This window comes from Methylobacterium oryzisoli (assembly GCF_046557895.1).
GTDB lineage: Bacteria > Pseudomonadota > Alphaproteobacteria > Rhizobiales > Beijerinckiaceae > Methylobacterium > Methylobacterium oryzisoli.
This window is the reverse complement of sequence record NZ_JBKIBX010000019.1, coordinates 1-55430: the sequence shown is the minus strand read 5'-3', so window position 1 is coordinate 55430 and position 55430 is coordinate 1. Positions and strand designations below refer to the sequence as shown.

Here is a 55430-nt window from a genome sequence, read left to right as displayed (position 1 = left end):
CGAGCACGTGGTGATCACCGACATCACCGGCCGCGACTACGCGCCCGAGCAGTTCGACAGCCTGTTCGTGAACCCCGGCACCTGAGCCGGCGGGCCGCACCGGCGCGGGACCGCGCCGCGCCCCGGTCAGCCGGTGAACAGGATGTCGGAGGCCGTGATCAGGGCCGGATCGGTGAGGGTCTGCAGCGTCACGTCGCCCCGGCCGGTGACGCCGCTGCCGGTCGAGGGGCTCCAGGCCACGTTCACCCGGCCGCCCTGCACGCTGACCACGAGGTCGGAGAACGAATCCACGCCGGTCGCCTGGCGATCGAAGATCAGCTTGTCGACGGTGTCGGTGAAATCCTGCACCACGTCCCGGCCGCTGTCGGCTTCGAGGAACGCGATCCGGTCGACGCCCGTCCCGGTGATCAGGGTATCGTTGCCGGCGCCCCCCACGAGCGTGTCGTCCTGGGCGCCGCCATCGAGCAGATCGTCGCCGAGGCCGCCGCTGAGCCGGTCGAAGCCGTTTCCGCCGGCGAGACGGTTCGCCCGTCCGTCGCCCGTCAGCAGGTCGTTGAAGGCGGAGCCGGTCAGGTCGGTGACGGCCGCGTCGATCCCGGTCGTCGCGGGCGGCGTCGGGGGTGTCGCGAGCACCGCGGAGGACCAGTTCGCGGCGATCCGCTGGTAGGCCGCCTCGGTCGGATGGATGCCGTCGAAGAGATCGTCCGTCGTGAAGCCGGCCATCTCGACCAGGGAGACGTTCTGCCCGCTGAGGATGGCGTTGGCGACCTCGGCCCGGATCACGGTGTTGACGGCGTCCACCTCGCCGTTCTCGTCGGACGAGAGCGGCAGGATGGTGGCGACGTAGACGTGCGTGGCCGGGTTGAAGGCCGTCACTTGGTCGAGCATCGTCGCCAGGGCGGTCCGCACCGTGTTCTGCGGGGTGGTCTCCTGCAGCACGTTGTTGGTGCCCGCCATCAGCAGGATGGTCTCGGGGCGGTAGGTCGTCAGCAGGTTCGGCAGCTGCTCCGCGAGGTCGTCCGCCCAGGCGCCCGGGAAGCCGGCATTGTTGGGATCCGGCACGGCGCCGTTGCTGTTCGGACCCACCATGTCGAACAGCCGGCCGGCCGCCGCCATGCTGGTCCAGAAGTGGCCGCGGTAGCCGTGCTCGTCCATGCCGGGAGGGGCGTCGCCGTAGGTGATCGAGTCGCCGAGCGGCATGAGGGTCTGCGCCGAGGACCACGCGCCGGCGCCGAGACTGGCCGAGACGCCCCGGGTCGCGGAGGCGAAGCTCAGGCTCGTGCCGGGCTGCGGCGGCGTGACGGACAGCAGGAAGCTGCGCGCCGCCGGCACCGATCCGTCCTCGTTGCCGTCCTCGACGCTGACCGAGAAGGATGCGGCGGTGCCCTGCGCGCCGCTGTGCCGGAAGGCGACCTGACCGGCGGCGAGTTGCTGCCCGGTGAAGGCCGCCGCGGTGGCGCCGTTGACCAGGATGCTGCCGTTGACCGGGCTGCTCGTGGTGAAGGTCACGCCGGAGGCCGTGTCGTCCGGGTCGGTGTAATAGAGGTCCGCGGTGGTGAGCGTGTAGGTCGCGCCCGTGGTGATCACGGCCTGGAGGTCGCCGGTCAGGACCGGCGCGACGTTGGGCGCGGCACCGAAGGTGATCGACGCGGCGGCCGTCCCGACCGGCTGCCCGCCATTGGCGGTGCCGTCGCCGTCGTTCAGCGTCACGGCGAGCTGCCGCGTCAGCCGCGACGACGCGGTGGTCGAGTAGCCGATCTGGCGCAGCAGCGTCTGCGCCCGCGCCAGGGTGGCGTTGGTGCTGGTGAAGGAGACGACGAGGTCCGCGCCGTTGGCGCCGCCCGTGACGCTGCCGATCGCGACGCCGTTGACGCTGACCGTGCTGCCCGAGAGGGTGACGCCGTTCCCGGCCACGAGGCGCAGCTGGTCGCCCGCGGCGGTATTTGCCGTGAAGGCCACGCGCAGGGACCCGCCGCTCAGGTTCGGCGAATCGCCGTCCGCGATCGTTCCGCCCGCAGCGATCAGGGACAGCGTGCCGGCGGCGCCGTACGGGAGGGTAGTGCCGGTCCCGGCGGCCGCGCCGTTGAGGTCGATCACCGGCGCGTCGTTGACGGGCGTCACCGTGACCGTCGCGTCGCGCGCGACGCTCGCCGCGGTGCCGTCGCTGGCGACGAAGCGGACGGTTCTGGCCGTGGCGGTCGGCTGGTTGCTGGCGTTGGTGTAGGTGATCCCCCGCACCAGATCCTGGTAGACGGCCGTGCTGGCCCGGCCGGTGATGGTCAGCGCGCCGCTCGCCGCGTCGTAGGCAACCGCGAGACCGGCCGCGCTCGCCGCCGCCGCCGCGCCGGCACTCAAGGAGAGCGACTCGGTGGCGTTGCCGTCCGGCCGGGACAGGAGCGTGGCGGTGACCGAGGTCAGCTGCGCCGAATCGGCATCCGTCAGGGTCGCAGCCGGGGCGATGGCCCGCGGCGTCTGCTCGACGGCGCTCGCCGTCACCCCGGTGCCGCTGGCGCTGCCGTTGAGATCGAGGCTCGGCGCGGCATTCGGGGCCGAAGTCGTCATGGCCGCACTGCGCGCGACGCCCGCGAGGCTGAGCGAGAGGTTTTGCGTCGCCACCGGAGCGGCGCCCTCGTTCCAGTCGTAGGTGAGGTTCCGCAGCAGCGTCTGCACGCGCGCAGCCGTGGCGTTGCTGGTGAAGGAGAAGACGAGCGGCGTCCCGTTGCTGCCGCCCGACCACGTGGCGATGACGAGGCCGTCCACGCTGACCCGGTCGGCGGTATCGACGACGCCGCCGGCGAAGCCGATCTGGACCTCGGGCCGGAAGCCGGACACGGTCAGGGTCTGTCCGTCGAAGGTGCCCGAGGCCGTCAGGGCGGCGTTCGGGATCAGCAGGACTTCCCCGAAACTCGCCTGGTAGGCGCGCGTGGAGTCGAGACCCGCGGCCGTGCCGTCGAGATCGAACTGCGTGACTGTCGCCATTCAGTATTCCTCCCGTTTCGGCCCGCGGAGCCGAGTTCAGGGAGCGGCTTATCACTGAAGTCAAGTCGACAGAAGCTATCCTTGGAGGTAGGTCCGCGTCGTCAGCATTGAAGTGTAACTAGGAAAACAGTACGGCATCGTACAATCAACCGTGTATTTCCGGGCGTGCTCCGACGACGGAAGGCGTTCCTGCCTCGGAGGATTCTCCCCCGACCGGAGCGGCGCGCGAGCCTGGGCACGGCCGCGTGACGTCGCGATCGAGGCAGATCGTGAGGTGACTCACGGCGAGACAATCGGGCAGAATGAAACCACGCGTGGCAATGCCACGCCAACCAGGACTTGCGGTTGCCAGGGAGACGGAGCGTGAGTGTCGAGATCGCATCCGAGCGGCGCCTGTTGTCGGAGGACGAACTCCGTCAGGTCACGCTGAGCCATTATCCGGCCCTGCACGACCTCGATGCCGAGGGCACGCTCGCCCTGGCCCGATGGCTGCGGGCGCAGCGGGACCGGATCCGCGACATCGTGGCGGCCCGCCGGCGGGCGCGCCGGGGCAAGGCGACGACGCGCGGGGTCGAGGCGGCCCAGTCGAGCGAGCGCGGCCTGGCGGCCAAGAAGCAGGTCTTCGCCCGCGCGCTCAAGCGCGTGAATGCGCGGCTCGACCGGTTCCGGATCGCGAGACGGCGCGAGGCGGTGCGTGCCAACCTCCACGGCGCGCTGGAGCGCACGAGCAGGGCCCGCCGCCATCATCCCGCCTCGGGGCGGACCGCCCGGCACGGCATGCAGCCGGCCGACAGCGAGCGCCGCAGCACCGTGCTCGAACCGAGCGAGATCGGCCGCGTGTCGCAGGCGGTGAAGACCGCTCAGGCCAGACGGGATGCCTGAGCGGTCCGCCCTGTGTCAGTGAAGAGAGCGGATCGGCGTCGGAATCGGCGCGCGAGCCGGGCCGTCAGCTCGTGGGCACGTGGACGCGCGCGGCCGGCGTCTCCTTGCGCATGGCCATGAGATCCATCGCCGCCACGGCGATCCACGGGCAAACGAAGACGAGAAAGAACACCAAGCTCATCGCCAGTCTCCTGTGCGGTGGAAGTCGAGCGGCGGCGCGCTCGTCGTGAACGACTCACGCACCATAATCGAGCCCGCCCGCCCGGGCTAGCTTGGGAAGCATTTCCAAGTCCTGGTCGCCGGAGCTGGCCGCGAAGCTTGGCCGTGAGCGACGGCGAGGATTGCGGGGCGAGGGCGATCCCGGCCGGCGGTCAGTACGGATAACCGTAGTACGGGCGGGGCAGCGGGCGGTAGCGCTCGCCGACCGGCCGGCCGTAGCGGGGATAGGCCTGGACGTAGGGATCGAGGCGCGGGTTGCGGTAATTGCCGTTGTTGACACCGGCCGAGCGGTCGTTGCCGCTGAGCGCCGCGTAGGGCGACAGGCCGCTGCCGGCATCGCCGCCGCCCCCGCCGCGCTGGGCGAGCGCGGGGCCGGCGAGGGTGAGGACGAGGGCGCCCGCGAGGGCGGCGCGGCGGACGAGGGCGGTCATGTGAGCCTCCCGGAGCGGTTCGAGCGGGTTGATGGACCGAACCGCCCACCGCGCGCCGGAGTTCCGGCGCGGCGCGGGTCTCACTCCGCCGTCGCGGTCACGTTCAGGCGATCGAACACCTTGCCGGGGCTGCCCACCGTGCTGGCTTCGAGGAAGCCGAGACCCGCCGGGTCCTTGGCGGCGGCCGTGATGGTGAGGCGGCCGGGCTTGGTCACGAACCGGGCCACCGCCGCTCCGAGCGCCTTGGCGCTCGGCGAGTTGCCGAGCACCGCCGGGATGCCGAGGGTCGCGGCCGTACTGTACTCGCGCTGCAGTTCCGCGGCCTTGAGGCTCGCGGCCTTGGCCTGCTCGCCGAGGAAGCGCTCGAACAGGCCGTTGTTCTCGATCGTCAGCGCCAGCGCCTTGGCGCTCGCGCCGAGCAGCGCCAGCGACGAGACCGCCACGTCCGGGTTGAACACCTCGCGGCCGATGCCCCCGAGGGTCGCGGTGAGCCGGGCGCTGCCCATCTCCTTGCCGGTGACCGAGAACTCGCGCACCGAGACCTCGCGCGACTCCTCGTTCCAGCTCGAATCGAGCACGCCCGAGAGGTCGACGGCGCGGTAGCCGAGGGAGGCGAGGTTCGCCAGGGCCGCGTTGCCGGGCGCGGGCGGCACCGCGAAGGTCAGCCCGTCGAGGGCGAGCCGCGTGGCCGTGGGTATGCCGTCGCGCAGCGCGCTGAGATCCAGGGCCGCGCCCCGCAGGCCGACATGCAGCGGCGGCGCGGCGGCGGCCGGGTCGCGGCCGGGACCCGCCGGGATGTCGAGGTCGAGGTCCTGGACGGTCGCGCGGCCGACGAGCGGCACGTAGCGGCGCATCTCGGCCGGGTCGAGGCTCCCGGCGGCGTGGCGGCGCAGCCCTTCGAGGGCGGGCGTCAGCGAGAGGCCCGACAGCGTCAGGCCCTTGAGGCCGAAACGCCCGGCGGGCCCGTCGAGGGTCATCGCCTCGGAGCGCAGCGTCCCGGTGCCGCCCTCGCTCGCGTAGGCCGCGCGCGCCAGCCCGAACCGGGTCGGCGTGCCGTCGCCCGGATCGGTCACGGTGATGTCGCGCAGTTCGATCGCGCCGACCGCCACCGCGTCGAGGAGGTCGGCCGCGAGCCCGGCGTTGCGCGCCCGCTCGGGCGGCGGCGCCGTCTCGGGATCGCCCTTCGTGAGGAGGCCGAGCGCCTCGGCCCAGGGCGTCGCGGTCGGGCGTCCGCCGAAGTCGCGCCCCTCGATGCGGCCGATGCGCATCGTCGCGCCCTTCGGCCCGGTGAGGGCGACGTCCGCCACCGCGACGGAGCCGTAGACCCGGATCGTCGGCGCCTCCGGCCCGCCGCGCTCGGTGAGGAGCCGCGCGAGGCCCGTGAGGTCGAGGTCGGCGACCGCGATCCGGCCGTAGGCCCCCGAGCCCAGCCCCGCCTCGGGCTTGGCGCCCTCGACGGTGAGCACGGCGCCCGCCGCCTCGAGGCTGCGCGCACGGCCGGCCACGAGGTCGCGGACGAGGACGTCGCGGTAGACCGTGACCTGGACCTGATCGCCCACCGCCTGCTCGACGCGCAGGAGCGGCGCCGCGAGCGTCTCGGCCGACAGGCGCGCGAGGCGGGCCGCCCAGGGCTCGCTCCCGCCCGTGTCGAGCAGCGCCTGCAGGTCGGCGCGCGACAGCCGCGTGCCGCTCACCTCGATCCGCGGCGCCTTGACCAGGGTGTTGCCGAACTTGAGCGAGACGTCGTCGAGGACGACCGTGCCGTCCTGCGCCAGGGCCGCGCCGACGAGGCTCCAGGGGCCGCCGGCCGCACCGATCCGGCCGATCTCGAGCCGCCCGCCGCCCGGCAGGGCCAGCGAGACGGCCGCGCCCAGGGTGTCTCCGCCCACCAGCGCCGCGCAGGCGGCGGCACCGAACAAGGCCCGGGCCATGCCCGTTCGTTTCCAGCGGGTCATGGTCGGAGTCCTAAGGTCGGGATCCCTGGGTCGGGCTTCCGCGAAGGGGGACGGGCGGTCGGAGCGTGAAGGCAGTCAGAGCGAGAAGGACGTGCCGCAGCCGCAGGACGCGGTCGCCTGCGGATTCTCGATCTTGAAGGACTGGCCGATCAGGTCGTTGACGAAGTCGATCGTCGACCCGCGCATGTACTCGAACGACATCGGGTCCACCAGCACGGTGGCGCCGTCGCGCTCCACCGTCATGTCGTCGCCCGCGCGGTCCTGCGCGATGTCGAAGGCGTACTGGAAGCCGGAGCAGCCGCCTCCGTTCACGCTGATGCGCAGCATGGACCCGGGGGGCTCGCCGCCCATGATCTCGTTGATGCGGCGGGCGGCACGCGGCGTGAGGGTGATCTCGGTCATCGGCGGATGGGGCTGTTTCGACCGTCTGGCTGGGGTGCAAGATAGGAACGGACGGGCGCGACCGCAACAGGATCGGGGGCCACGGCCGGGACCGGCGGCGGCGGCCCTGCGCCGGGTGCGGCACACAGCGCCGGGGACGCGTTCGCGGTGGACCGGGCGCCCCCGGCGCTGGGAGGGAGCCCGATTTTCTGCCACGAACGGTGTCCGGCCTCGGAGGATGCGGGGGGAGGGACGCGAGCGTGCGCGGCAGGAACGGTGAGCGGTGGCGGGCGCCCTATGCCTGCGATCCCGCGGCGTCGCGCGGGCGCCTGATCGGCGAGCCCGCCTCGCCGACCCGTTCGGATTTCCAGCGCGACCGCGACCGGGTGGTGCATTCGGCGGCCTTCCGGCGCCTCAAGCACAAGACGCAGGTCTTCGTGCATCACGAGGGCGACCATTACCGCACCCGGCTCACACACACCCTGGAGGTGAGCCAGATCGCCCGCGCGCTCGCCCGCGCGCTCGGCCTCGACGAGGATCTGGCCGAGGCGCTGGCGCTGGCGCACGATCTCGGCCACACGCCCTTCGGGCATACCGGCGAGGACGCGCTGCATGCCTGCATGGCCGGGCAGGGCGGCTTCGACCACAACGCGCAGGCCCTGCGCCTCGTCACGCGGCTGGAGCGGCGCTACGCCGCCTTCGACGGGCTGAACCTCACCTGGGAGACGCTGGAAGGCCTCGTCAAGCACAACGGCCCGCTGCTCACGCCGGCGGGCGCGCCGATGCCGCGCTACGCACGGACCGGCATCCCGGCGGCGATCACCGAGTACAGCGCCGTGCAGGACCTCGCGCTCGCCACCCATCCGGGCGCGGAAGCGCAGGTGGCGGCGCTCGCCGACGACATCGCGTACGACGCCCACGACCTCGACGACGGCCTGCGCGCCGACCTGTTCGGCCTGGACGACCTGCGCGAGGTGCCGTTCCTCGCCGGCCTGCTGGCCGAGATCGCGGCGCTCCATCCCGGCCTCGACCGCTCGCGGGTGGTGCACGAACTGACCCGCCGGGTGATCACGCGCTTCGTGGAGGACGTGATCGCCGAGACCGAACGCCGCCTCGCCCGCCTCGCCCCCGCCGATGCGGACGCGATCCGGTGCGCCGGCGCGCCCGTGGCGGCTTTTTCGGACCCGGTCGCGGCGGCCGACCGGGACATCAAGACCTTCCTGTTCGCCCGCATGTACCGGCATCCGGGCGTGATGGCCGTGCGCGCCCGCGCGGCCGGGATCGTCCAGGACCTGTTCGGCGCCTTCACGGGCGATCCCGGGCGGATGCCCGAGGAGTGGCGGGCGGGCCTGTCGGGCCCCGCCGACCCCCGCACGCCCCGGCGCGTCGCCGACTACATCGCCGGCATGACCGACAATTACGCGGTGAGCCAGCACCGGCGGCTGTTCGCGACGACGCCGGACCTGCACTGGGTGACGTGGCCGGGCGGGCGGGACTGAGGGGCGGGGCGGATCGGGAGCCCGGCCTCACGCCAGGTTGCGTGCCGCCACCGCGACCTTGCGCACCGAGGCGTCCACCTCCTGGGTGGCCTGCGTGATGGTCTCCATGGTCTGGCGCACGGTCGCGACGCTGTCGGCGGCGTTCTGCATGTTCAGCGACATCTCCCGCGTCACCGCCGCCTGCTCGGTCACCGCGGAGGACACGCTGAGCGAGATCTCGCTCAGGTCGGAGATGCTCCGGGAGATCACGTCGATCGCCGCGACCGCCTGCGCGGTGGCGTCCTGCACGGCATTGATCTGCTGGCCGATCTCCTCCGTGGCCCGCGAGGACTGACCCGCCAGCGCCTTGACCTCGGCGGCCACCACCGCGAAGCCGCGGCCGGCCTCGCCGGCGCGCGCCGCCTCGATCGTGGCGTTGAGCGCCAGAAGGTTCGTCTGGTTGGCGATCATGCGGATCAGCGTGACGGCCTCGCCGATCCGGTCGGTCGCCCGGGTCAGGCCGGAGATGATGACGTTGGCGGCCTGCGCCCGCTCCACGGCGGCATCCGCCGCCGTCTTCGCCCGGGTGGCGTGCTGGCTCAGCTCATCGATGGAGGAGGCGAACTCCTCGGCGCCGGCTGCCACCGCCTGGACGTTGTGCGAGGTCTCCACCGCCGTCTGGGTGGTGGCGCCCGCCTGCTGGGCGACGGCGCCCATCGCGTGGGTGATCGCCTCGATGTCGGCTTCGATGCTGCGCTGGCCCTCCGCCCGCCGCAGCCGGTCCTGGACCTGCTGCGTCACGTCGCTGGCGAACTTCACCACCGCGCAGGGCCTGCCGTCGCTGTCCAGCACCGGGTTGTAGGCCCCGAAGATCCAGATCTCCCGGCCGCCCTTGCCGACGCGCCGGAACTCGCCCGCCTGATGGCGTCCCTCGGCGAGGCTCTTCCAGAACGTCGCGTAGGCGGGCGAGGCGCGCTCGGCCTCGGAGACGAACAGGCTGTGATGGCGCCCGCGCACCTCGTCGAGGCCGTAGCCCATCGCCGAGAGGAAGTTCTCGTTCGCGTCCGTGACGGTCCCGTCGAGGGTGAAGCGGATCACCGCCTGCGTGCGGTTGAGCGCACTGATCTGGCCCTCGAAGGCCGCATCGCGCGCCTTGCGCGCCGTGATGTCGGTGGCGAGTTTCACGACCTTGACCGGACGGCCGCTGCGGTCCAGCACGGGATTATAGGAGGCCTCGATCCAGATCACGCGGCCGTTCTTGCCGATCCGCTTGAACTCGCGTGCCTGGAACTGCCCCCGGCGCAGCTGCTCCCAGAGCTCCCGGTATCCCGCACCGTCGCGCTCGGCCTGCGGCACCAGCATGCTGTGGTGCTGGCCGACGATCTCCTCCAGCCGGTAGCCGATCAGTTCCAGGAACAGCCGGTTCGCGAACCGGATCGTGCCATCGAGGTCGAACTCGATCCGCCCCTGGGACCGGTCGATCGCTTCGAGCACAGCGCGCCCGTTCGTAAACATCATAGACTGCCAATCCTTGTTCAGGCCCCGATGACGCTGTATTGTTTAAAATCTAAAGGTTAATGATTTACTCCAATCACGTCTCTTACCCTGAGAAAGATATCCTAGTTGAGACCAGTGCCGCACGGGACGGGGTGGCCGCGCCGGGACCGGAGACTTGACGACACTGGGGACGGAGCGTGCGGGTGCGGAGCGCCCGGGGCCGCGGACCGGCTCAGCGCCGCCCGAAGAAGACGTCCCGGTCGCGCTCCACCACCGCGTAGATGTGCTCGGCCACCGCGCGGATGCGGGCGAGATCGCGGCTGTCGGCGTGGATCATCAGCCAGAAGCTGCGCGTGAGCGTGACCTCGTCGGGCAGCACGCAGACGAGGTCGCGGCGCTCCGCCGCCATGAAGCAGGGCAGCACCGCGAGGCCCACCCCCGCCACCGCCGCGTGGAGCTGCGCGTTGAGGTTGGCGCTGCGCAGCCGGGCGGAGATCGCGGGCGAGACGTGGTGCAGGTAGTCGAGTTCGGGGGTGTAGAGCAGTTCCTCGATGTAGCCGATGAAGCGGTGGCCTTCGAGGTCGCGCCGGCTCGCGATCAGGGGGAAGCGCCGCAGGTAGAGGGGTGAGGCGTAGAGCTTGAGGTCGTAGTCGGTGAGCTTGCGCCCGACGAGGCGGCCCTCCTGCGGCAGGCTCAGGCCGATGGCGATGTCGGCCTCGCGCTTGGAGAGGCTGAACAGGCGGGCGGTGGCCACGAGCTGGATGTCGAGGTCCGGGTGGCGCTCCACGAGGCCGGTGAGGCGCGGGGCCAGGAAGGCGCTGCCGAACCCGTCCGGCGCGCCGATCCGCACCGTGCCGGTGAGCCGCGCCGCCGAGCGCCCGACGACGCTCTGCCCGTTGATGATCGCCGATTCGACCGCGTCCGCGGTGGCGGCGATGGCCTGCCCCGCCTCGGTGGCCACGTAGCCGGAGGCGCGGCGGTGGAAGAGCCGCTCGCCGAGATGCCGCTCCAGCCGGTCGATGCGGCGGATCACCGTGGCGTGATCGACCCCGAGCCGGCGGGCCGCCGCCGAGACCGTGCCGGCCCGGAAGACCGCGAGCGCGAAGCGGTAATCGTCCCAGTGCCCGCCGTCGACCTCCCGCATTCGCGCACATCCGTTCCGCGTTCATGCCCATTCCTTTCTGTATTAAGGCAGGGCAAGGTGCCGGCCAACGGCGATCCGAGACCACAGACAGGGAGTGAGCGCGATGCGCGAGGTCGGGCATTTCATCGGGGGCGAGCACGTGGCGGGCCGCTCCGGGCGCCACCAGGACATCTTCCAGCCGATGGACGGCTCGGTGATCGGGCGCGTGGCGCTGGCGAGCGCCGCGGAGGTGCGGGCCGCGATCGAGAACGCCGCGAAGGCGCAGGTCGCCTGGGCCGCCACCAACCCGCAGCGCCGCGCGCGGGTGATGATGCGCTTCCTCGACCTGATCGCCAAGGAGACCGACAGCCTCGCCGACCTGCTCGCCCGCGAGCACGGCAAGACGATCCCGGACGCCAAGGGCGACATCCAGCGCGGCGTCGAGGTGGTGGAGTTCGCCTGCGGCATCCCGCAGCTCATGAAGGGCGAGTACACCGAGGGGGCGGGGCCGGGCATCGACATCTACGCGATGCGCCAGCCGCTGGGCGTGGTGGCGGGCATCACCCCGTTCAACTTCCCGGCGATGATCCCGCTGTGGAAGTTCGCGCCCGCCATCGCCTGCGGCAACGCCTTCATCCTGAAGCCGTCCGAGCGCGACCCGGGCGTGCCGATGCGGCTCGCCGAGCTGATGATCGAGGCGGGGCTGCCGGCCGGCATCCTCAACGTCGTCAACGGCGACAAGGAGGCGGTGGACGCGATCCTCGACAACGACCTGATCCGGGCCGTGGGCTTCGTCGGCTCCTCCGACATCGCCCAGTACGTCTATGCCCGCGCCGCCGCGACGGGCAAGCGCGCCCAGTGCTTCGGCGGCGCCAAGAACCACATGATCATCATGCCGGACGCCGACATGGATCAGGCGGTCGACGCGCTGATGGGGGCGGGCTACGGCTCGGCGGGTGAGCGCTGCATGGCGGTCTCGGTGGCGGTGCCGGTGGGCGAGAAGACCGCCGACGCGCTGATGCGCAAGCTGGTCCCGCGGGTGGAATCCCTCAAGATCGGCCCCTCGACCGACCCGAGCGCCGATTACGGCCCGCTCGTCACGAAGGCCGCGCTGGAGCGGGTGCGCAACTACGTCGAGATCGGCCTGCGCGAGGGCGCCACGCTCGCGGTCGACGGCCGCGACTTCAAGATGCAGGGCTACGAGAACGGGTTCTATCTCGGCGGCTGCCTGTTCGACCACGTCACGCCCGAGATGCGCATCTACAAGGAGGAGATCTTCGGGCCGGTCCTGTCGGTGGTGCGGGCGAAGGACTACGCCGAGGCGCTGCGCCTGCCCTCCGAGCACGAGTACGGCAACGGCGTGGCGATCTTCACCCGCGACGGCGACGCGGCGCGCGACTTCGCCGCCAAGGTCAATGTCGGCATGGTCGGCATCAACGTGCCGATCCCGGTGCCGCTGGCCTACTACACCTTCGGCGGCTGGAAGCGCTCGGGCTTCGGCGACCTGAACCAGCACGGTCCGGACTCGATCCGTTTCTACACCAAGACCAAGACCGTCACCTCGCGCTGGCCCTCCGGCGTGAAGGAGGGCGCGCAGTTCTCGATGCCGGTGATGCAGTAGCGCGACCGCTCCTCCCCCACGGGGGAGGAGCCGGGGGCGATGCCGCGCCGGCGCGGCGTCGTCCCTCCACCGCCTCCGCGAGGGGGCGGCGCGGCGCCGCGGCGACGAGCGGCGCATTTGAGAAGATCGCTCCGTGAGGGAGGCCCGCCGTGACCCTGTTCGCGCTGCCGGAGGACCAGATCGCCGTCCGCGACATGGCGCGGGACTTCGCGGCGGAGCGGATCGCGCCCCACGCCCTCGACTGGGACGCGCGCAAGCACTTTCCGGTCGACGTGCTGCGCGAGGCCGCCGCCCTCGGCATGGGCGGCATCGCGATTCCCGAGGAGCACGGCGGCTCCGGGCTGACCCGGCTCGACGCGGCCCTGATCTTCGAGGCGCTGGCCACCGGCTGCCCTTCGGTCTCGGCCTACCTCTCCATCCACAACATGGCGGCCGGGATGATCGACCGGTTCGGCTCCGAGAGCCAGCGCGCGCGCTGGCTGCCGGGCCTGTGCCGGATGGACCTGCTCGCGGCCTACTGCCTGACCGAGCCGGGCGCCGGCTCCGACGCCGCGTCCCTGCGCACCTCCGCCCGGCGCGACGGCGACGCCTACGTGCTCAACGGGACGAAGCAGTTCATCTCGGGCGCGGGCGCCGCCGACCTCTACGTGACCATGGTGCGCACCGGCGAGCCGGGGCCGCGGGGCATCTCGACGCTCGTGGTGCCGGCGGACGCGCCCGGCCTCTCCTTCGGCGAGAACGAGCGCAAGATGGGCTGGAACGCCCAGCCCACCCGGCAGGTGAACTTCGCGGATTGCCGCGTGCCGGCGGCCAACCGGCTCGGCGAGGAGGGCATCGGCTTCAGAATCGCGATGGCAGGCCTCGACGGCGGGCGGCTCAACATCGGCGCCTGCTCGCTCGGCGGCGCCCAGAGCGCCCTCGACCGGACGCTCGCCTACCTCGCCGAGCGCCGCGCCTTCGGGCAGCGCCTCGACGCGTTCCAGGCCCTGCAGTTCCGCCTCGCCGACATGGCGACCGAGTTGGAGGCGGCCCGCGTGATGCTCTACGCGGCCGCCGCCAGCCTCGACCGCGGCGACCCGGACGCCTCGCAGCGCTCCGCGATGGCCAAGCGCTTCGCCACCGACGCGGGCTTCCGGGTCGCCAACGAGGCGCTGCAACTCCACGGCGGCTACGGCTACCTCGCGGAATACGGCATCGAGAAGATCGTGCGGGACCTGCGCGTCCACCAGATCCTGGAGGGCACGAACGAGATCATGCGCCTGATCGTGGCGCGCGGTCTGGTGCGGCCGTGACGGAGGGATCAGGCCGCGAGGGGACGAACCCGGGCCTGGATCTCCGATCCCGCGGCACGGCGGGCCATCCGCAGATCGTAGTCGGATTGCAGGCCGAGCCACATTTCGGCACTCGTGCCGAAGAAGCGGGCGAGGCGCAGGGCGGTATCGGCCGTGATGGCGCGCTCCCCCCTGACGATGCCCGCGACCCGACTCACCGGCACGTCGATGTCGCGCGCGAGCCGGTTCTGACTCACGTCGAGCGGCTTGAGGAACTCTTCCAGCAGGATCTCGCCGGGATGGATGGGATCGAGCGTCTCGTCGCTCATGCGTCGTCCTCAGTGATCATCGACGATCTCGACCGCGAACGCGTCCCCGTCCTGCCATCGGAAGCAGAGGCGCCATTGCCGGTCGATCCGGATCGAGTGCTGGCCCTTGCGGTCACCCTGCAACGCTTCGAGCCGGTTGCCCGGCGGGATGCGCAGTTCGTCGAGGGTCCGCGCCGTGTGAAGCAGCAGGAGCTTGCGGCGCGCGCTCCGCTCGAAGCCGGCGAAAGCCCGAACCGGCTCGTCGCGGAACAGCCGCTCGGTGTTCCTGTCGGCAAAGGAGCGGATCACGCCCCAAGCTATTCCGAGATCCGTATTCCGTCAAACAGAATACCTTCTGAGGGAGACCCCACGTGACCACACTCGCCTTCCTGGGCCTCGGCAACATGGGCGGGCCGATGGCGGCCAACCTCGTGAAGGCCGGGCATGCGGTGACCGGCTTCGACCTCGTGCCGGCGGCCTGCGAGGCCGCGCGTCAGGAAGGCGTCGGGATCGCGGATTCCGCCGTGGCGGCCGTGAGGGGCGCCGAGGTGGTGATCACCATGCTGCCGGCCGGCCGGCACGTGCTCGCCGCCCTCGACGAGCTCCTGCCGCATCTCGAGGCCGGAACGCTGGTGATCGACTGCTCGACCATCGACGTGGAGAGCGCGCGGGCGGCCCACGCCAAGGCGGCGGAGCGGGGGCTCCCGAGCCTCGACGCCCCGGTCTCCGGCGGCGTCGGCGGGGCCAGGGCCGCGACACTCACCTTCATGGCGGGCGGGTCGCCCGAGGCGTTTTCGCGCGCCGAGCCGCTCCTCGCCCGGATGGGCCGCAAGGCCGTGCATTGCGGCGAGGCCGGCGCGGGGCAGGCGGCCAAGATCTGCAACAACATGATCCTGGGCATCTCGATGATCGGGGTGTCGGAGGCCTTCGTGCTCGCCGAGAAACTCGGTCTGTCGCACCAGGCGCTGTTCGACGTCGCCTCGACCTCCTCGGGCCAGTGCTGGTCGCTCACCACCTACTGCCCGGTGCCGGGGCCGGTGCCGACCTCGCCGGCCAATGCCGAGTACAAGCCGGGCTTCGCCGCGGCCCTGATGCTGAAGGATCTGCGGCTGTCGCAGGAGGCCGCGCGGATCGCCGGCGCGGCGACGCCGCTCGGGGCGCATGCGGAGGCGCTCTACGCCGCCTTCGAGGAGGCGGGCCACGGCGGCACCGACTTCTCGGGCATCGTGCGCCATCTGCGGGCGATGGCCCGGGAGGGCTGAGGCCCGGTGCGGCACCGTCGCATCCGGCGGTCATGCCCCTGGCAGATCGGCCGTCCGTGCATCATCTAAGGAGTCGGGGCGCGCTGCGCGACGGGTTCGTCGCGCGGCGCGCTCTGCCCGTTCCCCGCCACGGGTGTTTGATCGGGCAACTCGGATCGGGCCGCTCATGGCCAAGTCATCCATCACGGGCACGGCACGCAGCCCGTCCAGCGAGGAATTCAGGCAACGCGTGGCACGGCTCGCGCCCTTGCCCGCGCTCGACGTGCCGACGGCGAAACGCCGCCCGGCCAGGACCAAATCGGCCCCCGCGCCCGACCGGTCCGGCGAGGCGGCCGAGGCCGCAGGCCCCGACGAAGCGTCCGACGAGGCGTCCGACACGGAGTGACGCCGGTCGGGCCGCCCGGCCCGGCCGGACGCACCCGCGCGGGGGCCATAGCTTCCACCCGGCGGCCGGCCACGGCCGGCCGCCCGAACCGTTGCGCTACACGGAAGAGTCCCGACGAATGTTGCGTTCCAAGCAGAAGCCCAAGCCGCAGGAGAGCGGCTTCGTCCTGTTCGACGTCTACTACGAGGATGGCTCGCGCCGCTCGAACCGGCGCGTGCCCCGCACGGCCCTCAACGGGCTCGACGGCGACGCGCCGGCCCGCGAGATCATCGAGGCGCAGGATCGCGAGATCGCCGAAAAATCCGGGCGCCCCCCGCTCGCGATCAGCCGGCTGGTCCGCTCGGCCGGCTGAGACCGTCGCCGCTCCGAACCGCCGACTTCACCGGAAGCCGCATCATCCGCCGGAGCGTGGACCGCTCCGGCGGATGATCCTTTTCAACGCCGCCGCGCATCCGCGGGGGAGCGGAAGGCCCGCTCCACCGCCGAGAGGGCGCTGCTGTGGGCCTTGTCCTCGCTGTCGTGCGGCCGGTCCGACCGCTCGAGCAGCTTGCCGTTCCGGCGGATCGCCCATCCGAACTTGCCTTTCGGGGAGGTCAGCGGTGCGACTTCGATGGTGAAGGGGTGCAGGTTGTTCTCGTTCATCCGCCGGAAGATGTCACGGATGGGCGACCTTGGCCACCGGTGGGGTGCGGGCGCGCGGGCCCTCTCGCTTGCGGCGAGCCCCCCGGCCGTGAGATGAGCCCGGCTTTCGGGGCTGGAGGCGTCGCGGCGCGGCGGCAGGCCCCCCGGTCAGCTTCGGTCGCACCATGAACATCTTCGCCGCCTTCGAGGAGCGCATCGGCGAGGCGCTCGCCACCCTCACGCGCGCCGGGCACCTGCCCGAAGGGCTCGATCTCGGCCGGGTCGTGGTCGAGCCGCCGCGCGACGCGAGCCACGGCGACCTCGCCACCAATGCCGCGCTGGTCCTCGCCAAGGAGGCGCGCACCAGCCCCAAGGCGCTGGCGGAACTCCTCGCCGCCGAGTTGCGCCGGGACCCCCGCGTCACCGAGGCGAGCGTCGCCGGGCCGGGCTTCCTCAACCTGCGCCTCGGCCCCGAGGTCTACGCCGCGGTGATCCGCGCCGGCCTCGGCCAGGGCGCGGCGTTCGGGCGCGGCGCGGCCAAGCCCGGACTCGTCAACATCGAGTACGTCTCGGCCAACCCCACCGGGCCGATGCATGTCGGCCACGGGCGCGGCGCGGTGTTCGGCGACGCGCTGGCGAGCCTCCTCGTCGCGGCCGGCCGGGAGGTGGTGCGCGAGTACTACATCAACGATGCGGGCGCGCAGGTCGACGTGCTGGCCCGCTCGGCCTTCCTGCGCTACCGCGAGGCCCTCGGCGAGCCGGTGGGTCCGATCCCGGAGGGGCTCTACCCGGGCGACTACCTCGTGCCGGTGGGGCGGGGGCTCGCCGCGGCGCATGGCCGCTCCCTGCTCGACCGGCCGGAGGCGGAGTGGCTGCCGGTCGTGCGCGCCTTCGCCATCGCGGCGATGATGGACCTGATCCGCGACGACCTCGCGGCGCTCGGCATCCGCCACGACGTCTTCTTCTCCGAGCGCACGCTGCAGGGGGAGGGCGATGGCGGTGCCGTCGCGGCGCTGATCGAGACCCTGCGCGCCCGGGATCTCGTCTATGTCGGGCGCCTGCCGCCGCCCAAGGGGCAGCTGCCGGAGGATTGGGAGGACCGCGAGCAGACGCTGTTTCGCTCCACCGCCTTCGGGGACGACATCGACCGGCCGCTGCTGAAGTCGGACGGCTCCTATACCTACTTCGCCTCCGACATCGCCTACCACGCCGACAAGGTGGCGCGGGGCGCCACCGACCTCATCGACGTGCTCGGGGCCGATCACGGCGGCTACGTCAAGCGGATGCAGGCGGCGGTGCGGGCGGTCTCGGACGGCCGCGCCAGCCTCGACGTGAAGCTCTGCCAGCTGGTGCGCCTGCTGCGCGGGGGCGAGCCGGTGAAGATGTCCAAGCGCGCGGGCGACTTCGTCACCCTGCGCGAGGTCATCGACGAGGTCGGGCGCGACCCGGTCCGCTTCATGATGCTCTACCGCAAGAACGACGCCACCCTCGATTTCGACCTCGCCAAGGTGGTGGAGCAATCGAAGGACAACCCGGTCTTCTACGTCCAGTACGCCCATGCCCGGGCATCCTCGGTCTTCCGGCAGGCCCGCGAGGCCTTCCCGGACGAGGATTTCTCCGCCGAGGCGCTCGTCCGCGCCGACCTCTCGCTCCTGTCCGATCCCGGCGAGGCCGAGATCATGCGCCTCGTCGCCCAGTACCCGCGGGTGGTCGAATCGGCCGCCTCCGCCCACGAACCGCACCGGCTGGCGTTCTTCCTGCACGAGCTGGCCAGCGCGTTCCATAGTTTTTGGAACAAGGGCAAAGACTTGCCGCAATTACGGTTTGTTAATCAGACCGACCGAAAGTCGACCCTGTCGAGGCTGGCCCTCGTCGCGGCGCTGCGGGGCGTGATCGCCTCGGGCCTCGGGATCCTCGGCGTCACCGCGCCCGACGAGATGCGGTGACCCGGGCGTCCCGCGCGGGCGCTCCGCGGGTGAGGGTCGGAACATGGTTGGATGACGCCGACCCCGGCCGGGGAGAGGCGGCAGGCGTCGCCGCGCCGGGAGGGATCGCGGTGGGGCGATGCGAACGTGAACAGGATGGGGCCGCCATGACGACCAACGCTTCCCGGATCCCCGTCGACGACGGGTTCGAGCCGGCCCGGCAGCCGCTCTCCGCGCGTCCGGGCCTCGGTGCCGCCAAGGGCGACCCGCTGGCGGAACTCGCCCGGATCGTCGGGCAGGACGACCCCTTCCGGGCGCTGCTGGCGGCCAAGGAATCGCGCCGCCCCGCGGGCGAGGGCGCGGCCGCCCGCGTCGAGCCGACGGTGCCGAGCTACGGCCCGGAGGCCGAGCCCGCCCCGCCCGGCACGCCGGCCGACGCCTTCAACCAGTACCTCGCCGCCGTCCAGCGCGAAGCCGTGCTGGAGCCGGAGGCGCCCGCCGCGGCGGAGGAGCCCGCCCCCGAACCGGCGCCGGAGCGGCCCCGCGGCCGCCGGCAGCTGATGCTCGTGGGCAGCGGGCTCGCGGTGGTGGCGGTGGCGGTGGGCGGCGCCCTGACGTGGCGCGCGCTCCATCCGGCCCGCATCGCCGGCACGCCGATCGTGGTGATGGCCGATCAGGCGCCGCTGAAGATCGCGCCGGCGCCGCAGGCGGCCGGCGGCGTCGAGTTCCCGGACCAGAACAAGCAGATCTACGAGCGCAACGCCAAGGACGGCCAGATCCGGATCGTCAACCGCGAGGAGCAGCCCCTCGACGTGAAGCAGGCGGCCCGCGCGCTGGTGAACGAGGCCGCCACCGCCGCCACGCCGGTCCCCGGCGCGCCCGTGAACATGCTGACCGAATCGCTCGGCGAGCCGCGCCGCGTGCGCACCGTCTCGGTGAAGCCCGAGCCGCCGCCCTTCGAGGCGCAGCGCGCCGCGCAGGGGACGCAGGGCGGCCCCGCCGCCTCGGCGGTGCCGACCATGACCCTGCCCGAGGCGGCGCCGGCCCCGGCCACCCCGCGCGCGGCCACCCGCTCGCTGCAGGCGGCGACCGCGACCCCGGCGCCCGAGCCGCAGGCTGCCGAGACCGTATCCTCCACGAAGCCCGCCGTGCAGCGGGTGGCCTCCGCCGAGGTTGTCCCGGTCAGGCCCGTGGCCGTTCCGGCCCAGCCGCCCGCCCCGAGCGCCGACACCCAGGCGCCGGTCGGCGGCTACTCGGTGCAGCTCTCGGTGCGCGCCACCGAGAAGGAGGCCCGCGCGGCCTTCGTCCAGGCGCAGGAGCGCTACCGGGCCGAACTCTCCGGCCAGTCGCCGCTGATCCGCCAGGCGGAGGTCAACGGCAAGACGATCTTCCGCGTCCGCGTCGGGCCGATGTCGAAGGAGAGCGCGAACGGCCTGTGCGGCAAGCTGCAGGCCGCGGGCGGTCCCTGCTTCGTCGCCAAGAACTGATTCGTCGCGGACCGATACGAGTTCCGCCTGCTCTTTTCGAGATCAATCGAGCGCCTCTCCCCTCTCCCGTGTGGGAGAGGGGTAGGGGTGAGGGATGTTGCCGCGTGAAGCTCAGACCGTCGTGCTGGCAGCGTAACGGTCTGAGTTTTACCCAGAACCGTCACACCCTCATCCCCGGCCCCTCTCCCACTCGGGAGAGGGGAGAGGCGCTTTCTCTTTACGCGAACGGGTCAGGCATAAACCGTATGATTCGTCGCCAAGACCAGACCCGGGACGGGATCGCGGACCCCGACGAGCGGGAGCCGGCCGGACCGGCGGGGCATCGCCCCCTTCCTCGAACGACGAGACGCCGTCGATGACGAGCCTTGCCCTGATCCTCGGCTGCGCCGGCCCGACCCTGAGCCCCGAGGAGGCCGCCTTCTTCCGCGACACGCGGCCCTGGGGCTTCATCCTGTTCAAGCGCAACATCGTCTCGCCCGAGCAGGTGCGGGCGCTGACCGACGCCCTGCGGGAGACGGTCGGGCGCGCGGACGCGCCGGTGCTGATCGACCAGGAGGGCGGGCGCGTGCAGCGCATGGGGCCGCCGCACTGGCGCGCCTACCCGTCCGGCCGCCGCTATCTCAGCGCGGGCGGACCCGAGCACGGCCCGGCGCTGGCGCACCTCGGCGCCCGGCTGATGGCGCACGACCTCGCGGCGGTGGGCATCACCGTCGACTGCGCCCCCGTCCTCGACGTCCCGGTGCCGGGCGCGAGCGACGTGATCGGCGACCGCGCCTACGGGACGGACCCCGAGACCGTGGCGGTCTTCGGCCGCGCGGTGGCCGAGGGCCTCCTGGCCGGCGGCGTCCTGCCGGTGATCAAGCACGTGCCCGGCCACGGCCGCGCCACCGCCGACAGCCACCTCGCGCTGCCGGTGGTCGACGCCCCGCGCGAGGAGCTGGAGGCCCGCGACTTCCGGCCGTTCCGGGCGCTGCGCGACCTGCCGCTCGCCATGTCGGCCCACGTCGTCTTCTCGGCCATCGACCCGGACGGCCCGGCCACCACCTCCGCCCGCGTGATCGGCGAGGTGGTGCGCGGCGCCATCGGCTTCGACGGCCTGCTGATGACGGACGATCTGTCCATGAAGGCGCTCACGGGCAGCTTCCGGGACCGGACGGAGGCCGCCTTCCGGGCCGGCTGCGACGTCGCGCTCCACTGCAACGGCGAGCGCGCCGAGATGGAGGGCGCCGCCGCCGGGGCTCCGGCGCTCGCGGGCGACGCCCTGCGCCGGGCCGAGGCCGCGCTGGCGCGCCTGCGCGACGCCGCCGAGCCGGGATTCGACCTCGCCGAGGCCCAGGCCCGCTTCGAGGCCGGCCTCGCCGCCGCCTGAGCGGACGGGGGGTGGGGGCACACGCGGTGAGTCTCGCGTTCGACGCCGAGGAGAGGGGCCGCGACGAGCCGACCCTGGTGGTGGACGTCGACGGGTTCGAGGGTCCCCTCGACCTCCTGCTCGAACTCGCCCGGCGCCAGAAGGTCGACCTCACGCGCATCTCGATCCTCGCGCTCGTGGAGCAGTACCTCGCCTTCATCGAGGAGGCGCGGCGCCTGCGCCTCGAACTCGCGGCGGATTACCTCGTGATGGCGGCGTGGCTCGCCTACCTGAAGTCGCGCCTGCTCCTGCCCGCGCCGCCGCGCGGCCCCGAACCCAGCGCCGACGCGCTGGCGGGCCAGCTCGCCCTGCGGCTGCGCCGCCTGGAGGCGATCCGGGCGGCCGCCGGGCGGCTCCTCGCGCGGGCGCAGCTCGGCCGCGACGTGTTCGCGCGCGGCACCGACCCCGCGCCCCCGCGCGGCGAGGGGAATGGGCCGTTCTCCGCCACCCTGCACGACCTGCTCGCGGCCTATGCCCGCCAGCGCCGGGAGCGGGCGCTGGCGCGGGTCTCGCTGCACCAGCGCAGCGTATGGTCCCTCGTCGAGGCCCGCGAGGCGCTGGAGCGCCTGATCGGCCCCCACGACGACTGGACGCCCCTCGACGCCTACCTGGCAAAATACCTCGCCGAACCGTCGCGACGGGCGACGGTGCGCGCCTCCTCGCTCTCGGCCGTGCTCGAACTCGCCCGCGAGGGCCGCATCGTGCTGCGCCAGGACGCGCCCTTCGGCCCGCTCTGGCTGCGCCCGGGCGGGAGCGCCTGAGGCATGGCCCGCCGCACGCCGCTCGCGATCCTGCCCGATCCCCCGCCCGCCGCGGACGCGCAGGCGGTGCGCCTCGCCGAGGCGCTGATCTTCGCCGCGCCCCGCCCGCTCCCGGCCGCCGACCTCGCCGCGCGCCTGCCGCCCGGCTGCGACGTCGAGGCGGTGCTGGCGGCGCTGCGCCGGCTCTACCAGGGGCGGGGCATCGGGCTCGCCCGGGTCGCGGGCGGCTACGCCTTCCGCACCGCCCCGGACCTCGCGGAGGCCCTGCGCGGCGAGGCGCCCGAGCCGCGTCGGCTCTCGCGGGCGGCGATCGAGACCCTGGCGATCATCGCCTACCACCAGCCCGCGACCCGGGCCGAGATCGAGGAGATCCGCGGCGTCTCGACCTCGAAGGGCTCCCTCGACCTGCTCCTGGAGACCGGCTGGGTGCGTCTGCGCGGGCGCCGCCGCACCCCCGGCCGCCCCGTGACCTACGGCACCACCCCGGCCTTCCTGGAGCAGTTCGGCCTGGACAGCGTGGGCGATCTGCCGGGCCTCGACGAGCTGAAGGGCCTCGGCCTGATCGAGGGCCGGCTGCCGGCGGGCTTCGGCGTGCCGCTGCCCTCCGACGATCCTGCGCTGCGCCCCGACGAGGATCCGCTCGCCGACGGGCTGCCGGATCCCGACATCACCTAGGGACGAGGATCCTGCGCGGCGACGAGACGCTTGTTTTCGCCCCCCGCCGTCCTTAGGTTCCGGCCAGCACACGAGAAGACCACGCCGCAGCCTTGGGCGCGGTGCAGGAGAGAGCCATGGGTGGCGCAAGCATCTGGCACTGGATCGTCGTCGGCGTGATCGTCATGCTGCTCTTCGGGCGCGGCAAGGTGTCCGAGCTGATGGGCGACGTGGCCAAGGGCATCAAGGCGTTCAAGAAGGGGATGGCCGACGAGGACCAGCCCCAGGCGGCGCCCGTGAACCAGTCGCCGCCCCCGGTGACCGCGACCGAGCCGGTGCGCACGCTGCCGCCCCATCCGGGCGAGCCCGTGCCGGCCGCGACCACGCCCGCCGACCGCAAGGTCGGCTGAGAGCGGCCGCGCCCCGGCCGCCTGCTGGCCGCGCGGGCGCAGGAGAAGGATGCGGGATCACGCAGATCCCGGCACGGAGCGGTGGCGCGCCGCACGCATCCGTGCTGAGGAGACCCCGCCGCGAGGGGCTCACCCGGGTCGTCGCGCACTCTGCAGGGCCGTTACGCCATGTTCGACATGAGTTGGGGCGAGGTGATGCTGATCGGCGGCGTCGCGCTGATCGTCATCGGCCCGAAGGACCTGCCCAAGGCGCTGCGCACCGTCGGGCAGATGACCGCCAAGCTCAAGCGGATGGCCGGCGAGTTCCAGGCCCAGTTCAGCGAGGCGATGCGGGAGGCGGAACTCGACGAGGTGCGCCGCGAGGTCGACGGCATCAACCGCTCCGTCTCCGCGGCCGGCACGCCCTTCAACCCGCTCCAGTCGATCCGCGACGAGATCAAGGGCGCGATCGACCGCCCCGCCGCCCCGCCGCCCTCGAACGAGACCCTGGCCGCCGCCACCGCGCAGCTCCAGGCCGAGGTCGCGGGCGGACCGGCCCTGCCGCCCAAGGTCCTGCCCTCGGAGAGCCTGCCGTCGGAGACCGTGCCGTCCGGCGACACGCCTGAGAGCGCGCCCGGCCCGACCGGGGCCGCCGCCGCGGCCGCGCCCGAGGCCGGCCCGCACCCGGCTTCCGTCGGCCCGGCCACATCCAACCCCGACGCGCCGCCCGCCGCGGCCCCGCCCACCACAGGCCAGACCCCATGACCACCGAGGCCGACGAAGCCGAGATCGAGGCCTCGCGCGCACCCCTGATCGACCACCTCATCGAGTTGCGCTCGCGGCTGATCAAGTCGCTCCTCGCCTTCGGGGTGATGTTCTTCGTCTGCTTCTTCTTCGCCCAGCACATCTACAACGTGCTCGTCTACCCCTACGTGCAGGTGGTCGGCCCCGAGAAGGCGCGGCTGATCGCGACCCACTTCCTCGAACAGGTCTTCACCAACATCAAGCTGAGCGTGTTCGGGGCGGGCTTCCTGTCCTTCCCGATCGTCGCCACGCAGCTCTACGCCTTCGTGGCGCCGGGCCTCTACCGCAACGAGCGGCGCGCCTTCCTGCCCTACCTCGTCGCCACGCCGATCTTCTTCGTGCTCGGCGCCCTCGTCGTGTTCTTCGTGGCGATGCCGATCCTGATCCAGTTCTCGGTCAGCCTGCAGCAGATCGGCCAGCCGGGCGAGGCCACGATCGAGCTGCTGCCGAAGGTGGACGAGTACCTCTCGCTCATCATGACCCTGATCTTCGCCTTCGGCATCGCCTTCCAGATGCCGGTGATCCTGACCCTGCTGGGCCAGGTCGGGATCATCGACGCGAAGTTCCTGGCCGAGCGGCGGCGCTACGCGATCGTGCTGGTCTTCGTGGCGGCCGCCGTGCTCACGCCGCCGGACGTCATCAGCCAGCTCTCGCTCGCGATCCCGATGCTGCTCCTCTACGAGGCCTCGGTGATCTCGGTGCGCGCCATGGAGAAGCGCCGGGCGCGCGCGGAGGAAGCGGCGGCGGAGTAGCGGGGATCCGCGCGGTCCTCACGCCTCGTCGTCGAGACGCCGGCCCAGCCGCCCGGCGAGGTCCTGGATGTACTGGAAGGCCGTGCGGCCCGAGCGCGAGCCGCGGGTCGTGGCCCATTCCAGCGCCTCGGCGCGCAGCTGCGCCGGGTCGAGGGTCAGGCCGTGGCGCGCCACGTAGGCGTCGACCATCGCCAGGTACTCGTCCTGCGAGCACTTGTGGAAGCCGAGCCAGAGGCCGAAGCGGTCGGAGAGGGAGACCTTTTCCTCCACCGCCTCGCCAGGGTTGATGGCGGTGGAGCGCTCGTTCTCCACCATCTCGCGGGCGAGCAGGTGCCGGCGGTTCGAGGTGGCGTAGAACACCACGTTCTCGGGCCGCCCCTCGATGCCGCCGTCGAGCGCCGCCTTGAGCGACTTGTAGGAGGTGTCCTGCCCGTCGAAGGAGAGGTCGTCGCAGAAGACCACGAAGCGGTGCGGGTCGGGCCGCAGCAGGCCCATCAGCGCGGGCAGGCCCTCGATGTCCTCGCGGTGGATCTCGACGAGCTTGAGCGGGCGGGTGCCGGGCGCGCGGCGCGCGTTGATCTCGGCGTGCACCGCCTTGACGAGCGAGGACTTGCCCATGCCGCGCGCGCCCCACAGCAGGGCGTTGTTGGCCGGCAGGCCGCGGGCGAAGCGGTCGGTGTTGTCGAACAGCGTGTCGCGCATCCGGTCGATGCCGCGCAGGAGCCCCATCGCCACGCGGTTGACCTTGGGCACCGGCTGCAGCCGCCCCTCGGCGAGCCAAACGAAGGCGTCCGCCTGCGCGAAGTCGGGGCGGTGCGGCGGCTCGGGCGCCGCGCGCTCCAGGGCGCCGGCGATGCGCTGGAGGAGGGGGAGCAGGTCGGCGAGGGTCGGGTCGGCGGTCATGATCCGGGCGCGGTCGAAAGGGGAGGCGGACGGGCTTTAGCGCACGATCCGCCCGCGATCACTCCCCCTCGCGCGCGGTCGCCCGGCCCGGACGCTCCGGCCCGGGCGCTCACTTGGTCAACCGCACCTGCGCGAAGCTCGCGAAGACCTTCTGCATCGCCTGACCGATCGAGGAGGTCTTCGTCGCGTCGATGTAGAGGTCCGGGCTCGTCGCGCAGGCCTTCAGCTGCCCGGGCACGTCGTCCAGGCGCGTCCCGCCCCCGCCGATCTGACTCGGCTGGCCGAGGGTGGCGAGGTAGCCCCAGTCCCACGGCATCGCGATGTAGGGCGTGTGGATGATTCCCACCGCGACCGCCTGCTTCGTCGTGGCGTTCACGGCCTTGAGCCCTTTGCAGGGTTCGGGAGAGACCGCCGTGACGGACGGGCGCACCCACTCCGCGGAGGTCCAGTAGCGGCCCGGATCCTGGACGCCGTCCGTGGCGATCATCACCAGCTTGCGGGGCTTGGTGATCCCGTCGCCGGAGGCCCCGACCTTCGGCGTGAACTGCGCGAGGGTTTCTCCCCACAGGGTCGCCCCGTCGTACTCGCCCGAGGTGCTAGGGGCCTGCGGCAGGTTCGAGGCGACCCGCGACAGGTCGCTCGTCACGTCGAGCACCTTGGTCAGGGTGGTGCTGAACGAGTAGATCGCGATCCTGACGCGCTTGGCCACGGTCGGCTGCTTGCGCAGCCACGCCACGAAGTCGAGGATGCCGTCGTTCATCTCCTGCAGCCGCAGCTTGATGCCGCTGGCCTTGGCCCACTGATAGCCGTCGAGCGCGGTGCCGTTGACGGGGCTGCCGTCGTGGCAGGCGAAGGCGCAGCCGATGCCGGCCTGGAGGGCGTCGATGTCGGCCTGGGTCGCGCCGATCGCCATCGAGCCCGACACGTCGATCAGGAGGTAGATGTCGATCTGGGTGGAGAGGTCGACCTTCGCGGCCGACCGCCCCGAGAGCCGCACCTTGGGAATCTGGATCAGCTGCATCACGGCCGTCTGCGTGGCGGCCGTGTAGCCGCCGTCCACCGAGACGCTGCGCCCTTCGATGACGACGTCGAAGGCGGGCACGGCGGCGGTGGCGGCGATCGTGTCGCCCGCGAAGGACCGGAACGCCGCAGCGCCGGCATCCTGCCCGGCCTGCTTGGCCTTGGCGTCCGACAATCCCTGGTCGTCGGCCTGCCGGACGGCCTGCGCGGCGGCGAGCACGGCCGCGTCGAGGGCGGCGTCCAGCATCGCCTGGTCGGCCTGCGAGCGCCCGTAATCGATGCCGGCGCCGAGCAGGGCCACGATCACCACGCAGGTGATTCCGACCATCACGCTCACGCTGCCGCGCGCATCCGCGGCGAATCCGAAGAGCGGATGCGTCCTATGCCGCAGGGGCACGCGAATTTTCCACCGCATGGCGCTCAATCACCGCAGAAGATCTGCCCCAGGGTCTAGCGGAAGCGCCTTTCGGGAAGGTGAAGCCGATGATCGAATTTGGGCTCAACTCTGTCTGAAACGCAGGGGCAGGTACGTGGATCGACTGTCGGAGGACTGGGGGGAGAGGCGGGAGGCGGGCCGGGCGGCGTGCGGACCGTGCGCCGGGGCGCCGCCCGCGTCGGCGCGGCGCGCCTCGGCGCCGTTGCTTTCGGGTCGCCCCTGGCTATAGTCCGCGCGCTTTTGCAAGGCCGCCGGATGCCCGTGCGGCCCGTTTTCGTCTTAACCGGGAGACCTCGGAGTGATCACGCCCGCCTTCGCCCAGGGAACGGGGGCCGCAGCCAGCGGCACGGACGTCATCTTGCAGGTGGTCCCCTTCGTCCTCATCTTCGTCATCATGTACTTCCTGATCCTGCGCCCGCAGCAGCGACGCGCGCGCCAGCATCAGGACATGGTCAAGAACGTCCGCCGCGGCGACACGGTCGTCACCACCGGCGGCATCGTCGGACGCGTGTCGAAGGTGACCGACGAGGCGAGCGAGATCGAGGTCGAGATCGCCGAGGGCGTGCGCGTCAAGGTCGTGCGCACCATGATCGCCGAGGTCCGCGCCAAGGGCGAGCCGGTCAAGGCGGCCTGACGTTACGGATTGGGATCGCGATGCTCCGCTTCTCCACCTCGAAGGTCGTCGCGACGCTGGCGGTGATCGTGATCGGCCTGGCGCTCGCCGTGCCGAGCTTCTTCTCCCCGGAGCAGCGCAAGGCCTTCATGGCCTCGGTGCCGTCCTGGGTCACCGCGATCCTGCCCACCCGCGCCATCGTGCTCGGCCTCGACCTGCAGGGCGGCTCGCAGATCGTGCTGGAGGTGGACCGGCCGGACCTGCTGCGCACCATGTCGCAGGGGCTGCGCGACGACGTGCGCCGGGCGCTGCGCGAGGAGGGGGTGCAGGCGGACGGCGGCATCCAGATCACGCCCCGGGGCGTGCAGCTGCGTCTCTCCGACCCGGCCGCCCGCGCCAAGGCGATGCCGAAGATCCAGGCCCTGTCGCAGCCGATCACCGACGCGGTGCTCGGCCAGACCGGCGCCCGCACGGTGGACGTGCGCGAGGAGCCGAACGGCGCGATCCAGCTTGCCTTCACGGATGCCGGCATCAACGCCCGCGTCCGCCGCGCCGTCCAGCAGGCGATCGAGGTGGTGCGCCGCCGCGTCGACCTCGGCGGCACCACCGAGCCGTCGATCCAGCAGCAGGGCGCCGACCGCATCCTCGTGCAGGTGCCGGGCCTCCAGGATCCGCAGCGCCTGGAGGAGCAGCTCGGCAAGACCGCCAAGCTCGAATTCCGCATGCTGGCCGACAGCGCGGCCGGCGACGTCGACATGCTGTCCTCCCGCGACGCGGGCGGCCAGAAGGTGCCGGTGGAGCGCCGCGTGATGGCGGACGGCGCCGACCTCACCGACGCCCAGCCCGGCTTCGACCAGAAGACCAACGAGCCGATCGTCAACTTCAAGTTCAACCTGCGCGGCGCCCAGCGCTTCGGTCAGGCGACGAGCGAGAATGTCGGCCGCCCGATGGCGATCGTCCTCGACAACGAGGTGGTCTCCGCCCCGCGCATCCTGCAGCCGATCACCGGCGGCCAGGGCCAGATCTCCGGCCGCTTCACGGTGCAGCAGGCCAACGACCTCTCGGTGCTGCTGCGGGCGGGCGCGCTGCCGGCCAAGCTCAACATCATCGAGCGGCGCACCGTCGGCCCGGGCCTCGGCCGCGACTCGATCGAGGCGGGCAAGCTCGCCACCCTGGTGGCCGCCGTGCTCGTGATCTGCATGATGTTCGCCTGCTACGGCGTGTTCGGGCTCTTCGCCAACATCGCGCTCATCGTCCATGTCGGCCTCATCCTCGGCCTGATGTCGGTGCTGGAGGCGACCATGACGCTGCCGGGCATCGCCGGCATCGTGCTCACCATCGGCACAGCGGTCGATTCGAACGTGCTGATCTACGAGCGCGTGCGCGAGGAGGTGCGGGCCGGGCGCTCGATCCCCTCGGCGCTCCAGGCCGGGTTCGATCGCGCCTTCGCGACCATCGTCGATTCGAACTCCACCATGGCCATCGCCGCCGTGATCCTGTTCTTCCTCGGCTCCGGCCCGGTGCGCGGCTTCGCGGTGGTGTTCATCCTCGGCATCCTGACCACCGTCATCACCGCCGTGACGCTGACGCGCATGATGATCGCGGTCTGGTACCACCGCTTCCGGCCGAAGGTGCTGCCGATCTGATCCCCGGGGCGTGCCGCCCCGCCCGCGATCCGCCGCCCGCCCGATGCCGAACCCATTCCTGAGTCCGACGATGCGCCTCCTCCGCCTCTGGCCCGACCAGTCCCACTTCGACTTCATGCGCTTCCGGCGCTTCAGCTTCCCGTTCTCGGCGCTGGTGTCGATCGCGACGGTGCTGCTCTTTCTCCAGATGGGCCTCAATTACGGCATCGACTTCAAGGGCGGCACCCTGATCGAGTTGCGGCCCAAGGCCGGCCAGTCGGACGTCGCGGCGGTGCGCCACACCGCCAACGGCTTCGGCTTCGGCGAGACCGAGGTGCAGGAATTCGGCAACCAGGGCTCGATCTCGGTGCGCTTCCCGCTGCAGGCCGGCGGCGAGACCGGACAGACCCTGGTGATGCAGAAGGCCCACGAGGCCTTCGACAAGGACTACACCTTCGACCGGGTCGAGACCGTGGGGCCGCGCGTCTCGGGCGAACTCGTGCAGTCGGGCACGATCGGCATCGTGCTCTCGGTCGTGGCGGTGCTGCTCTACCTCTGGTTCCGGTTCGAGCGGGAACTGGCGCTCGGCGCCATCGTCGGCACGCTGCACGACATCGTGCTCACGGTGGGCGTGTTCGTGATCTCCAGGATCGAGTTCAACATGACCTCGATCGCCGCCATCCTCACCATCGTGGGCTACTCGCTGAACGAGACCGTGGTGGTGTTCGACCGCACCCGCGAGCTGATGCGGCGCTACAAGACCATGCCGACCGAGGAACTCCTCAACCTGTCGATCAACTCCACCATGTCGCGCACCGTGATGACCGCGACCTCCACGGCCCTGTCGCTGGTGGCGCTGGTGCTGTTCGGCGGCGAGGCGATCAAGGGGTTCTCGGTGGTGATGCTGATCGGCGTCCTGCTCTGCACCTACTCGGCGATCTTCGTCTCGACGCCGTTCCTGATCTATATCGGCCTGCAGGCGGGCGGGACGCGCTCGGGCCAGCGCGAATCCTCGGCGCTGCCGCAGGCGGCCGAGTAGGCGATGGCCGAGAGCGGACGGCTCGCCGAGGGCTTCGTTCCCGGGCGTCACCTCATCGACGCCTACGGGGCCGGGGGCTTCCGCTTCGCGGAGATGTCGCATCGCGGCTCGATCCTGGCGCTGCCCTCGGGCGTCCATGCCTGGGCGGTGAGCGAGGCGCGGGAGATCGACGCGGCGAGCCTCGCCCCGGTCTTCGCCGCCGCGGGCGAGATCGACCTCTTGCTGATCGGCACCGGGCCCGAGATCGTCTTCCTGCCCGACGCCCTGCGCCAGCGCCTCAAGGCCGCCGGCATCGGCCTCGACGCGATGCAGACCGGCGCGGCGGCGCGCACCTACAACATCCTGGCGGCCGAGAACCGCAAGGTCGCGGCAGCCCTCGTGGCGGTGCCGTGACCCCGGCGCGATGAGCGAGGCCCAGGAGACCCCGTTCCCGGCGACCCCGCTCCCGGCGACCCTGGCGCCGGCCTACGCGCATGCCGAGACGCTGGTGCGCGAGGGCGATCCGGACCGCTACGTCGCCACGCTGTTCGCGCCCGCGGCCAAGCGCCCGCACCTGTTCGCGCTCTACGCCTTCAGCCTGGAGGTGGCGCGGGTGCGCGACGCGGTGTCGAGCCCGATGCCCGGCGAGATCCGGCTGCAATGGTGGCGCGACGCGCTGCAGGGCGAGGCCCGGGGCGACGTGCGCGCGCACCCGGTCGCGGCGGCCCTCGACGACACCATCGTGCGCCACCGCCTGCCGCGCCAGCCCTTCGTCGACCTGATCGACGCCCGCCTCTTCGACCTCTACGACGACCCGATGCCCGCGACCGGCGACTTCGAGGGCTATTGCGGCGAGACCGCGTCGAGCCTGATCCGCCTCGCCTCCCTGGTGCTGGCGGACGGGGCCGAGCCGGGCGGCGCGGACGCGGCGGGCCATGCGGGCGTCGCCTACGCCACCACCGGCCTGTTGCGGGCGCTGCCGCTCCACGCCCGGCGCGGACAGGTCTATCTGCCGGCCGACGCGCTCGCCGCCCACGGGGTCACCCGCGAGGACATCGTGTCGGGCCGCGGCGGCCCCGGCCTTCGGGGGGCCTGCGCCGACCTGCGGGCGCTCGCCCGGCGCCACCTCGCGGCCTTCGCGCAGGCGCGCCCCGGCCCGACGCCGGCGGCGCGCCCGGCCTTCCTGCCGACGGCCCTGGTGGAGGATTACCTGCGCGCGATGGAGCGCCCGGACTACGACCCGCTGCAGAGCCTCGTGGCGATGCCGCGCTGGCGCCGGGTGTGGCGGCTGTGGCGGGCGGCGCGGCGGCTCTGAGGCGACCCGCGCGGCCCGGCCGGTCGGGCGACTGCGCGTGCGGGACCACGGGCTCGCGCATCGTCTCTCGGCAGTCAGAAAATCCTGCCGCTACAATCACTTCTAGCCAATTCTATAGGGCACGGGGATCCCCTCTCCCGTGCGGGAGAGGGGATCCCCGTGCCCCACGTGGCAGGGGCATATCAAACAACACGGACAAGTCCCGCCGCGCGCCGCCGCCCGTTACGCCAGCAGCCCCTTGCGCCGCCCGAGCCACAGCGTGCCGGCCGCGCCCGCGAACATCGCGAGGCCGAACACCCAGCCCGAGAGCGCGCCCGCCATGATGCCGGAGAGCAGCGTGCCCACGCTGCAGCCGAGACCCGTCATCGCGCCCCAGCCGAGCAGCACGCCGCCGAAAAGGCCGCGCAGCGCCTGTCCGGACGTCGGCCGGACCGGGCGGAACTGGCCGGCCGCCAGCGCGGCCGCGAAGGACGCCAGCACGAGGCCGGCGATGAACGAGCCGTTCGGGGTCAGCACCGCGTCGCGCACGGCGGTGGCGCAGCCCCGGAAGGTGTCGAGCCCTTCGAGGCGGTCGGGCAGGAGGCCGGTGGCGCCCGCGACCTGCCGCGCCCGCCCGCCGATCTCCGCGGTCACGCCGAGAGGGCCCACCCGCAGGTAGGCGACGGTGCCGATCGCCCCGACCGCGAGCCCGCCGAGCCAGACCGGCCAGCGCCCGGTGAAGACCGCCCGCAGCGGATCGGACCGGGTGCGCGGCCCGGCCGCCCACTCCGGCGCGGGCAGCCGGTGCAGCAGCGGCCAGGCGAGGGCGGCGAGCAGCCCCAGCGCCAGGGCGAGGCTGCCCGCGTAGCCGAGATGGCGCGGCAGCCAGACCACCGGCGCCTCGGACACGCTCGCGAGGTAGAGGGGGTTCCAGGTCGCGAAGCCGAGGACGAAGCCGAGCGCCGTGCCGGCGAGCGCGAAGGGCGCGGTCGGCGAGCCCTCGCCGAGGCGGTAGAGATGGGCGCTGATGCAGGAGCCGGACACCGCCATGCCCGCCCCGAACACCGCGCCCGCCAGGACGAGCACCGGCCCCACCGGACCCACATGCGCGTCCGGCGGCAGGCGGGTCCCGGACGGATCGGGCATCCAGGCCCCGAGAACGACCGCATAGCCGGCCGCGCCGGCCGCGAGCGCCGCCAGGATGCCGAGCAGGCCGCGCGGATCGCCGCCGACGAGGAGGTCGCGCCACTGGCAGTAGAAGCAGAAGCGGCTGCGCTGCAGCACGAAGCCGAACAGGGCGCCGAAGGCGAGGGAGAGAGACAGCCGCGTGCCGCCGGGCTGCCCCGAGAGCCACCAGGCCCAGGCGGCGAGACCGCCCGCGACCGCGAGAGCCGTCAGGACGCGCAGGGGCGCCCGCCCGGCCGTTTCGGCGGACGCCCGACCCTGCGGGAGCGGCGCGCTCCGCTCCGCGATCGAACCAATCACTTGCCCGCTCACTTGCCCGGCCACTTGCCCGGCCACTTGCCCGCTCACTTGGCGGGTCACTTGCCGCCCCAGACCGTCCCGGCGAGGTTGACCACCGGCACGCCCACCGCGTTGCCGTACTCGGTCCAAGACCCGTCGTAGTTCCGGGTCTGGTAGCCGAGGATGCGGCTCAGCACGAACCAGGAATGGCTGGAGCGCTCCCCGATGCGGCAGGAGGTGATGATCGGCTTCGTGCCGTCGATGCCGGCCGCCGCGTAGAGCGCCTTCAGTTCGGCCGGGGGCTTGATCGTCCCGTCCGCGTTGACGGCCTTGCCCCAGGGCACGTTGACCGAACCCGGGATGTGGCCGGCGCGGATCGCGAGCTCCTGCACGCCGGGCGGTGCGATGACCTTGCCGCTGAACTCGTCGGGCGAGCGGATGTCGAGGATCTGCTCGTCACGCTCCTTGCGGGCCACCGCCAGCACGTCGCCGAAGCGGGCGCGCAGGGCCGGCGAGGGGGCGGGCGCGGTGAAGGCCGAGGCGGCCACCTCGGTGGTGCGCGTATCGAGGGGCCGTTTCTCGGCCTCCCACTTCCTGCGCCCGCCATCGAGGAGCTTGACGTTGTCCACGAGCCCGTACTGCGCCAGGACCCAGGCGCCCCAGGCCGCGAACCAGTTGTTGTTGTCGCCGTAGAGCACCACGGTCGTGTCGCGGTCGATGCCGAGGCGGCGCGCCAGGGCAGTGAACTTGTCCGGCCCGGCGATGTCGCGGCTGACCGTCTCGACGAGGTCGGTGTGCCAGACGACGTTCTGCGCGCCCGGGATGTGGCCGCGCTCGAACACGCCGGGCTCGACGCTGACCTCGACGATGCGCAGGGCCTTGGCGTCGAGGTTCTTCTCCAGCCACTCGGTGGAGACGAGGGGGCTCGCCGTCGGGTCGGTCTTGGCCGCGGCGGCGCCCGGGCGCGCCGGCTCCTGCGAGGCGGCCCCGGTCAGGGGCAGGAGCCCGGCCAGGGGCAGGAGGACGCCCGCGGTGATCGCGAGCAGGCGGGTGGGGAGGCGCGGCACGGGACAGGCTCCAACAGCACTCGGCACGGTTGCCGGGCCGGCAGCCGCGGATGCACTGCCGCCTCGCCGGAACCATCATGGGATTGATCGACTTCCATCACCGAAACCTCACCCGAATACCGGACCTATCCACGACGGAACTGATGGAATTGGGCAGAAGCGATCGGCTTGAGCTGAATGGTATTAGGGCAGTCAAGTCGAGGTCAAGAAAATCCCTTTTCCTTTTTCGCCCGCCCTGAGCATGAATCCGTCTTCCCGCCGGCACGATCGCATGGAGGACTATCTTCGCCCCTGAAACGTGAGTGCGGCGGGCCCGTTCGCCTTCGCGCCGCGAGAGACCCTGTGCCGCCCCTCCGTGCACAGCGCGTCGGCGGAGCCGTCTTGAGCCCGGGTCCGCAGCATGGTCTACCTCCCCGCCGCCGCCGGGGCCGCCCGGCTCCCCACTCGCCCGAACGGATGCGCACGATGAGGCTCAGGCAGGGGCTCCGAACCGGGACGGTCGTCTGGGTCGCGCTGGCCGGTCTGATCCCGGCCGTGCAGGCAGCCGAGCCCGACGCGCCCGTGCGCGAGGCCTACCGCGTAACCGTGCGCACCCTCGCGTCGACCGGTCCGGGGGTCCAGCCGCCGTGGCGGCCGCCGCACCGGGACAAGCTGTTCAGCCGCAGCCTCGCGTCCCTGCTGGCGCGGGACGACCGCTTCCAGGAGGAGAGCGGCGACATCGGCCACCTCGACGCGGATCCCTTCATCAGCGGCCAGGACGGCGAGGTGAAGAATCTGCGCGTCGCCGTCACCGCCGGGCCGGCGGACGGGCGCGCCGAGGTCGCGGCCCGCTTCGTGAGCTTCGCGCAGCCCGTGACCGTGCGCTTCCGGATGGTCGAGGAAGGCGGCGCGTGGCGGATCGACGACATCGTCAACCGCCTGGAGGGCAAGGACCTGTCGGTGCGCCAAGCCCTCTCGCGGCCCTACGCCTGCGGGAGCTTCATGGGCAAGCCCTGCCGACGCTGACGGGGCCTATTCCGCCGCCGCGGGCAGGCCCGGCTCGCCGAGCCAGGCCGAGAGATCGGCCCGCGCCCGGTCGGTGAGCGCCCGCTTCTTCGCCTGCGCCTTCTCGGTCCCGCGCAGGCGCTTGCCGTCCGGCGCCTTCGGGGCGCGGTCGAGGGGCGGGAAGAGCCCGAAATTCACGTTCATCGGCTGGAAGGAGCGGGGCGCGCCCGCCTCCTCGGCCGTGACGTGCCCGCCCGTGATGTGGGCGATGAGCGCGCCGAGCGCGGTGGTCGGGGGCAGGGGCGGCAGGCTGCGGCCCTGGCGCTCGGCGGCGGCGAAGCGGCCGGCCATCAGGCCCACCGCCGCGCTCTCGACGTAGCCCTCGCAGCCGGTGATCTGCCCGGCGAAGCGCAGGCGCGGCGCGGCCCGCAGCCGCAGGGTGGCGTCGAGGAGCCGGGGCGAATCGAGGTAGGTGTTGCGGTGCAGGCCCCCGAGGCGGGCGAACTCGGCCCGCTCCAGGCCCGGGATGGTGCGGAAGATCCGCACCTGCTCGGCGTGCCGCAGCTTCGTCTGGAAGCCCACCATGTTGTAGAGCGTGCCGAGCGCGTTGTCCTGGCGCAGCTGCACGATCGCGTAGGCCTTGACGGTGGGGTTGTGCGGGTTGGTGAGGCCGAAGGGCTTCATCGGCCCGTGGCGCAGGGTCTCGGGGCCGCGCTCGGCCATGACCTCGATCGGCAGGCAGCCGTCGAAATACGGGGTCGAGGCCTCCCAGTCCTTGAACGCCGTGGCCTCGCCCGCGACCAGCGCCGCCACGAAGGCCGCGTACTGCTCCCGGTCGAGGGGGCAGTTGATGTAGTCGGCCCCGGTGCCGCCGGGACCCGCCTTGTCGTAGCGCGACTGGAACCACGCGACGTCCATGTCGATGGACTCGCGGTGCACGATGGGGGCGATGGCGTCGAAGAAGGCCAGGGATTCCGCCCCGGTGAGGCCGCGGATGCCCTCGGCGAGGCCGGGCGCCGTGAGCGGGCCGGTCGCCACGATCACGCTGTCCCAGGCGGCGGGCGGCAGGCCGTCGATCTCCTCGCGCACCACCGTCACCCGGGGATGGGCGGCGAGCGCCGCGGTGACGGCCCGGCTGAAGCCGTCGCGGTCGACCGCGAGCGCGCCCCCCGCCGGCACTTGGTTGGCGTCGCCCGCCCGCATGATGAGCGAGCCGAGGCGGCGCATCTCCTGGTGCAGCAGGCCGACCGCGTTCTGCTCGGCATCGTCCGAGCGGAAGGAGTTCGAGCAGACGAGTTCGGCGAGGCCCTCGGTGCGGTGCGCCTCGGTGGCGCGCAGCGGGCGCATCTCGTGCAGCACGACCGGCAGGCCGGCCTCGGCGATCTGCCACGCCGCCTCGGACCCGGCGAGGCCGCCGCCGACGACGTGGATGGGGTTCGATCCGGACATGCTCCCGCATATCGGATGCGTGCCCTGCGAATCAACGCACCCCGTGACACGCGAACGCCCGCCGGAGCGGCGGGCGGGCGAGGCGACGGGCGTCGGGAGCCCGGCGGAGGGGTGGCTTACGCCGCGTGGCCGCGGGCGACGCCGCGGATGTCGTAGCGGCTGATGCCGAGATCCTCGAGCTCGCGGTCGGTCAGACGCGACAGTTCGAGGACGGTCTCGCGGTAGCGCAGGTAGGAGCGGAGCTTGCTCAGGATGAGCGACACGAACATGGAACTTGACCTCTCGGTGGGCGGGCGGTGCCGCTTCGACCGGCACCGGCGCCCATTTCTGTTGCAACGCAACATATGGGGTCGCGGCCGAGCCTGAGGAGTCGGAAGTTCGTAAGCCAGCCATGCACAAGAAGCATGCAGCGAGCAAGAATTCGTCAACCTGATGCGCTGCTCGCAGAAGCGGCAGCCTGCATTATGCTGCAGCGCAACGCGACGGCCGGGCGAATCAGTGCAGGCGGGGGGTGATCAGGAAGCGCTCGCGGTCGGCGGACTGGACCGTGAGGCCGAAGGTCCGGCCGTCCCGCCGCACCGTGAGGGGAACCGGGACGCCGGCCTCCCCGAGCGACCAGATCTGCCGGAAGAAGCCGGCGAGGCCGGGCACGGGCGCGCCGGCCACCGCCAGGAGCGTGTCGCCCGCCTGCAGGTCCGCGGCCGCGGCCGGCCCGCGGCTGGCGAGCCCCATGACCACGACCTCGTCGTCGATCTCGGTGGCGTAGAGGCCGAGCCAGGGCCGCGGCGGGCGGGCGGCGCGCCCGCGGGTGACGAGATCGGGCAGGATCGGCTTCAGGAGGTCGATCGGCACCAGCATGTTGATCGCCCGCGCGTCCGCCCCGCTCTGCTGCAATTGCAGCGAGCCAATGCCGAGGAGGTCGCCCGCCGGCCCGACCAGCGCGGCGCCGCCCCAGTGCGGATGCGAGGGCGCGGTGAAGATCGCGTCGTCGAGCACGTATTCCCAGTAGCCGGCGAATTCCTGGCGGGCGACGATGCGGGCCGCGACCGCGCGGTGGCGCCCGCCCGCACCCGCCACCACGGCGGCGTCGCCCACGGCCAAGTCGGCCGCGGTGCCGAGCGTCAGCGCCGGCAGGTCGAGCCGCCCGAGGGCCTGGACGAGGCCGAACCCGGTCGCGGCGTCGAACCCGACCACGTGGCCCTGGATGCTGCGCCCGTCCTGGGTGGTGAGCCAGACGGTCTCGGCCTCGGTGACGAGGTAGCCGATGGTGAGCACGAGGCCGTCGGCGCCGATCACCACGCCGTTGCCGGCCCGCTCGGTGCCGAGCGCCTCGGCCGTGAAGGCGGCGTCCGGCACCCGGGCCGAGAGGGCGACGACAGCGGTGAGGGCGCGATCGAGATCGTAGGCGTAGTCGGCGGGCCGCGGCTGGGCCGCGCTCGGAATCTTCCATTCGCCGGACGACGCCATCCGTGGCCTCCTCGCGCCCGCCGCACGGGCATTCCGTCGTTATAGGTCGCGCGCGGCGAAGCAACACCCACGCCCGGCACGGGGCCGGCGGCCGGACAAACGATAGCCGCCCGGCGCGGGGCCGAGCGGTCAGACAAACGAAAAGCCGCCCGGCACGAGGCCGGGCGGTCAGACATAAGAAAGCCGCCCGGCACGAGGCCGGGCGGTCAGACATAAGAAAGCCGCCCGGCACGAGGCCGGGCGGCGTGGCGGACGAGGCCGGCGCGCGGGGCGCCGGGCTCGCGTCTCAGTACTTGCGGATGATCGGGGCCGGCGGCGGCGGCGGCGCGGCCGCGGCGACCGTGTAGAGCGGCACCACGACGCGGCCCCACACCTCGGTGTTCTCGGAGCGCGGAACCGCCGTCACGACGTCGCGGGCGGCGTAGATCTGAGCCGTGAAGGGCCCGAAATCGTAGCCGATGAGACCGCCGAGGGCGAAGCGGCCGCGGTTGCCGAAGGCGAGGCTGCGGAAGCTCGTGTCGAAGTTGTAGGTGCCGTAGCCGATCGCACCGATCTCGAACTTGCCGAACTTCTTGGTGGCCGTCAGGTCGAGGTTCAGCGAGTCGGAGATGATGAACGGCCCGCGGGTGATGCCGAAGCCCGGGACGTTCGGGCCGGGGAACCTGGCCGGCGAGTCGTAGATGTTGGCCGTCAGGTTGGCGGTGATGTTCCAGCCGTCGCCGGTGTAGCTGCCCGCGATGCCGAAGCGGTAGGTGTTCGAGGCGAGCTGGCCCAGGACCGGAGCGCCGACGAAGTTGCCGGAATTGTTGACCAGCACGCCGCGGTCGCCGTTCAGCTCGTTGAGGTAGACACCGCCGAGCAAGCTGACGCCGAAGTTGCTGCCGAGGTCGAACGCCCAGATGCCGCCCACGAAGGTGCCGACGTTGATCGACAGATCACGGATGCCGGCGGGACCGCCGCGCTTGCCGAACGCGAACACGGTCGGCGGGGCGAGGGCGAGCTCGAACCGGCCGCCGGCGACCACGAGCGGGGTCGACCAGACCAGGACCGGGACGTTCACGCCCACATCCACCGGCAGGGCGCCCGGGCCGAGATCCGGGGTCTGGCGATAGACGAAGGTGTTGATCGCGTAGAGACCTTCGGGCAGCGGCGCGCCGACCGCCAGACCGACCTGCTCGCCCGGCACCGTGGTGGTTTGCGCGTACGATGCCGTCGCCGTGACGCTCAGTGTAAGAGCAGCCGCCCCCGCGGCGAGCCAATTCTTGACCATTACGATTTCCTTCCCGCCGGTGCAGGCTGAACTCCAGCCGCCTCGCGCATCTCGTCGACATTGCCCGCTTGTCGTCTGTAGGCTTGCGTCGGCGTTGCTTCGAGCGCCCCTCAGCCCCGACACAGTCTGAACGATTCGAAGTTTTGTACAGCTACGCTCAGAACGCCAGCGGAATGCCCGTCGCGCGGGCAGAAGCGCCACAAGCGTTGCGGAAAAGTCGCAATTCCGTCACACGCGGGGCGGGTTCGATTGAAGAGCGCTCCCGCCCGATTGGTCGAAACACCGGCGCTGTGCGCTGCGGGAGCCGTGATTTCGGCAAGTACTCGCGCGCTTCACGGGCGATTTGCGCCGGTTCAACGGCGGCGAGCAGTCCCGGGGCGCGGAGCGCCCGGGGAGGGCCTACTCGGCGGCCTGCTTGCCGGGCCGGGCGGCGGGCCGGCGGGCCAGCACCTCGCGCAGGAATCGGCCGGTGTGGCTGGCCTTGGCGCGGGCGATGGCCTCGGGCGTGCCCTGCGCCACCACGGTGCCGCCGCCGTCGCCGCCCTCAGGCCCCATGTCGATCACCCAGTCGGCGGTCTTGATGACCTCCAGGTTGTGCTCGATCACCACCACCGTGTTGCCCTGGTCCACGAGTTCGTGGAGCACCTCCATCAGCTTGGCGACGTCGTGGAAGTGCAGGCCCGTCGTCGGCTCATCGAGGATGTAGAGGGTGCGCCCGGTGGCGCGCTTGGCCAGCTCCTTGGACAGCTTCACGCGCTGCGCCTCGCCGCCCGACAGGGTCGTCGCCTGCTGACCGACATGGACGTAGCCGAGGCCCACGCGCGCGAGCGTCTCCAGCTTCTCGCGGATCGCCGGCACCGCCTTGAACAGGTCGGCGGCCTCCTCGACGGTCATGTCGAGCACGTCGGCGATGGAGCGCTCGCGGTACTTCACCTCCAGGGTCTCGCGGTCGTAGCGCTTGCCCTTGCAGACGTCGCAGGTCACGTAGACGTCCGGCAGGAAGTGCATCTCGATCTTGATCACGCCGTCGCCGGAGCAGGCCTCGCAGCGCCCGCCCTTGACGTTGAACGAGAAGCGCCCGGGCTGGTAGCCGCGGGCCTTGGCCTCGGGCAGCCCCGCGAACCAGTCGCGGATCGGCGTGAAGGCGCCGATATAGGTGGCCGGGTTCGAGCGCGGGGTGCGCCCGATCGGCGACTGGTCGATGTCGATGACCTTGTCGAGGAATTCCAGGCCCTCGATCCGGTCGAACGGGGAGGGGTGCTCCAGCGCGCCGTTGAGCTTGCGCGCCACCGCCTTGTAGAGCGTGTCGATGACGAGGGTCGACTTGCCGCCCCCCGACACCCCGGTCACGCAGGTGAAGGTGCCGAGCGGGATCTCGGCGGTCACGTCCTTGAGGTTGTTGCCGCGCGCGCCGACGAGGCGGAGCATCTTCTCCTTGCGGATCTTGCGCCGGCCGGTCGGCATGCGCACCGAGAGCTCCCCCGTGAGGTACTTGGCGGTAAGGGAGTTCGGGTCGGCGAGGAGCTGCTGCGGCGTGCCCTTGGCGACGATCTCGCCGCCGTGGATCCCGGCGCCCGGCCCGACATCGACCACGTAGTCGGCCTGGAGGATCGCGTCCTCGTCGTGCTCGACCACGATCACCGAGTTGCCGAGGTCGCGCAGCCGCTTGAGGGTGCCGAGCAGGCGCTCGTTGTCGCGCTGGTGCAGGCCGATCGAGGGCTCGTCGAGGACGTAGAGCACGCCGGTGAGCCCCGAGCCGATCTGCGAGGCGAGGCGGATGCGCTGGCTCTCGCCGCCCGACAGCGACCCCGAGCCGCGGGCGAGCGTGAGGTATTCGAGGCCGACGTCGATCAGGAAGGTGAGGCGGTCGCGGATCTCCTTGAGGATGCGGACCGCGATCTCGTTCTGCTTCGGCGTGAGGGCCTCGGGGAGGTCGGTGAACCAGCGCTGCGCGTCGCGGACGGCGAGCGCCGCCACGTCGGCGACGTCGTGGCCCGCCACCTTCACGGCGAGCGCCTCGGGCTTGAGCCGCTTGCCGCCGCAGGCGTGGCAGGGCGTCTCGGCCATGAAGCGGGCGATGTCCTCACGGGCCTGATCGCTCTCGGTCTCGCGGTAGCGCCGCTCCATGTTCGGCACCACGCCCTCGAAGGGCTTGGTGACCTCGTAGGCGCGCAGCCCGTCGTTGTAGGCGAAGCGGATCGCGTCGCCGCCGGAGCCGAACAGCACCACCTGGCGCGCCGCCGCCGTGAGCTTGCCCCAGGGCAGGTCGGTGCGGAAGCGGTAGTGGCGGGCGAGCGCGTCGAGGGTCTGACCGTAATAGGGCGAGGTCGACTTCGCCCAGGGCGCGATGGCGCCGCGGTCGAGGCTCAGCGCCTCGTCGGCGATGACCAGCGTCGGGTCGATGCGCATCTCGTGCCCGATGCCGCCGCAGGTCGGGCAGGCGCCGAACGGGTTGTTGAACGAGAACAGCCGCGGCTCGATCTCGGGGATCGTGAAGCCCGAGACCGGGCAGGCGAAGCGCGACGAGAAGGTGATCCGCTCGGGCGCCGCGCCCTCGGGGGCGTCCGCCAGCTCGATCACCGCGATGCCGTCCGCGAGCTCGAGCGCGGTCTCGAAGGAATCGGCCAGCCGCGAGGCCATGTCGGGCCGCACCACGATGCGGTCCACCACCACGTCGATGTCGTGCTTGAGCTTCTTGTCGAGCTTGGGCGCGTCGTCGATCGGGTAGTACTCGCCGTCGATGCGCAGCCGCTGGAAGCCGCGGCGCTGATACTCGGCGATCTCCTTGCGGTACTCGCCCTTGCGCCCGCGCACCACCGGCGCCAGCAGGTAGGCGCGGGTCTTCTCCGGCAGCGCCAGCACGCGGTCGACCATCTGCGAGACGGTCTGGCTCTCGATCGGCAAGCCAGTGGCGGGGGAGTACGGGATGCCGACCCGCGCCCACAGCAGGCGCATGTAGTCGTAGATCTCCGTGACGGTGCCGACCGTCGAGCGCGGATTCTTGGAGGTGGTCTTCTGCTCGATGGAGATGGCGGGCGACAGACCGTCGATCTGGTCGACGTCGGGCTTCGACATCATCTCCAGGAACTGGCGGGCGTAGGCCGAGAGCGACTCGACGTAGCGGCGCTGCCCCTCCGCGTAGATGGTGTCGAAGGCGAGCGACGACTTGCCCGAGCCCGACAGCCCGGTGAAGACCACGAGCTTGTCGCGCGGGATCACGAGGTCGACGTTCTTCAGGTTGTGCTCGCGCGCGCCGCGCACCGCGATGACGCGGCCCTCGGCCGCATGGTCGAACATCGTGTCGAGAGGGGCCATGCCGGGGCTCGAAGCGGGTCATGCGGCGGGGAGGGCGCCCGGACCGGTCGATCGCCGAGGCTGCACGATCCGGGCCGGAGGGCACCGCTGGGAAGGAGGGCCGGAGGATTCTCCGGAATCATCCCTCGGCGCCGAGTGCTAGAACAAAATACGTACAGCGGCAACAGCCGGCGGGCCGGGCGGGCGGCGCAAATCGTCCCGGTCTGCCCCCGGCGCATGCGAAAGGCCCCGATCCGCCTCCGCGCACGCTCTTGCCGCTCCGCGAAGGGCGGGGGTAGAACAGCGCCGGGAACGAGGCGCGCCAAGGACTTGTGCGGCCCGTTCCGGCCCGACATGAGGAACACGAGCGCCGCATGGCCATCGATGCCGAACTTCTCCTCGACCGACGCTCCCTGCGCCGGAAGCTGTCCTTCTGGCGCGTCCTCGGGATCGGGGCGCTGATCGTCGCGGTGGGCGCGGTCGGCTGGCGCGCCGCGGGCGGCGGCCGGTTCGTCGCCGTCACGCCGCAGATCGCCCGCATCAGCATCGACGGCTTCATCGCGGGCAGCGAGAAGACCCGCGATCTGATGAAGCGGGTCGGCGAGTCCCGGGCGGTCTCCGGGGTGATCGTCTCGATCAACTCGCCGGGCGGCACCACCACGGGCTCCGAAGAACTCTTCCGCAACCTGCGCCAGCTCGCCGAGAAGAAGCCGGTCGTCGCCTTCGTGGACGGCACCGCGGCCTCGGGCGCCTACATCACGGCGCTCGCCGCCGACCACATCGTGGCGCGCGAGACCGCCCTCGTCGGCTCGATCGGCGTGCTGTTCCAGTACCCCGACCTGTCGGGCCTGCTCGACAAGGTCGGCGTGCGGGTCGAGGAGGTGAAGTCCTCGCCCCTCAAGGCCGAGCCGAGCGCGTTCCACCCGACCTCGCCGGAGGCGCGGGCCGCGCTCCAGGCGATCGTCGGCGACACCTTCTCGTGGTTCAAGACCCTCGTGGCCGAGCGGCGGCGGATGACGCCCGAGCAGATCGGCACGGTGGCGGACGGGCGGGTGTTCAGCGGGCGCCAGAGCGTCGCGCTGAAGCTCGTCGACGAGACCGGCGGCGAACGGCAGGCGGTGGCGTGGCTGGAGCGCGAGAAGAACGTCGCCAAGGACCTGCCGATCCGGGACTGGAAGCCGCGCAACGACAGCCGCTTCGACCTGTTCTCGGCGGCCTCGCTCCTCGGCTTGGACGACGCCTCCCTGCGCGTCGCCTCCGAGGAGGCGGCCGCGCTCGCCCGCGGCGGCCTTCTGGCGCTCTGGCGTCCGGGCACGGCCTCTCCCCGCTGAGCCCCTGCCGCGCCTCCCCGCGCTCGCCGAGCCGCCTCGACCCGAAGATTCCCGCCGAGACACCCGCCCGAGATCGCCCGCCATGATCAAGTCCGAGCTCGTCCTCAGGATCGCCGAGCAGAACCCCCACCTCTACCAGCGCGACGTCGAGAACATCGTCAACGCCATCCTCGACACGATCGGGGACGCGCTCGCCCGCGGCGACCGGGTGGAGCTGCGGGGGTTCGGCGCCTTCTCGGTGAAGCGGCGCGAGGCGAGGCGCGGGCGCAACCCGCGCACCGGCGCCGCGGTGGCGGTGGCCGAGAAGGCGATCCCGGTGTTCAAGACCGGCAAGGAGATGCGCCTGCGCCTCAACGAGGCCGGCATCGGCGCCGACGAGCCGGTGGCCGCCCAGGCCTCGTGACCCCGCGCCTAGCCGCCCCGGCCGGGGCGGGCTCGCGCGGCGCGCACGCCGAGACGTGTTCGCCGAGACTCGTTCGCCGGGGCCGCCGCCCTAGATCTCCCGCCACCCCGTATCCGCCGAGCCGTCCGATGATCCGCTTCCTCAAGGGCCTGATCCTCCTTCCCGTCGCGATCGTGGTGGTGCTGCTCGCGGTGGCCAACCGCCAGCCCGTCACGGTGTCGTTCGATCCCTTCTCGCAGGGGGCGCCGGCCTTCAGCCTCACGCTCCCGCTCTACGCGCTCGCCTTCGCGGCGGTGGCGCTCGGCATCCTGATCGGCGGCTGCGGCGCGTGGCTCGGCCAGGAACCCAACCGCCGCGAGCGCCGCCTGCGCGGGCGCGAGATCGACCGGCTGCGCGCCGAGAGCGACCGCCTGCGCAACGCCGCCTCCCTGGACCGGCCGGCCGCCCTGCCGGCGCCCACAGGCCGCGTCTGAGCCGGTGCGGATCGTCTCCGCCGCGGAGATCGACGCGGCCCTCACGCCCGACGCGATGGTGGCGGCCCTCGACGCCGCCTTCCGGGCGGAGGTCGCCACGCCCCCGCGCCACCTCCACACGCTCCCGGACCCGGCGGGCGACGCGACCCTGCTGATCATGCCGGCCTGGGACGCCGACCACATCGGCGTGAAGGTGATGGGCCTGCACCCCGGCAACGCGGCGCGGGGCCTCGCCACCTTCCAGGGCGGTTTCCTGCTGAGCGAGCGGGCGACCGGCCGGCCGCTGGCGCTCCTCGACGCGCCCCATCTCACGCTCTGGCGCACCGCGGGCGCCTCGGCGCTGGCCGCGCGCCACCTCGCCCGGCCCGACAGCGCGCGCCTGCTGATGGTCGGGGCGGGGGCGCTCGCGCCCTTCATGGTGCGGGCGCACCGGGCCGAGCGTCCGATCCGCGAGGTCGCGGTCTGGAACCACCGCCCGGCCTCCGCGGAGGCGCTGAGCCGGCGCCTGACCGCCGAGGGCATCGCGGCGCGCCCGGTCGCGGACCTGGAGGCGGCGGTGCGGGAGGCCGACATAGTCTGCTGCGCCACCCTGTCCGACCGGCCGCTGGTGCAGGGCGCGTGGCTCTCCCCCGGCACCCATCTCGATCTCGTCGGCTCCTTCACGCCGCGGATGCGCGAGGCCGACGACGCGGCGCTCGCCCGGGCGGCGCTCTACGTCGACGGGCCGGACGCGCTCACCAAGGGCGGCGACGTGGCGCTCGCGCTCGCCGCGGGCGCGCTCGCGCGCGAGGCGATCCGCGGCGACCTCGCGGATCTCTGCCGCGGGCGGGTCTCCGGCCGGACCGACCCTGCGGCGATCACCGCCTTCAAGTCGGTGGGGGCGGCGATCGAGGATCTCGCCGCCGCCGCGGCCGTGTGGCGCCACCTCCCGCCGCAGGCCTGAAGCCGCGCACGCCCCTGGCCGATACCCCTCCTCAGCTTGTCGGAGCAGGGCGTTCATGCCACCTTCCGCACGGCCGAGGCGGAGGGATCCCGATGAGCGAGCCGGACACCCGCCGGGCCGGCCCCCTGGCCCTCGCCGCCCCGGAGCCCGAGCCGGACCTGACGGGCGCGCTGATCGCCGAGAACGCCGCCCTGCGCCGCGAGATCGCGGCCCTGCAGGGGGCGCTCGCCGAGCGGGACGCTTTTCTCACCAGCGTCGCGCACGAGTTGCGCAACCCGATGACGCCGATCCTCGGCCAGGTCGAGCGGCTGCTCGCCGCCGCCGAGGGGACTTGCCAGCCGGCGCCGCGGCTCGTGCAGGGCCTCGCGCGCCTCAAATGGCTCGTCGACCGCTACATCCGCCGGGCGACCACGATCCTCGACGTCTCGCGCGCCCAGGCCGGGCGCCTCGTCCTCGACCGCGTCCCGGTGCACTTCGCGGAGGTGGCGCAGGAGGTGGTCGCGGGGCTGGAGCCGCTCGCGGCGCATGCCGGCAGCGCCATCGCGGTGCGGGTGCCCGACGACCTCGTGCTCTCCTGCGAGCGCGTGGCCCTCGACCAGATCCTCGACAACCTCGTGACCAATGCGATCAAGTACGGCGACGGCCGGCCGATCCTCGTCGAGGCCGCCCGGGAGGGAGGGGCCGGCGTGATCCGGGTGATCGACCAGGGCATCGGCATCGCACCGTGCGACCACGAGCGCGTCTTCGCGCGCTTCGAGCAGGCGGATCTGCCGGAGGCCGAGAGCCGCACCGGCTTCGGGGTCGGCCTGTGGCTGGTGCGCCGCCTCGCCGAGGCGATGGACGGGGGCGTGACCGTGCGGAGCGGGACTGGTGAAGGATCAACCTTCACGGTAACTCTCCCCCTGCATCACTGAAGAACGATCGAGAGTACGATGACGGGGTCGGGACCGGGTACGGAGCGGGTCGCCTACGGCGGCCTCGAGCGGGTCGCGACGGGGATCGCGGGACTCGACGAGATCCTGGGCGGCGGCCTTTTTCAGGGCGGGGTCTACATCGTCCAGGGCACGCCGGGCAGCGGCAAGACCATCTTCGCCAACCAGATCTGCCACACCCACGCGGCCGGGGGCGGGCGGGCGCTCTACGTCACCCTGCTGGCGGAGAGCCACGCGCGCATGCTCGGGCACATCGCGCCGCTGGGCTTCTTCGATGCCGGCGTGATCCCCGACCGCCTGACCTATCTCAGCGCCTTCCGCACCCTGCAGGACGAGGGCTTGGCCGGCCTGCTCACCCTGCTGCGCCGGGAGATCGGCGAGAGCGAGGCGAGCCTCCTCGTCCTCGACGGCGTGATGGCGGCGGAGGAGACGGCCGGCTCGACCCTGGAGTTCAAGAAGTTCATCCACGAGCTCCAGACCCAGGCCGGCGCGAACGGCGCGACGGTGCTGCTCCTCACCAGCGCCTCGGCCGGCGCCCCGATGGCGGCGGCCGAGCACACGATGGTGGACGGCCTGATCGAATTGTCGAACCGGCTGTGCGGACGCCGGGCCGAGCGCGACCTCGACGTGCGCAAGTTCCGCGGCAGCGGCTTCCTGCGCGGGCGCCACGCCTTCCGCATCACGGATAGCGGCATCGTGGTGTTTCCCCGCACGGAGGCGCGCTTCCGGGAGCCGAGCCGGCGCGACCACGTCGCGGGCGCGCACGTGCCGCTCGGGATCCCGGCCCTCGACGGCATGCTCGGCGGCGGCCTGCCGCGGCACTCGACCACGATGCTCGCGGGGCCGGCCGGCATCGGCAAGACCACGCTCGGGCTACAGTTCCTCGGCGGCGACCCCGACGATGCGGGCTTGCTGGTGGGCCTCCACGAGAGCGAGGCGGCGCTGAGGGCCAAGGCGAAGGCGCTGAACCTGCCGGTCGCCGCCATGATGGAGACCGGGCAGGTCGAGGTGCTGTGGCATCCCGCCACCGAGGGGCTGATCGACGAGGTCTGCCACCGTCTGATCGCCGCGGTGAGGAACCGGCGGGTGCGGCGCGTGTTCATCGACGGTCTCGACGGCCTGAGGCGCCTCACCCCGGACGAGGACCGCATCGTGCGCGTCTTCGCCGCCCTGACGGCCGAGCTGAGAGCGCTGGACGTGACGGGGATGTACACGGTGGAGACCGATCTCTACGGGCTGGCATCGGGCCTGCCTCTCGGCGGCGTCTCTCTCCAGGGCGCCTCCGGGATCGCCGAGAACATCCTGCTCCTGCGCTTCGTCGAACTCCGGTCGGATCTCCACCGCATGATCTCGGTCATCAAGGCGCGCGACAGCGTCATCGACCAGCGCCTGCGCTGCTTCCGCATCGAGAGCGGGGGCCTCACCGTCGAGGACGGACCGGAACGCGCCGAGGCGATCCTGGCCCAGCTCCGGCACCTGCCATCCGGTCGAGGCGGGGAGTGAGCGGGTGGCGACGGTGCTCATCGTGGACGACGAGTTCGGCATCGCCGAATTGCTGGAATCGGTCCTCTCCGACGAGGGGCACACGGTGTTCACTGCGGCGAACGGCCGGCACGGGCTCCAGCGCATGGCCGAGGCGGTCCCGCACCTGATCGTGCTCGACTTCATGATGCCGGTGATGGACGGGCCGGCGATGCTGCGCGCGCTGCAGGCCGAGGCGGCGACCCGGGAGATCCCGGTCGTGATGATGAGCTCGATGCCCGAGGAAGCGGTCCGGGCGCGCTGCGACGGCTACGCGGTCTTCCTGCGCAAGCCCTTCCGGCTGAAGGAAGCCCGGGCGGCCGTGGCGGCGGCGCTCGACGGGGCGGGCCACCCCGGCTGAGCCGGGACCGGTTCGCTCACCCCGCGATCGGCCGGGTCCAGGGCAGGGACACCTCCGCCCGGGTGCCCGGCGGCGTCCGGTCCCAGGTGAGCGTGCCGGCCAGTTGCCGCGTCATCATCGCCACCACCGCGAGGCCGAGGGCATCCGGCGGCGCCCCGGTGGCGTCGAGGCCGACCCCGTCGTCCTCCACCGACAGGACGAGACGGTCCTCCCGCCGCCCGGCGGCGATCCGCACCCGGCCCGGCCGGCCGTCCGGGAAGGCGTGGCGCACCGCGTTGGTGGCGAGTTCGTGCACGAGAAGCGCGAGGGGCGCCGCCTTGTCGGCCGCCACCGCCACCGGCTCGACCTCGACGGACAGCGCGATGCGCCCGGGATCGAGCTCGGCCGCGAGTTCGTCGGCGAGATCCGCCGCGAAGGCCCGCAGGTCGAAATGGCCGGCATCCTCGCCCTCCTGGAGCAGGCGCTGAACGGCCGCGAGCGCGCCGACCCGCTCGGCCACGCGGTCGAGGGCGGTGCGGCAGGTCGGATCCTCGGTGCGGCGGGCCTTGAGCAGCACCAGGGAGGCGATGACCTGGAGGGTGTTCTTGGCCCGGTGATCGACCTCGTGCAGCCGGGCGGTCGCCCGGTCGAGGGCGGCCTGCAGCGCCGCCCGCCCGGTCTCCAGCTCCTCCACGACCGCGACGGCGTAACGGCCCCCCGAGGCCATCCGCACGGGGCTCAGCCGGACGGCGACCGGGACCGCGGTCCCGTCCTTGCGGTAGGCCAGGATCTCGGCCGACGCGGCGTCGCCGCGGGCGAGTGCCGCGCGGAGGCGGGCGAGGGCCACGTGGTCCGTCCCGGGCCCCTGCAGCACCTGCAGGTCGCGGCCCACCACCTCCTCGGGGCCGTAGCCGGTGAGGCGGCAGAAGGCGGCATTGGCGAACTGGATCGGCTGGTCGGCCAGGCCGGCCTCCGCGAGCAGCAGGGGAACGTCGCCGGCCTGGAAGGCGGCCGCGAACACGGCATCGGGCTCGGCCCCGCCGAGCCGCGGATCGGCCGCCCGGCCGAGCCGCTTGCCGGAGATCTTGGTCGACCGGCGGGCTGCCCCGGCCATCGTCCCTCGCTGTGCTCCGCGGACTGGCCGAGATCCCGGCACCGGATACGGTCCGATCGCGTCCAAACCAGCCGACAAGATGACGACGGCGAGTATTTCACGAACGGATGCAAACCATCAACCATTGTTTTAGAACTTAAAACGCTCAAACTGTGGAGAATTTTCGCTCGCGACCGGCCCGCTGCCTAACCTGCGTTAACCGGGAGCGAACCATCATGCGGCCTCACTCGTCCGGTGCTATGCGCCCGGACCATCGCGAGGAACGACCACCCATGACCGTCGGCTGGCTGGAGGGCACCAAGCGCACGCTGCGCGACGTCGCGCAGGACCGGCGCATGGCGCTGATGCTGCTCCTCGGCTTCGGCGCCGGGCTGCCGATCCTGCTGGTCTTCGCGACGCTGTCGGCGTGGCTGCGCACGGCGGGGATCAACCGCGTCGACATCGGGCTGCTCAGCTACGTCTCCCTCGCCTACACGCTGAAGTTCCTCTGGGCGCCGGTGATCGACCGCTTCGACCTGCCGGTGCTGGCGCGGTGGCTCGGGCGGCGGCGGGCCTGGATGCTGGCGGCCCAGATCCTGGTGGCGGGCGGCCTCATCGCGATGAGTTTCGGCGACCCGTCGCGCTCGCTCAGCTACATGGTGGTCTGCGCGCTGACGATCGCCTTCGCGTCGGCGACGCAGGACATCGTGGTGGACGGCTGGCGCATCGATTCCGCGCCCGCCGAGCGCCAGGGCATGATGCTGGCCGCCTACCAGCTCGGCTACAGCCTCGCGCGGATCTGCGCGGGGGCGGGCGCGCTCTACGTGGCCGACGCCTTCGGCTGGACGCCCGCCTACGCGACGATGGCGGCCCTGATGCTGATCGCGATGGCGGGCTGCCTCGCCGCCCCGAAGGTCGAGGCCGTGGATCCGCCCGCGGGCCGCGGCTGGCGGGTGGCGGCCCGCGAGGCGGTGATCGACCCCTTCTCGGACCTGATGCGCCGCAAGGGGCTCGGCCTCGTGCTGATCCTCGCGCTGATCACGCTCTACCGCCTGCCCGACTTCGTCTCGGGCGTGATGGCGAACCCGCTCTACATCGACATGAAGTTCACGCTCTCGGAGATCGCCACGGTCTCGAAGGTCTACGGCGTCTGGATCGGCATCGCCGGGGCCTTCGCGGGCGGCATCGCGGTGAGCCGCATCGGCCTCCACGCCGCGCTGCTCGTGGGCGGCATCGCGGCGGCGGCCTCGAACCTGATGTTCGCGTGGCTCGCGCTCGCCGGCCACGACCTGCCGCTCCTCGTCGCCAGCATCAGCATCGACAACTTCGCGGGCGCCTTCGCGGGCACCGCCTTGATCGCCTACATGTCGAGCCTGACCTCGCCGGCCTTCGCGGCGACGCAGTACGCGCTGCTCTCCTCGCTCTACGCGCTGCCCGGCAAGTTCGTGGGCGGGCTCTCGGGCTTCGCCGTCGAGGCGATGGGCTACCCGGCCTTCTTCGTCGCCACCGCCGCGGTCGGCCTGCCGGTGGTGGGCCTGTGCCTCGCCCTGCGCCTGCTGCCGGAGGAGCGCCCGGCGCCCGACGCCGCACCCGCGGCGCTGCACGCGGACGGGATCGCCGCGCGGGCCTGACGCGTCAGCCGCGCGGGCGCCGACGGGCGCGTCGGCGCCGGAGGCTCAGATCGACCACGCGTCGAAGCCCGGCCCGCCCGTCGCGGGCGGCGGCTCGGGCGGCACCGGGCGCGGGCGGCGGTCCTGGTCGATCGCCACGAAGGTGAACAGGGCCTGCGTGACCTTGATGGTCTCCTCGCCCTCGCGGGCGCGCCGCCACGCCTCGATCTGGATGCGGATCGACGAGCGCCCGACCGCGACGATGCGGGCGTAGAGGCTGACCTCGTCCCCGACCGAGACCGGGTGCAGGAAGGTCATGCCCTCGACCGCGATGGTGGCGCAGCGCCCGCGCGACCGGCGGGCCGCGACGTTGCCGGCCGCCAGGTCCATCTGCGCCATCAGCCAGCCGCCGAAGATGTCGCCGGCCGGGTTGGTGTCGGCCGGCATCGCGATGGTGCGGATCACGGGGGCGCCCCAATCGGGCGTGGCGGGCGGGTCGCTGGTCATCGGGGCGGCCTGTATTTCGGTCGGTCCGCCCTTCGTAGCCGGCCCGCCCGCGCAGCCGCTACTGGACTTCCGCCCCGGACATGCGCTGGACGCCCTTTGCGCTGGACGCCCTTTGCGCCGGACGCCCTTGCGGAACCCGAGCCGGGCTCCCCAGCTTTTCAGGGATCGTATCGTCCCGCACGCACCGAGGTGCCCCCGTGACCGAGATCGTCGCCGCCGACACCGCGCTTCCCGTCCCGCCCCGCGCCCCGGAGCCGCTGAGCGAGGCGGACCGCGCGGCGCTGCGCCGGGCCGTCGCGGTGCTGGAGCGCCCGAGCCTCGCCGCCCGGCTCTCCGCCGTCGCGGGGGCGCCCCTCGACCTCATCGGCCGCGCCCTGCCCGACACGGTGAGCCAAGCGATCACCCAGGCCACCGAGACCGCCATGAAGGGCGCGCTCACCGTCGCGCTGGCGACCCTGCCGCGGCAGGCCGGGGAGGGGTCCGCGATCATTTCGGCCGCGGAGGCCGGGCGCCCGGGCCTGCGCGCGCGCGCCCTCGACCTCCTGGAGCGCTACCCGCCGGGCGATTTCGGCCACAAGGCGCTCGCCGCCGTCTCGGGGGCGGTCGGGGGCGCCTTCGGCCTCGCCACCATCGCGGTGGAACTGCCGGTCTCCACTACCCTGATGCTGCGCTCCATCGCCGAGATCGCCCAGCGCGAGGGCGAGGATCTGAGCCGGCCGGAGTCGGCTCTCGCCTGCATGCAGGTCTTCGCGCTGGGCGGGCGGGGCGGTCCCGAGGTGTCGGCGGCGACCGACAGCGGCTACTTCGCGGTGCGCGGCGCGCTGGCCAAGACCATGGCGGAGGTGACGCGCTACGCGGCGGGCCGCGGCCTCATCGACGAGAGCGCGCCCGTGCTGATGCGCTTCGCCGCGCAGATCGCCTCGCGCTTCGGCCTCGTCGTCTCGCAGAAGGTCGCCGCCCAGGCGGTGCCGGTGATCGGGGCGCTCGGCGGCGCGGCCGTCAACGCCACCTTCATGGACCACTTCCAGAGCATCGCCCGCGCCCACTTCACCGTGCGGCGCCTGGAGCGCGCCTACGGCAAGGAGGTGGTGCGGGAGGCCTACGAGGCGGAACGGGCGGCGCTGGTCGGGGAGGCGGCGCCTCAGGCGTAGCGCCGCTTCAGGAGCTCGTAGACCAGCCGCGCCGTCTGCACCTCGCCGCCCTCCGGCCGGCCGGGCTTCGTGCTCGGGTTCCAGCCGTAGAGGTCGAGATGCGCGTGGGCCCCGGCCTGCGGGGCGAAGCGGCGCAGAAAGAGGGCGGCCGTGATCGCGCCCGCGAAGGCCCCGCCGGAGACGTGGTTGATGTCCGCGATCTTGGAATCGAGCAGGCTCGCGTAGGGCGCCCAGAGCGGCATCCGCCAGACCGGATCGTTCACCGCTTGGCCCGCCTCGGCCATCGCGGCGGCGAGCGCGTCGTCCGCGGTGAACAGGGCCGGGAGGTCGGGGCCGAGCGCCACCCGGGCGGCCCCCGTCAGGGTCGCGAAGTCGATCACGAGGTCCGGGCTCTCCTCGTCGGCGAGCGCGAGCGCGTCGGCCAGGATCAGGCGCCCCTCCGCGTCGGTGTTGCCGATCTCGACCGAGAGGCCGCGGCGGCTGCGCAGCACGTCGCCCGGGCGGAAGGCGCTGCCCGAGATGGCGTTCTCGACGGCGGGCACGAGGACGCGCAGGCGCAGCCGCAGCCCCGCGCCCATCACCATCTCGGCGGCGGCGAGCGCGGCGGCGGCCCCCGCCATGTCCTTCTTCATCAGCAGCATCGCCGCGGAGGGCTTGATGTCGAGGCCCCCGGTGTCGAAGGCGACGCCCTTGCCGACGAGGGTCACCTTCGGGGCGGAGGCGTCGCCCCAGGTCAGGTCGATGAGCCGCGGCGCCCGCGCGGAGGCCCGGCCGACCGCGGCGATCATCGGGAAGCCGCGGTCGAGATCCTCGCCCGACACCACCGAGCAGGCCCCCCCCCAGCGCTCCGCGAGGCTGCGGGCGGCGGTCTCGATCTCGCCCGGCCCGAGATCGTTGGCCGGGGTGTTGACGAGGTCGCGGCCGGCCGCGACGGCGTCCGCGATGCGCCCGATCTCGGCCGCGTCCACGCCCTCCGGCGCGACCAACCGGGCGCCCGGCACCGGCCTGTCGCGGTAGCGCGCGAAGCGGTAGGCGGCGAGCCGCCAGCCGAGCGCCGCCAGCGCCGGGTCGGGCGGGGCGGCGGCGAACCGGTAGGCGCCCTCCGGCAGGAGGTCGACGAGCTTGGCCGGCGCGAAGCGGTCTCCGGCCGGGTCGATCCCGAAGAGCACGCCGGCCAGGGCGCCCGCGGCATCGGGCAGGAGGCAGTGGCTGCCGGGCTTGGCCGAAAAGCCGGTCGCCCGGGCGAAGGCCGCCGCGGGGGCGGGCAGGGTCTCGGCGAGCGCGGGCCAGCCGGCGGCCTCGACGCACCAGATCGGGATCGCGTGGGCGGCGTCGGCGGGCAGGAGGGCTGTCACGGCGGGCTCTTCCCTGGCTGAGCAGCTTTTGCCGCGACGGGCATCGGTCCGGCGGCAGAAAGCGATGCGGACACAAGACCCTCCGCCGGCCGGCCTGGGACAGGTCTGCCGAGGAGCGCGGCTTAACCCGCGGTTAGGGTTAACGCTCTACCACCACAGACGGCGCGGCGCGATGCGGGCCCGTCGGCCAGATCTCGGGGTGGAGCGGCGGATGAGTGCTGGGTTCGACGTGTCGCGGGCCGGACTGCGCCGCCTGCTGGCGGCCGGCGCGGTGGCGCTCCTCGCCTCGGGCTGCCTGTCGCGCTCGCCCACGACCACCGGCTCCATCGATGCGCGGGCGCAGGCCGCTCCCGACCGGCGCGACCTGGAGCGCCTGGGCACGCGCCACAACGCCAATCCGGGCGATGTCGGCACGGCCATCGCCTACGCGAACGCCCTGCGGCGCACCGAGCAGACGGCGCAGGCCGCTGCGGTGCTGCAGCAGGCGGCCCTGCGCAATCCCAAGAATCCGGCCGTGCTGGCGGCCTACGGCAAGACCCTGGCGGAGGCCGGGCGCTACGGCGAGGCGGCCGAGGTGCTGCAGAACGCGCACTCGCCCGCGAACCCGGACTGGCGGGTGCTCTCGGCCCAGGGCACGGTGGCCGACCAGATGGGCGATCACGCCCAGGCGCAGCGCTACTACGAGGCCGCGCTGAAGATCGTGCCGGGCGAGCCGACGATCCTGTCGAATCTCGGCCTGTCCTACGCGCTGGCCAAGCGCCTCGGCGACGCCGAGCGGGTGCTGCGGCAGGCCGCGGCCGATCCGCGGGCGGATGCGCGGGTGCGCCAGAACCTCGCCCTGGTGCTGGGGCTGGCGGGCCGCCCGGCGGAGGCCGAGGAGGTGATGCGCCGCGACCTCGGGGGCGAGGAGGCGGCCCGGAACGCCGCGGCGCTGCGGGCCTTCGTGGCGCAGCCGAACGCGTGGCAGGCGATCCGCTCAGCCGAGAAGCGCCGGCCCGGGGCCGAGGCGTCGCTCAGCGCGGGCGCCGCGCGACGCTGACGACGTTGGTCTCGCGGGCGGAGGCCCGCGGCTGGGCCGGCAGGAGATCGCGAACGGTCTTGACGATGGCGGACGCGTCCAGCCCCGCCTGCGCGTACATCCGCTCCGGCGTGTCGTGGTCTTGGTACACGTCCGGCAGCGTCAGCGTCCGCACCCGCACCCGACCCTCGTCCAGCACGCCCCGCGCCGACAGGCAGTGCAGCACCATCGCACCGAACCCCCCCGTCGAGCCTTC

At 72.6% G+C, this 55430-nt stretch carries 53 protein-coding genes and 1 pseudogene (1 of these 54 running past the window's edge); 32 read left to right on the top strand and 22 right to left on the bottom strand.

Going from position 1 to position 55430, the window contains the following annotated elements; all coding sequences use genetic code 11:
* Positions 1 to 85: the final stretch of a hypothetical protein gene (locus ACKUB9_RS18945; protein WP_238233608.1), read on the top strand. The gene continues 107 nt to the left of window position 1, outside the view; the window shows 85 of its 192 coding nt (coding positions 108-192); its start codon lies off the left edge, out of view; its stop codon occupies positions 83 to 85.
* 41 nt (positions 86 to 126) lie between these two features.
* On the opposite strand, the gene ACKUB9_RS18940 is transcribed toward ACKUB9_RS18945, so the two are convergent.
* On the bottom strand, positions 127 to 2979 hold the full coding sequence (locus tag ACKUB9_RS18940) for a GDSL-type esterase/lipase family protein (protein ID WP_407525431.1): 2853 nt from the start codon (positions 2977 to 2979) through the stop codon (positions 127 to 129).
* A gap of 363 nt (positions 2980 to 3342) precedes the next feature.
* On the opposite strand from ACKUB9_RS18940, the gene ACKUB9_RS18935 reads away from it, so the two are divergent.
* Positions 3343 to 3861 carry a hypothetical protein gene (locus tag ACKUB9_RS18935; protein WP_407525428.1) on the top strand — a complete coding sequence of 173 codons (519 nt, stop codon included), beginning with the start codon at positions 3343 to 3345 and terminating at the stop codon, positions 3859 to 3861.
* Positions 3862 to 4232: 371 nt separating this feature from the next.
* Here the strand turns inward: ACKUB9_RS18935 and ACKUB9_RS18930 are convergent, their stop codons facing one another.
* From ACKUB9_RS18930 to erpA, 3 genes are all read right to left on the bottom strand, one after another.
* Positions 4233 to 4511, bottom strand: coding sequence for a hypothetical protein (locus ACKUB9_RS18930; protein ID WP_407525425.1), 279 nt, complete (start codon positions 4509 to 4511; stop codon positions 4233 to 4235).
* 80 nt (positions 4512 to 4591) lie between these two features.
* Entirely contained in the window at positions 4592 to 6466 is a 1875-nt protein-coding gene (locus ACKUB9_RS18925; RefSeq protein WP_407525422.1) for an aq_1923 C-terminal domain, read from the bottom strand.
* 75 nt (positions 6467 to 6541) lie between these two features.
* Entirely contained in the window at positions 6542 to 6868 is a 327-nt protein-coding gene (gene erpA, locus ACKUB9_RS18920) for an iron-sulfur cluster insertion protein ErpA (protein WP_407525420.1), read from the bottom strand.
* Between the two features lie 239 nt (positions 6869 to 7107).
* Between erpA and ACKUB9_RS18915 the strand changes: the two genes are divergently transcribed.
* On the top strand, positions 7108 to 8346 hold the full coding sequence (locus tag ACKUB9_RS18915; protein WP_407525418.1) for a deoxyguanosinetriphosphate triphosphohydrolase: 1239 nt from the start codon (positions 7108 to 7110) through the stop codon (positions 8344 to 8346).
* Positions 8347 to 8373: 27 nt separating this feature from the next.
* On the opposite strand, the gene ACKUB9_RS18910 is transcribed toward ACKUB9_RS18915, so the two are convergent.
* Both ACKUB9_RS18910 and ACKUB9_RS18905 read right to left on the bottom strand, forming a co-directional pair.
* Positions 8374 to 9843 (bottom strand): methyl-accepting chemotaxis protein, encoded by a 1470-nt coding sequence (locus ACKUB9_RS18910; protein ID WP_407525415.1) that lies wholly within the window; start codon positions 9841 to 9843, stop codon positions 8374 to 8376.
* Positions 9844 to 10054: 211 nt separating this feature from the next.
* Positions 10055 to 10966, bottom strand: coding sequence for a LysR family transcriptional regulator (locus tag ACKUB9_RS18905; protein WP_407525412.1), 912 nt, complete (start codon positions 10964 to 10966; stop codon positions 10055 to 10057).
* Between the two features lie 103 nt (positions 10967 to 11069).
* Between ACKUB9_RS18905 and ACKUB9_RS18900 the strand changes: the two genes are divergently transcribed.
* On the top strand, positions 11070 to 12566 hold the full coding sequence (locus ACKUB9_RS18900) for a CoA-acylating methylmalonate-semialdehyde dehydrogenase (protein ID WP_407525409.1): 1497 nt from the start codon (positions 11070 to 11072) through the stop codon (positions 12564 to 12566).
* A gap of 149 nt (positions 12567 to 12715) precedes the next feature.
* Positions 12716 to 13858, top strand: a complete 1143-nt coding sequence (locus ACKUB9_RS18895; protein WP_407525407.1) for an acyl-CoA dehydrogenase family protein — start codon at positions 12716 to 12718, stop codon at positions 13856 to 13858.
* An 8-nt stretch (positions 13859 to 13866) separates the two neighbouring features.
* Here ACKUB9_RS18895 and ACKUB9_RS18890 read toward each other — a convergent pair whose 3' ends face one another.
* Together ACKUB9_RS18890 and ACKUB9_RS18885 are read right to left on the bottom strand one after the other, a co-directional pair.
* Positions 13867 to 14166, bottom strand: coding sequence for a HigA family addiction module antitoxin (locus tag ACKUB9_RS18890; RefSeq protein WP_407525404.1), 300 nt, complete (start codon positions 14164 to 14166; stop codon positions 13867 to 13869).
* Between the two features lie 9 nt (positions 14167 to 14175).
* Positions 14176 to 14454, bottom strand: coding sequence for a type II toxin-antitoxin system RelE/ParE family toxin (locus ACKUB9_RS18885; RefSeq protein WP_407525402.1), 279 nt, complete (start codon positions 14452 to 14454; stop codon positions 14176 to 14178).
* 62 nt (positions 14455 to 14516) lie between these two features.
* Here ACKUB9_RS18885 and mmsB point away from each other — a divergent pair, with 62 nt between their 5' ends.
* The 3 genes from mmsB to ACKUB9_RS18870 all read left to right on the top strand — a co-directional run bounded on the left by mmsB (position 14517) and on the right by ACKUB9_RS18870 (position 16144).
* Entirely contained in the window at positions 14517 to 15407 is an 891-nt protein-coding gene (gene mmsB / locus ACKUB9_RS18880; RefSeq protein ID WP_407525399.1) for a 3-hydroxyisobutyrate dehydrogenase, read from the top strand.
* A 166-nt stretch (positions 15408 to 15573) separates the two neighbouring features.
* Entirely contained in the window at positions 15574 to 15792 is a 219-nt protein-coding gene (locus ACKUB9_RS18875; protein WP_407525396.1) for a hypothetical protein, read from the top strand.
* A 118-nt stretch (positions 15793 to 15910) separates the two neighbouring features.
* On the top strand, positions 15911 to 16144 hold the full coding sequence (locus ACKUB9_RS18870; protein WP_407525393.1) for a hypothetical protein: 234 nt from the start codon (positions 15911 to 15913) through the stop codon (positions 16142 to 16144).
* An 83-nt stretch (positions 16145 to 16227) separates the two neighbouring features.
* Here the strand turns inward: ACKUB9_RS18870 and ACKUB9_RS18865 are convergent, their stop codons facing one another.
* Positions 16228 to 16434 (bottom strand): hypothetical protein, encoded by a 207-nt coding sequence (locus ACKUB9_RS18865; protein ID WP_407525390.1) that lies wholly within the window; start codon positions 16432 to 16434, stop codon positions 16228 to 16230.
* A 164-nt stretch (positions 16435 to 16598) separates the two neighbouring features.
* Here ACKUB9_RS18865 and argS point away from each other — a divergent pair, with 164 nt between their 5' ends.
* The 8 genes from argS (at position 16599) to tatC (ending at position 24593) form a co-directional block, all read left to right on the top strand.
* Complete coding sequence (argS, locus tag ACKUB9_RS18860) at positions 16599 to 18359, top strand: arginine--tRNA ligase (protein ID WP_407525388.1); 1761 nt, start codon at positions 16599 to 16601, stop codon at positions 18357 to 18359.
* Between the two features lie 146 nt (positions 18360 to 18505).
* Entirely contained in the window at positions 18506 to 19825 is a 1320-nt protein-coding gene (locus ACKUB9_RS18855) for an SPOR domain-containing protein (RefSeq protein ID WP_407525385.1), read from the top strand.
* 355 nt (positions 19826 to 20180) lie between these two features.
* Positions 20181 to 21194 (top strand): beta-N-acetylhexosaminidase, encoded by a 1014-nt coding sequence (nagZ, locus tag ACKUB9_RS18850; protein WP_407525382.1) that lies wholly within the window; start codon positions 20181 to 20183, stop codon positions 21192 to 21194.
* Positions 21195 to 21220: 26 nt separating this feature from the next.
* On the top strand, positions 21221 to 21994 hold the full coding sequence (locus ACKUB9_RS18845; RefSeq protein ID WP_407525379.1) for a segregation and condensation protein A: 774 nt from the start codon (positions 21221 to 21223) through the stop codon (positions 21992 to 21994).
* Between the two features lie 3 nt (positions 21995 to 21997).
* Positions 21998 to 22669 (top strand): SMC-Scp complex subunit ScpB, encoded by a 672-nt coding sequence (gene scpB, locus ACKUB9_RS18840; protein WP_407525376.1) that lies wholly within the window; start codon positions 21998 to 22000, stop codon positions 22667 to 22669.
* 116 nt (positions 22670 to 22785) lie between these two features.
* The gene (locus tag ACKUB9_RS18835) at positions 22786 to 23058 is read left to right on the top strand and encodes a twin-arginine translocase TatA/TatE family subunit (RefSeq protein WP_407525373.1); all 273 of its coding nucleotides are present in this window, start codon (positions 22786 to 22788) and stop codon (positions 23056 to 23058) included.
* Between the two features lie 168 nt (positions 23059 to 23226).
* A complete protein-coding gene (gene tatB, locus ACKUB9_RS18830) occupies positions 23227 to 23802 on the top strand; it encodes a Sec-independent protein translocase protein TatB (RefSeq protein ID WP_407525371.1) in 576 nt (191 codons plus the stop codon).
* Positions 23799 to 24593 carry a twin-arginine translocase subunit TatC gene (gene tatC / locus ACKUB9_RS18825; protein WP_407525368.1) on the top strand — a complete coding sequence of 265 codons (795 nt, stop codon included), beginning with the start codon at positions 23799 to 23801 and terminating at the stop codon, positions 24591 to 24593. Before tatB ends, tatC begins: the two co-directional genes overlap by 4 nt.
* Before the next feature lie 18 nt (positions 24594 to 24611).
* Here the strand turns inward: tatC and ACKUB9_RS18820 are convergent, their stop codons facing one another.
* Positions 24612 to 25496 (bottom strand): ATP-binding protein, encoded by an 885-nt coding sequence (locus ACKUB9_RS18820; RefSeq protein WP_407525365.1) that lies wholly within the window; start codon positions 25494 to 25496, stop codon positions 24612 to 24614.
* Positions 25497 to 25605: 109 nt separating this feature from the next.
* A complete protein-coding gene (locus ACKUB9_RS18815) occupies positions 25606 to 26913 on the bottom strand; it encodes a pilus assembly protein (protein ID WP_410823555.1) in 1308 nt (435 codons plus the stop codon).
* A 337-nt stretch (positions 26914 to 27250) separates the two neighbouring features.
* Here ACKUB9_RS18815 and yajC point away from each other — a divergent pair, with 337 nt between their 5' ends.
* The 5 genes from yajC to ACKUB9_RS18790 all read left to right on the top strand — a co-directional run bounded on the left by yajC (position 27251) and on the right by ACKUB9_RS18790 (position 31523).
* Positions 27251 to 27586: a preprotein translocase subunit YajC gene (gene yajC, locus ACKUB9_RS18810; RefSeq protein ID WP_407525359.1), complete on the top strand. Its 336-nt coding sequence runs from the start codon at positions 27251 to 27253 to the stop codon at positions 27584 to 27586.
* Between the two features lie 20 nt (positions 27587 to 27606).
* The gene (gene secD, locus ACKUB9_RS18805; protein WP_407525356.1) at positions 27607 to 29211 is read left to right on the top strand and encodes a protein translocase subunit SecD; all 1605 of its coding nucleotides are present in this window, start codon (positions 27607 to 27609) and stop codon (positions 29209 to 29211) included.
* 70 nt (positions 29212 to 29281) lie between these two features.
* Positions 29282 to 30229, top strand: a complete 948-nt coding sequence (secF, locus tag ACKUB9_RS18800) for a protein translocase subunit SecF (RefSeq protein ID WP_407525353.1) — start codon at positions 29282 to 29284, stop codon at positions 30227 to 30229.
* 3 nt (positions 30230 to 30232) lie between these two features.
* The gene (locus tag ACKUB9_RS18795) at positions 30233 to 30622 is read left to right on the top strand and encodes an Mth938-like domain-containing protein (RefSeq protein ID WP_407525350.1); all 390 of its coding nucleotides are present in this window, start codon (positions 30233 to 30235) and stop codon (positions 30620 to 30622) included.
* 10 nt (positions 30623 to 30632) lie between these two features.
* On the top strand, positions 30633 to 31523 hold the full coding sequence (locus tag ACKUB9_RS18790; protein ID WP_407525348.1) for a phytoene/squalene synthase family protein: 891 nt from the start codon (positions 30633 to 30635) through the stop codon (positions 31521 to 31523).
* 222 nt (positions 31524 to 31745) lie between these two features.
* Here ACKUB9_RS18790 and ACKUB9_RS18785 read toward each other — a convergent pair whose 3' ends face one another.
* Complete coding sequence (locus ACKUB9_RS18785) at positions 31746 to 32987, bottom strand: YeeE/YedE family protein (protein WP_407525346.1); 1242 nt, start codon at positions 32985 to 32987, stop codon at positions 31746 to 31748.
* A 56-nt stretch (positions 32988 to 33043) separates the two neighbouring features.
* The gene (locus ACKUB9_RS18780; protein WP_407525566.1) at positions 33044 to 33961 is read right to left on the bottom strand and encodes a sulfurtransferase; all 918 of its coding nucleotides are present in this window, start codon (positions 33959 to 33961) and stop codon (positions 33044 to 33046) included.
* A gap of 537 nt (positions 33962 to 34498) precedes the next feature.
* On the opposite strand from ACKUB9_RS18780, the gene ACKUB9_RS18775 reads away from it, so the two are divergent.
* Positions 34499 to 35038 (top strand): DUF3828 domain-containing protein, encoded by a 540-nt coding sequence (locus ACKUB9_RS18775; RefSeq protein WP_407525343.1) that lies wholly within the window; start codon positions 34499 to 34501, stop codon positions 35036 to 35038.
* A 6-nt stretch (positions 35039 to 35044) separates the two neighbouring features.
* On the opposite strand, the gene trmFO is transcribed toward ACKUB9_RS18775, so the two are convergent.
* From trmFO to uvrA, 5 genes are all read right to left on the bottom strand, one after another.
* Positions 35045 to 36466, bottom strand: coding sequence for a methylenetetrahydrofolate--tRNA-(uracil(54)-C(5))-methyltransferase (FADH(2)-oxidizing) TrmFO (gene trmFO / locus ACKUB9_RS18770; RefSeq protein ID WP_407525340.1), 1422 nt, complete (start codon positions 36464 to 36466; stop codon positions 35045 to 35047).
* A gap of 116 nt (positions 36467 to 36582) precedes the next feature.
* A complete protein-coding gene (locus ACKUB9_RS18765) occupies positions 36583 to 36735 on the bottom strand; it encodes a DUF1127 domain-containing protein (protein WP_407525337.1) in 153 nt (50 codons plus the stop codon).
* A gap of 226 nt (positions 36736 to 36961) precedes the next feature.
* The gene (locus ACKUB9_RS18760; RefSeq protein WP_407525335.1) at positions 36962 to 37933 is read right to left on the bottom strand and encodes a S1C family serine protease; all 972 of its coding nucleotides are present in this window, start codon (positions 37931 to 37933) and stop codon (positions 36962 to 36964) included.
* A 286-nt stretch (positions 37934 to 38219) separates the two neighbouring features.
* Positions 38220 to 39203, bottom strand: coding sequence for a transporter family protein (locus ACKUB9_RS18755; protein ID WP_407525332.1), 984 nt, complete (start codon positions 39201 to 39203; stop codon positions 38220 to 38222).
* 399 nt (positions 39204 to 39602) lie between these two features.
* Positions 39603 to 42518 carry an excinuclease ABC subunit UvrA gene (gene uvrA / locus ACKUB9_RS18750; protein ID WP_407525329.1) on the bottom strand — a complete coding sequence of 972 codons (2916 nt, stop codon included), beginning with the start codon at positions 42516 to 42518 and terminating at the stop codon, positions 39603 to 39605.
* A 353-nt stretch (positions 42519 to 42871) separates the two neighbouring features.
* On the opposite strand from uvrA, the gene sppA reads away from it, so the two are divergent.
* The 7 genes from sppA (at position 42872) to ACKUB9_RS18715 (ending at position 48461) form a co-directional block, all read left to right on the top strand.
* Entirely contained in the window at positions 42872 to 43828 is a 957-nt protein-coding gene (gene sppA / locus ACKUB9_RS18745) for a signal peptide peptidase SppA (protein ID WP_407525326.1), read from the top strand.
* 82 nt (positions 43829 to 43910) lie between these two features.
* Positions 43911 to 44231 (top strand): integration host factor subunit beta, encoded by a 321-nt coding sequence (ihfB, locus tag ACKUB9_RS18740; protein WP_407525324.1) that lies wholly within the window; start codon positions 43911 to 43913, stop codon positions 44229 to 44231.
* Between the two features lie 128 nt (positions 44232 to 44359).
* Entirely contained in the window at positions 44360 to 44704 is a 345-nt protein-coding gene (locus ACKUB9_RS18735; RefSeq protein ID WP_407525321.1) for a DUF1049 domain-containing protein, read from the top strand.
* A 4-nt stretch (positions 44705 to 44708) separates the two neighbouring features.
* Positions 44709 to 45647, top strand: a complete 939-nt coding sequence (lhpI, locus tag ACKUB9_RS18730; RefSeq protein ID WP_407525318.1) for a bifunctional Delta(1)-pyrroline-2-carboxylate/Delta(1)-piperideine-2-carboxylate reductase — start codon at positions 44709 to 44711, stop codon at positions 45645 to 45647.
* A 92-nt stretch (positions 45648 to 45739) separates the two neighbouring features.
* Positions 45740 to 46561 carry a sensor histidine kinase gene (locus tag ACKUB9_RS18725; protein WP_407525315.1) on the top strand — a complete coding sequence of 274 codons (822 nt, stop codon included), beginning with the start codon at positions 45740 to 45742 and terminating at the stop codon, positions 46559 to 46561.
* An 18-nt stretch (positions 46562 to 46579) separates the two neighbouring features.
* Positions 46580 to 48082, top strand: coding sequence for an RAD55 family ATPase (locus ACKUB9_RS18720; RefSeq protein ID WP_407525313.1), 1503 nt, complete (start codon positions 46580 to 46582; stop codon positions 48080 to 48082).
* Between the two features lie 4 nt (positions 48083 to 48086).
* Entirely contained in the window at positions 48087 to 48461 is a 375-nt protein-coding gene (locus ACKUB9_RS18715; protein ID WP_407525310.1) for a response regulator, read from the top strand.
* Between the two features lie 16 nt (positions 48462 to 48477).
* Here the strand turns inward: ACKUB9_RS18715 and ACKUB9_RS18710 are convergent, their stop codons facing one another.
* The gene (locus ACKUB9_RS18710; RefSeq protein ID WP_407525307.1) at positions 48478 to 49554 is read right to left on the bottom strand and encodes a sensor histidine kinase; all 1077 of its coding nucleotides are present in this window, start codon (positions 49552 to 49554) and stop codon (positions 48478 to 48480) included.
* Positions 49555 to 49826: 272 nt separating this feature from the next.
* Here ACKUB9_RS18710 and ACKUB9_RS18705 point away from each other — a divergent pair, with 272 nt between their 5' ends.
* Complete coding sequence (locus ACKUB9_RS18705; RefSeq protein ID WP_407525305.1) at positions 49827 to 51164, top strand: AmpG family muropeptide MFS transporter; 1338 nt, start codon at positions 49827 to 49829, stop codon at positions 51162 to 51164.
* Between the two features lie 45 nt (positions 51165 to 51209).
* Here the strand turns inward: ACKUB9_RS18705 and ACKUB9_RS18700 are convergent, their stop codons facing one another.
* On the bottom strand, positions 51210 to 51650 hold the full coding sequence (locus ACKUB9_RS18700; protein WP_407525302.1) for an acyl-CoA thioesterase: 441 nt from the start codon (positions 51648 to 51650) through the stop codon (positions 51210 to 51212).
* Between the two features lie 197 nt (positions 51651 to 51847).
* On the opposite strand from ACKUB9_RS18700, the gene ACKUB9_RS18695 reads away from it, so the two are divergent.
* A complete protein-coding gene (locus ACKUB9_RS18695; RefSeq protein WP_407525299.1) occupies positions 51848 to 52801 on the top strand; it encodes an EcsC family protein in 954 nt (317 codons plus the stop codon).
* Here ACKUB9_RS18695 and ACKUB9_RS18690 read toward each other — a convergent pair.
* Positions 52792 to 54156, bottom strand: a complete 1365-nt coding sequence (locus ACKUB9_RS18690) for a leucyl aminopeptidase family protein (protein WP_407525297.1) — start codon at positions 54154 to 54156, stop codon at positions 52792 to 52794. The two genes, ACKUB9_RS18695 and ACKUB9_RS18690, sit on opposite strands and share 10 nt — an antisense overlap.
* 211 nt (positions 54157 to 54367) lie before the next feature.
* On the opposite strand from ACKUB9_RS18690, the gene ACKUB9_RS18685 reads away from it, so the two are divergent.
* Positions 54368 to 55195, top strand: coding sequence for a tetratricopeptide repeat protein (locus tag ACKUB9_RS18685; protein WP_407525294.1), 828 nt, complete (start codon positions 54368 to 54370; stop codon positions 55193 to 55195).
* Here the strand turns inward: ACKUB9_RS18685 and ACKUB9_RS18680 are convergent.
* A pseudogene (locus ACKUB9_RS18680) lies at positions 55170 to 55430 on the bottom strand (1-deoxy-D-xylulose-5-phosphate synthase); the annotation flags it as partial. The gene ACKUB9_RS18685 and the pseudogene ACKUB9_RS18680 sit on opposite strands and share 26 nt — an antisense overlap.

Excerpts from the sequence above, each read along its gene's own strand:
- ACKUB9_RS18900 (WP_407525409.1), top strand. The coding sequence starts at position 11,070 with ATGCGCGAGGTCGGGCATTTCATCGGGGGCGAGCACGTGGCGGGCCGC.
- ACKUB9_RS18775 (WP_407525343.1), top strand. The coding sequence starts at position 34,499 with ATGAGGCTCAGGCAGGGGCTCCGAACCGGGACGGTCGTCTGGGTCGCG.
- sppA (WP_407525326.1), top strand. The coding sequence starts at position 42,872 with ATGGCCATCGATGCCGAACTTCTCCTCGACCGACGCTCCCTGCGCCGG.
- ACKUB9_RS18710 (WP_407525307.1), bottom strand. The coding sequence starts at position 49,554 with ATGGCCGGGGCAGCCCGCCGGTCGACCAAGATCTCCGGCAAGCGGCTC.
- secD (WP_407525356.1), top strand. The coding sequence starts at position 27,607 with ATGCTCCGCTTCTCCACCTCGAAGGTCGTCGCGACGCTGGCGGTGATC.
- ACKUB9_RS18735 (WP_407525321.1), top strand. The coding sequence starts at position 44,360 with ATGATCCGCTTCCTCAAGGGCCTGATCCTCCTTCCCGTCGCGATCGTG.
- ACKUB9_RS18760 (WP_407525335.1), bottom strand. The coding sequence starts at position 37,933 with ATGGCGTCGTCCGGCGAATGGAAGATTCCGAGCGCGGCCCAGCCGCGG.
- trmFO (WP_407525340.1), bottom strand. The coding sequence starts at position 36,466 with ATGTCCGGATCGAACCCCATCCACGTCGTCGGCGGCGGCCTCGCCGGG.
- ACKUB9_RS18700 (WP_407525302.1), bottom strand. The coding sequence starts at position 51,650 with ATGACCAGCGACCCGCCCGCCACGCCCGATTGGGGCGCCCCCGTGATC.
- ihfB (WP_407525324.1), top strand. The coding sequence starts at position 43,911 with ATGATCAAGTCCGAGCTCGTCCTCAGGATCGCCGAGCAGAACCCCCAC.
- ACKUB9_RS18930 (WP_407525425.1), bottom strand. The coding sequence starts at position 4,511 with ATGACCGCCCTCGTCCGCCGCGCCGCCCTCGCGGGCGCCCTCGTCCTC.
- ACKUB9_RS18865 (WP_407525390.1), bottom strand. The coding sequence starts at position 16,434 with ATGAACGAGAACAACCTGCACCCCTTCACCATCGAAGTCGCACCGCTG.
- ACKUB9_RS18875 (WP_407525396.1), top strand. The coding sequence starts at position 15,574 with ATGGCCAAGTCATCCATCACGGGCACGGCACGCAGCCCGTCCAGCGAG.
- ACKUB9_RS18720 (WP_407525313.1), top strand. The coding sequence starts at position 46,580 with ATGACGGGGTCGGGACCGGGTACGGAGCGGGTCGCCTACGGCGGCCTC.
- ACKUB9_RS18820 (WP_407525365.1), bottom strand. The coding sequence starts at position 25,496 with ATGACCGCCGACCCGACCCTCGCCGACCTGCTCCCCCTCCTCCAGCGC.
- ACKUB9_RS18765 (WP_407525337.1), bottom strand. The coding sequence starts at position 36,735 with ATGTTCGTGTCGCTCATCCTGAGCAAGCTCCGCTCCTACCTGCGCTAC.
- ACKUB9_RS18790 (WP_407525348.1), top strand. The coding sequence starts at position 30,633 with ATGAGCGAGGCCCAGGAGACCCCGTTCCCGGCGACCCCGCTCCCGGCG.
- ACKUB9_RS18755 (WP_407525332.1), bottom strand. The coding sequence starts at position 39,203 with ATGGTCAAGAATTGGCTCGCCGCGGGGGCGGCTGCTCTTACACTGAGC.
- ACKUB9_RS18940 (WP_407525431.1), bottom strand. The coding sequence starts at position 2,979 with ATGGCGACAGTCACGCAGTTCGATCTCGACGGCACGGCCGCGGGTCTC.
- ACKUB9_RS18705 (WP_407525305.1), top strand. The coding sequence starts at position 49,827 with ATGACCGTCGGCTGGCTGGAGGGCACCAAGCGCACGCTGCGCGACGTC.
- ACKUB9_RS18855 (WP_407525385.1), top strand. The coding sequence starts at position 18,506 with ATGACGACCAACGCTTCCCGGATCCCCGTCGACGACGGGTTCGAGCCG.
- scpB (WP_407525376.1), top strand. The coding sequence starts at position 21,998 with ATGGCCCGCCGCACGCCGCTCGCGATCCTGCCCGATCCCCCGCCCGCC.
- ACKUB9_RS18905 (WP_407525412.1), bottom strand. The coding sequence starts at position 10,966 with ATGCGGGAGGTCGACGGCGGGCACTGGGACGATTACCGCTTCGCGCTC.
- secF (WP_407525353.1), top strand. The coding sequence starts at position 29,282 with ATGCGCCTCCTCCGCCTCTGGCCCGACCAGTCCCACTTCGACTTCATG.
- ACKUB9_RS18835 (WP_407525373.1), top strand. The coding sequence starts at position 22,786 with ATGGGTGGCGCAAGCATCTGGCACTGGATCGTCGTCGGCGTGATCGTC.
- nagZ (WP_407525382.1), top strand. The coding sequence starts at position 20,181 with ATGACGAGCCTTGCCCTGATCCTCGGCTGCGCCGGCCCGACCCTGAGC.
- ACKUB9_RS18795 (WP_407525350.1), top strand. The coding sequence starts at position 30,233 with ATGGCCGAGAGCGGACGGCTCGCCGAGGGCTTCGTTCCCGGGCGTCAC.
- ACKUB9_RS18910 (WP_407525415.1), bottom strand. The coding sequence starts at position 9,843 with ATGATGTTTACGAACGGGCGCGCTGTGCTCGAAGCGATCGACCGGTCC.
- ACKUB9_RS18685 (WP_407525294.1), top strand. The coding sequence starts at position 54,368 with ATGAGTGCTGGGTTCGACGTGTCGCGGGCCGGACTGCGCCGCCTGCTG.
- ACKUB9_RS18870 (WP_407525393.1), top strand. The coding sequence starts at position 15,911 with ATGTTGCGTTCCAAGCAGAAGCCCAAGCCGCAGGAGAGCGGCTTCGTC.
- ACKUB9_RS18925 (WP_407525422.1), bottom strand. The coding sequence starts at position 6,466 with ATGACCCGCTGGAAACGAACGGGCATGGCCCGGGCCTTGTTCGGTGCC.
- uvrA (WP_407525329.1), bottom strand. The coding sequence starts at position 42,518 with ATGGCCCCTCTCGACACGATGTTCGACCATGCGGCCGAGGGCCGCGTC.
- tatB (WP_407525371.1), top strand. The coding sequence starts at position 23,227 with ATGTTCGACATGAGTTGGGGCGAGGTGATGCTGATCGGCGGCGTCGCG.
- erpA (WP_407525420.1), bottom strand. The coding sequence starts at position 6,868 with ATGACCGAGATCACCCTCACGCCGCGTGCCGCCCGCCGCATCAACGAG.
- argS (WP_407525388.1), top strand. The coding sequence starts at position 16,599 with ATGAACATCTTCGCCGCCTTCGAGGAGCGCATCGGCGAGGCGCTCGCC.
- ACKUB9_RS18725 (WP_407525315.1), top strand. The coding sequence starts at position 45,740 with ATGAGCGAGCCGGACACCCGCCGGGCCGGCCCCCTGGCCCTCGCCGCC.
- tatC (WP_407525368.1), top strand. The coding sequence starts at position 23,799 with ATGACCACCGAGGCCGACGAAGCCGAGATCGAGGCCTCGCGCGCACCC.
- ACKUB9_RS18890 (WP_407525404.1), bottom strand. The coding sequence starts at position 14,166 with ATGAGCGACGAGACGCTCGATCCCATCCATCCCGGCGAGATCCTGCTG.